Origin of the sequence: Frigidibacter sp. MR17.24 (assembly GCF_037095655.1) — a bacterium.
Taxonomy (GTDB): domain Bacteria; phylum Pseudomonadota; class Alphaproteobacteria; order Rhodobacterales; family Rhodobacteraceae; genus Frigidibacter.
In genome coordinates this window covers 1-56,065 of the sequence record NZ_JBAWKE010000008.1, presented here as the reverse complement: position 1 = coordinate 56,065, position 56,065 = coordinate 1, and the positions used below count along the sequence as shown (strand labels likewise).

General features: G+C 71.2%; 51 protein-coding genes and 1 pseudogene (1 of these 52 cut by a window edge). 21 read left to right on the top strand and 31 right to left on the bottom strand.

All coding sequences use genetic code 11. The features are described 5' to 3' along the window. Together metH and V8J39_RS19285 are read right to left on the bottom strand one after the other, a co-directional pair. On the bottom strand, positions 1–332 hold the beginning of the coding sequence (metH, locus tag V8J39_RS19290; protein WP_336462596.1) for a methionine synthase. 3,412 nt of this gene lie to the left of the window's left edge; the window shows 332 of its 3,744 coding nt (coding positions 1–332); it begins with the start codon at positions 330–332; its stop codon lies beyond the left edge, outside the window. Positions 333–497: 165 nt separating this feature from the next. Beyond that, entirely contained in the window at positions 498–2,168 is a 1,671-nt protein-coding gene (locus V8J39_RS19285) for an ABC transporter permease (RefSeq protein ID WP_336462595.1), read from the bottom strand. Between the two features lie 99 nt (positions 2,169–2,267). On the opposite strand from V8J39_RS19285, the gene V8J39_RS19280 reads away from it, so the two are divergent. Further along, positions 2,268–3,143, top strand: a complete 876-nt coding sequence (locus V8J39_RS19280) for a hypothetical protein (RefSeq protein WP_336462594.1) — start codon at positions 2,268–2,270, stop codon at positions 3,141–3,143. Positions 3,144–3,201: 58 nt separating this feature from the next. Here V8J39_RS19280 and V8J39_RS19275 read toward each other — a convergent pair whose 3' ends face one another. Beyond that, positions 3,202–5,172, bottom strand: a complete 1,971-nt coding sequence (locus tag V8J39_RS19275) for a lytic transglycosylase domain-containing protein (RefSeq protein WP_336462593.1) — start codon at positions 5,170–5,172, stop codon at positions 3,202–3,204. 155 nt (positions 5,173–5,327) lie between these two features. Here V8J39_RS19275 and dapA point away from each other — a divergent pair, with 155 nt between their 5' ends. Further along, entirely contained in the window at positions 5,328–6,206 is an 879-nt protein-coding gene (gene dapA / locus V8J39_RS19270; RefSeq protein WP_336462592.1) for a 4-hydroxy-tetrahydrodipicolinate synthase, read from the top strand. Positions 6,207–6,299: 93 nt separating this feature from the next. On the opposite strand, the gene V8J39_RS19265 is transcribed toward dapA, so the two are convergent. Beyond that, positions 6,300–7,679: a dicarboxylate/amino acid:cation symporter gene (locus V8J39_RS19265; RefSeq protein ID WP_336462591.1), complete on the bottom strand. Its 1,380-nt coding sequence runs from the start codon at positions 7,677–7,679 to the stop codon at positions 6,300–6,302. A 222-nt stretch (positions 7,680–7,901) separates the two neighbouring features. Between V8J39_RS19265 and smpB the strand changes: the two genes are divergently transcribed. The 3 genes from smpB (at position 7,902) to V8J39_RS19250 (ending at position 10,609) form a co-directional block, all read left to right on the top strand. Next, a complete protein-coding gene (gene smpB, locus V8J39_RS19260) occupies positions 7,902–8,378 on the top strand; it encodes an SsrA-binding protein SmpB (RefSeq protein ID WP_336462678.1) in 477 nt (158 codons plus the stop codon). 184 nt (positions 8,379–8,562) lie between these two features. Continuing rightward, entirely contained in the window at positions 8,563–9,408 is an 846-nt protein-coding gene (sseA, locus tag V8J39_RS19255; RefSeq protein ID WP_336462590.1) for a 3-mercaptopyruvate sulfurtransferase, read from the top strand. A 16-nt stretch (positions 9,409–9,424) separates the two neighbouring features. Continuing rightward, positions 9,425–10,609: an amino acid aminotransferase gene (locus tag V8J39_RS19250; RefSeq protein ID WP_442902621.1), complete on the top strand. Its 1,185-nt coding sequence runs from the start codon at positions 9,425–9,427 to the stop codon at positions 10,607–10,609. Between the two features lie 131 nt (positions 10,610–10,740). On the opposite strand, the gene V8J39_RS19245 is transcribed toward V8J39_RS19250, so the two are convergent. Both V8J39_RS19245 and V8J39_RS19240 read right to left on the bottom strand, forming a co-directional pair. Next, a complete protein-coding gene (locus V8J39_RS19245) occupies positions 10,741–12,081 on the bottom strand; it encodes an ammonium transporter (protein WP_336462588.1) in 1,341 nt (446 codons plus the stop codon). A gap of 27 nt (positions 12,082–12,108) precedes the next feature. After that, complete coding sequence (locus V8J39_RS19240; protein WP_336462587.1) at positions 12,109–12,447, bottom strand: P-II family nitrogen regulator; 339 nt, start codon at positions 12,445–12,447, stop codon at positions 12,109–12,111. 338 nt (positions 12,448–12,785) lie between these two features. On the opposite strand from V8J39_RS19240, the gene V8J39_RS19235 reads away from it, so the two are divergent. Then, complete coding sequence (locus V8J39_RS19235; RefSeq protein ID WP_336462586.1) at positions 12,786–15,056, top strand: transglycosylase domain-containing protein; 2,271 nt, start codon at positions 12,786–12,788, stop codon at positions 15,054–15,056. Positions 15,057–15,119: 63 nt separating this feature from the next. Here V8J39_RS19235 and V8J39_RS19230 read toward each other — a convergent pair whose 3' ends face one another. From V8J39_RS19230 to V8J39_RS19220, 3 genes are read right to left on the bottom strand one after another with little or no spacing between them, the layout of a single operon-like run. After that, entirely contained in the window at positions 15,120–15,617 is a 498-nt protein-coding gene (locus tag V8J39_RS19230; protein ID WP_336462585.1) for a GNAT family N-acetyltransferase, read from the bottom strand. Further along, on the bottom strand, positions 15,610–16,221 hold the full coding sequence (locus tag V8J39_RS19225) for an MlaC/ttg2D family ABC transporter substrate-binding protein (RefSeq protein ID WP_336462584.1): 612 nt from the start codon (positions 16,219–16,221) through the stop codon (positions 15,610–15,612). Before V8J39_RS19225 ends, V8J39_RS19230 begins: the two co-directional genes overlap by 8 nt. Continuing rightward, positions 16,211–16,966: an MlaA family lipoprotein gene (locus tag V8J39_RS19220; protein ID WP_336462583.1), complete on the bottom strand. Its 756-nt coding sequence runs from the start codon at positions 16,964–16,966 to the stop codon at positions 16,211–16,213. Before V8J39_RS19220 ends, V8J39_RS19225 begins: the two co-directional genes overlap by 11 nt. 467 nt (positions 16,967–17,433) lie before the next feature. Between V8J39_RS19220 and V8J39_RS19215 the strand changes: the two genes are divergently transcribed. The 4 genes from V8J39_RS19215 to selD are packed head-to-tail and all read left to right on the top strand — an operon-like array spanning position 17,434 to position 20,838. Beyond that, positions 17,434–17,898: a RidA family protein gene (locus V8J39_RS19215; protein WP_336462582.1), complete on the top strand. Its 465-nt coding sequence runs from the start codon at positions 17,434–17,436 to the stop codon at positions 17,896–17,898. A gap of 5 nt (positions 17,899–17,903) precedes the next feature. Further along, positions 17,904–18,674: a glycerophosphodiester phosphodiesterase family protein gene (locus V8J39_RS19210; RefSeq protein WP_336462581.1), complete on the top strand. Its 771-nt coding sequence runs from the start codon at positions 17,904–17,906 to the stop codon at positions 18,672–18,674. A 38-nt stretch (positions 18,675–18,712) separates the two neighbouring features. Beyond that, a complete protein-coding gene (mnmH, locus tag V8J39_RS19205; RefSeq protein WP_336462580.1) occupies positions 18,713–19,783 on the top strand; it encodes a tRNA 2-selenouridine(34) synthase MnmH in 1,071 nt (356 codons plus the stop codon). Next, positions 19,780–20,838 carry a selenide, water dikinase SelD gene (gene selD / locus V8J39_RS19200; RefSeq protein WP_336462579.1) on the top strand — a complete coding sequence of 353 codons (1,059 nt, stop codon included), beginning with the start codon at positions 19,780–19,782 and terminating at the stop codon, positions 20,836–20,838. Before mnmH ends, selD begins: the two co-directional genes overlap by 4 nt. Before the next feature lie 4 nt (positions 20,839–20,842). Here selD and modC read toward each other — a convergent pair whose 3' ends face one another. From modC to V8J39_RS19175, 5 genes are all read right to left on the bottom strand, one after another. Next, positions 20,843–21,925, bottom strand: a complete 1,083-nt coding sequence (gene modC / locus V8J39_RS19195) for a molybdenum ABC transporter ATP-binding protein (protein ID WP_336462578.1) — start codon at positions 21,923–21,925, stop codon at positions 20,843–20,845. Continuing rightward, positions 21,922–22,620, bottom strand: coding sequence for a molybdate ABC transporter permease subunit (gene modB, locus V8J39_RS19190; protein WP_336462577.1), 699 nt, complete (start codon positions 22,618–22,620; stop codon positions 21,922–21,924). Before modB ends, modC begins: the two co-directional genes overlap by 4 nt. A gap of 18 nt (positions 22,621–22,638) precedes the next feature. Then, positions 22,639–23,394: a molybdate ABC transporter substrate-binding protein gene (modA, locus tag V8J39_RS19185; protein ID WP_336462576.1), complete on the bottom strand. Its 756-nt coding sequence runs from the start codon at positions 23,392–23,394 to the stop codon at positions 22,639–22,641. A gap of 165 nt (positions 23,395–23,559) precedes the next feature. Continuing rightward, positions 23,560–25,653, bottom strand: coding sequence for a TonB-dependent siderophore receptor (locus V8J39_RS19180; RefSeq protein WP_336462575.1), 2,094 nt, complete (start codon positions 25,651–25,653; stop codon positions 23,560–23,562). A 133-nt stretch (positions 25,654–25,786) separates the two neighbouring features. Beyond that, the gene (locus V8J39_RS19175) at positions 25,787–26,707 is read right to left on the bottom strand and encodes a LysR family transcriptional regulator (RefSeq protein WP_336462574.1); all 921 of its coding nucleotides are present in this window, start codon (positions 26,705–26,707) and stop codon (positions 25,787–25,789) included. A gap of 153 nt (positions 26,708–26,860) precedes the next feature. Here V8J39_RS19175 and V8J39_RS19170 point away from each other — a divergent pair, with 153 nt between their 5' ends. The 4 genes from V8J39_RS19170 to V8J39_RS19155 all read left to right on the top strand — a co-directional run bounded on the left by V8J39_RS19170 (position 26,861) and on the right by V8J39_RS19155 (position 30,068). After that, complete coding sequence (locus V8J39_RS19170) at positions 26,861–27,781, top strand: VOC family protein (protein ID WP_336462573.1); 921 nt, start codon at positions 26,861–26,863, stop codon at positions 27,779–27,781. Between the two features lies 1 nt (position 27,782). Next, positions 27,783–28,379, top strand: coding sequence for an alpha/beta hydrolase (locus tag V8J39_RS19165; protein ID WP_336462572.1), 597 nt, complete (start codon positions 27,783–27,785; stop codon positions 28,377–28,379). Further along, a complete protein-coding gene (locus V8J39_RS19160) occupies positions 28,376–29,047 on the top strand; it encodes a pirin family protein (RefSeq protein ID WP_336462571.1) in 672 nt (223 codons plus the stop codon). The genes V8J39_RS19165 and V8J39_RS19160 overlap by 4 nt, the downstream gene beginning before the upstream one ends. 73 nt (positions 29,048–29,120) lie before the next feature. Beyond that, the gene (locus V8J39_RS19155) at positions 29,121–30,068 is read left to right on the top strand and encodes a pirin family protein (protein ID WP_336462570.1); all 948 of its coding nucleotides are present in this window, start codon (positions 29,121–29,123) and stop codon (positions 30,066–30,068) included. Between the two features lie 84 nt (positions 30,069–30,152). On the opposite strand, the gene V8J39_RS19150 is transcribed toward V8J39_RS19155, so the two are convergent. The 8 genes from V8J39_RS19150 to V8J39_RS19115 form a co-directional block, all read right to left on the bottom strand. Then, entirely contained in the window at positions 30,153–30,959 is an 807-nt protein-coding gene (locus V8J39_RS19150; RefSeq protein WP_336462569.1) for an ATP-binding cassette domain-containing protein, read from the bottom strand. Then, positions 30,952–31,983, bottom strand: coding sequence for an ABC transporter ATP-binding protein (locus V8J39_RS19145; protein WP_336462568.1), 1,032 nt, complete (start codon positions 31,981–31,983; stop codon positions 30,952–30,954). Before V8J39_RS19145 ends, V8J39_RS19150 begins: the two co-directional genes overlap by 8 nt. Next, positions 31,983–32,861 carry an ABC transporter permease gene (locus V8J39_RS19140; RefSeq protein ID WP_336462567.1) on the bottom strand — a complete coding sequence of 293 codons (879 nt, stop codon included), beginning with the start codon at positions 32,859–32,861 and terminating at the stop codon, positions 31,983–31,985. The genes V8J39_RS19145 and V8J39_RS19140 overlap by 1 nt, the downstream gene beginning before the upstream one ends. Next, positions 32,858–33,865, bottom strand: coding sequence for an ABC transporter permease (locus tag V8J39_RS19135; protein WP_336462566.1), 1,008 nt, complete (start codon positions 33,863–33,865; stop codon positions 32,858–32,860). The genes V8J39_RS19140 and V8J39_RS19135 overlap by 4 nt, the downstream gene beginning before the upstream one ends. A gap of 75 nt (positions 33,866–33,940) precedes the next feature. After that, positions 33,941–35,509, bottom strand: a complete 1,569-nt coding sequence (locus V8J39_RS19130) for an ABC transporter substrate-binding protein (RefSeq protein ID WP_336462565.1) — start codon at positions 35,507–35,509, stop codon at positions 33,941–33,943. Positions 35,510–35,596: 87 nt separating this feature from the next. Then, positions 35,597–39,442, bottom strand: coding sequence for a hydantoinase B/oxoprolinase family protein (locus V8J39_RS19125; protein WP_336462564.1), 3,846 nt, complete (start codon positions 39,440–39,442; stop codon positions 35,597–35,599). Beyond that, on the bottom strand, positions 39,439–40,194 hold the full coding sequence (locus tag V8J39_RS19120; RefSeq protein ID WP_336462563.1) for an IclR family transcriptional regulator: 756 nt from the start codon (positions 40,192–40,194) through the stop codon (positions 39,439–39,441). The genes V8J39_RS19125 and V8J39_RS19120 overlap by 4 nt, the downstream gene beginning before the upstream one ends. 177 nt (positions 40,195–40,371) lie before the next feature. Continuing rightward, the gene (locus V8J39_RS19115; RefSeq protein ID WP_336462562.1) at positions 40,372–41,532 is read right to left on the bottom strand and encodes an amidohydrolase; all 1,161 of its coding nucleotides are present in this window, start codon (positions 41,530–41,532) and stop codon (positions 40,372–40,374) included. Between the two features lie 694 nt (positions 41,533–42,226). Here V8J39_RS19115 and V8J39_RS19110 point away from each other — a divergent pair. The 3 genes from V8J39_RS19110 to V8J39_RS19100 all read left to right on the top strand — a co-directional run bounded on the left by V8J39_RS19110 (position 42,227) and on the right by V8J39_RS19100 (position 45,561). Continuing rightward, positions 42,227–42,715, top strand: a complete 489-nt coding sequence (locus V8J39_RS19110; protein WP_336462561.1) for a MarR family winged helix-turn-helix transcriptional regulator — start codon at positions 42,227–42,229, stop codon at positions 42,713–42,715. Between the two features lie 179 nt (positions 42,716–42,894). Further along, entirely contained in the window at positions 42,895–44,466 is a 1,572-nt protein-coding gene (locus V8J39_RS19105; protein ID WP_336462560.1) for an MFS transporter, read from the top strand. 18 nt (positions 44,467–44,484) lie between these two features. Beyond that, complete coding sequence (locus V8J39_RS19100; RefSeq protein ID WP_336462559.1) at positions 44,485–45,561, top strand: HlyD family secretion protein; 1,077 nt, start codon at positions 44,485–44,487, stop codon at positions 45,559–45,561. Here the strand turns inward: V8J39_RS19100 and V8J39_RS19095 are convergent. Genes V8J39_RS19095 through cobU form a run of 3 tightly spaced genes read right to left on the bottom strand, consistent with a single transcriptional unit; the run spans position 45,558 to position 47,796 of the window. Continuing rightward, a complete protein-coding gene (locus tag V8J39_RS19095; RefSeq protein WP_336462558.1) occupies positions 45,558–46,274 on the bottom strand; it encodes an adenosylcobinamide-GDP ribazoletransferase in 717 nt (238 codons plus the stop codon). The genes V8J39_RS19100 and V8J39_RS19095 overlap by 4 nt on opposite strands. Continuing rightward, on the bottom strand, positions 46,271–47,290 hold the full coding sequence (gene cobT, locus V8J39_RS19090; protein ID WP_336462557.1) for a nicotinate-nucleotide--dimethylbenzimidazole phosphoribosyltransferase: 1,020 nt from the start codon (positions 47,288–47,290) through the stop codon (positions 46,271–46,273). Before cobT ends, V8J39_RS19095 begins: the two co-directional genes overlap by 4 nt. Next, complete coding sequence (gene cobU, locus V8J39_RS19085) at positions 47,287–47,796, bottom strand: bifunctional adenosylcobinamide kinase/adenosylcobinamide-phosphate guanylyltransferase (RefSeq protein ID WP_336462556.1); 510 nt, start codon at positions 47,794–47,796, stop codon at positions 47,287–47,289. Before cobU ends, cobT begins: the two co-directional genes overlap by 4 nt. A gap of 44 nt (positions 47,797–47,840) precedes the next feature. Between cobU and V8J39_RS19080 the strand changes: the two genes are divergently transcribed. Next, positions 47,841–48,422, top strand: a complete 582-nt coding sequence (locus V8J39_RS19080) for a histidine phosphatase family protein (RefSeq protein ID WP_336462555.1) — start codon at positions 47,841–47,843, stop codon at positions 48,420–48,422. 65 nt (positions 48,423–48,487) lie between these two features. After that, positions 48,488–49,426, top strand: a complete 939-nt coding sequence (gene cbiB, locus V8J39_RS19075; protein WP_336462554.1) for an adenosylcobinamide-phosphate synthase CbiB — start codon at positions 48,488–48,490, stop codon at positions 49,424–49,426. On the opposite strand, the gene V8J39_RS19070 is transcribed toward cbiB, so the two are convergent. The 4 genes from V8J39_RS19070 to V8J39_RS19055 all read right to left on the bottom strand — a co-directional run bounded on the left by V8J39_RS19070 (position 49,423) and on the right by V8J39_RS19055 (position 52,408). Then, entirely contained in the window at positions 49,423–50,871 is a 1,449-nt protein-coding gene (locus V8J39_RS19070; RefSeq protein ID WP_336462553.1) for a cobyric acid synthase, read from the bottom strand. The two genes, cbiB and V8J39_RS19070, sit on opposite strands and share 4 nt — an antisense overlap. A 178-nt stretch (positions 50,872–51,049) precedes the next feature. Further along, positions 51,050–51,547 carry a MarR family winged helix-turn-helix transcriptional regulator gene (locus tag V8J39_RS19065; RefSeq protein ID WP_336462552.1) on the bottom strand — a complete coding sequence of 166 codons (498 nt, stop codon included), beginning with the start codon at positions 51,545–51,547 and terminating at the stop codon, positions 51,050–51,052. 118 nt (positions 51,548–51,665) lie between these two features. After that, positions 51,666–51,947 carry an FAD assembly factor SdhE gene (locus V8J39_RS19060; protein WP_442902620.1) on the bottom strand — a complete coding sequence of 94 codons (282 nt, stop codon included), beginning with the start codon at positions 51,945–51,947 and terminating at the stop codon, positions 51,666–51,668. 2 nt (positions 51,948–51,949) lie between these two features. After that, complete coding sequence (locus V8J39_RS19055) at positions 51,950–52,408, bottom strand: helix-turn-helix domain-containing protein (RefSeq protein ID WP_336462550.1); 459 nt, start codon at positions 52,406–52,408, stop codon at positions 51,950–51,952. A gap of 81 nt (positions 52,409–52,489) precedes the next feature. Between V8J39_RS19055 and V8J39_RS19050 the strand changes: the two genes are divergently transcribed. Together V8J39_RS19050 and V8J39_RS19045 are read left to right on the top strand one after the other, a co-directional pair. Then, entirely contained in the window at positions 52,490–53,692 is a 1,203-nt protein-coding gene (locus V8J39_RS19050; RefSeq protein ID WP_336462549.1) for a pyridoxal phosphate-dependent aminotransferase, read from the top strand. Between the two features lie 13 nt (positions 53,693–53,705). After that, complete coding sequence (locus tag V8J39_RS19045) at positions 53,706–54,128, top strand: hypothetical protein (RefSeq protein ID WP_336462548.1); 423 nt, start codon at positions 53,706–53,708, stop codon at positions 54,126–54,128. A 69-nt stretch (positions 54,129–54,197) separates the two neighbouring features. Here the strand turns inward: V8J39_RS19045 and V8J39_RS19040 are convergent, their stop codons facing one another. Both V8J39_RS19040 and V8J39_RS19035 read right to left on the bottom strand, forming a co-directional pair. Further along, a complete protein-coding gene (locus V8J39_RS19040) occupies positions 54,198–55,586 on the bottom strand; it encodes an MATE family efflux transporter (protein ID WP_336462547.1) in 1,389 nt (462 codons plus the stop codon). 169 nt (positions 55,587–55,755) lie between these two features. Then, positions 55,756–56,065 (bottom strand): annotated as a pseudogene (locus V8J39_RS19035) (aldehyde dehydrogenase (NADP(+))); the annotation flags it as partial.

Here is a 56,065-nt window from a genome sequence, read left to right as displayed (position 1 = left end):
TAGACCGCCTCCTCCATGCCGTAGTCGGCCTGGGCGATGGTCGTGGACGAGAAGGTGTTGGTCTCGACGATATCCGCGCCGGCCTTGGCATAGCGATAGTGGATCTCTTCGATCGCCGCGGGCTGGGTCAGGATCAGAAGGTCGTTGTTGCCCTTCTGCGGATGATCCGAATGGTGATGACAGGCGCAGCCCGATCCGTGGCCGGTGAAGTCGTCCTCGGACAGGCCAAGCGCCTGGATCTGCGTCCCCATCGCGCCGTCAAGGATCAGGATCCGCTCGCGCGCGGCGGCGGCGAGACGGTCGAAGACGGGCGAGCGGCGGGGACTGGACATCGGGCATACTCCTGCGGCCCGCGCGGGGACCGCGGGCGTTCGAGCCGCTAGATAGACCCTGCCGCGCCTGAAGCCAAATTCATGTTGGACATGATTATCATGCGCCGGATTTGAGAATGCCGCCTTCGACTTTGCCCAAATATCCCCGCCGGAGGCGGCCCGGCGCTATCGCCGGCGCGTCGCCCGGGCCAGCAGCGCCACCGCCACCAGCCCGACCGCGATCACCAAAAGCGCCGCGGGCGAGGCCTGGTTCAGCTTCTCGAGGCTCGCCTGTTCCTGCGCCCGCGTCGCCAGCGTCTCGTAGTTGAAGGGCCGCAGCAGCAGCGTCGCCGGCAGCTCCTTGACGCAGTCGACGAAGACCAGCAGCAGCGCCGAGCCGACGGTGCCGCGCATCAGCGGCAGGTAGACCGCCCGCAGCGTGCCCCCCGCGGTGCGCCCCAGCGACCGCGCCGCCATCGGCAGCGAGGGCGAGACCCGGCCGAAGGCCGCGTCGGTGGCGCCCTGGGCGATGGCGAAGAAGCGCACGACATAGGCCATGACGATCGCCGCGGCGGTGCCGGTCAGCAGCAGGCCGGGGTCGGTGCCGGTCAGCGCCAGCCAGCCGTCGGCCAGCCGGTGGTCGAGCGCGGCGAGCGGGATCAGCAGCCCCACCGCCAGCACCGCGCCCGGCGCGGCATAGCCCAGCGCCGTGACCGGCATCAGCTGCCGCGGCAGGCCGCGCCCGCGCAGCCGCGCGCCATAGACCATCACCAGCGCCAGCGTCACGGTCAGCGCCGCGGCGCCGGCGGCCGTGCTCAGCGTGTGCCAGAGCGCGCGCAGCAGGCCCGGCGCCACGAAGGCCGCCGGATCGGCCGCGGCATGGCCCGCCATCACCGCCACCGGCAGCCCGAAGCCGGCCGCGACCGGGATCGCGCAGGCCAGGCTCGCGGCCCAGGCCCGCCAGCCCGTCAGCCGGCTTGGCACCACCGGGCGCGGCTGGCGCGCCGACTGGTAGTGCCGCAGCCGGTTGCGCGAGATCCGCTCGACCGCCACCAGCGCCAGCACCAGCCCCAGGATCAGGCAGGCCAGCTGCGCCGCGCCGCCCGCGTTGCGCATCTCGAGCCAGGTGGTGAAGATGCCGGTGGTCAGCGTCTGCACGGAAAAGTAACTGACAACGCCATAATCGGCGACGGCCTCCATCATGACGATGGCGGTGCCGGCCGCGATCGCGGGCCGGGCAAGCGGCAGGCCCACGCGCCAGAACAGCCGCGGCCCGCCCGATCCCAGCGCGCGCGCGACCTCGTAGGCGCCGCCGGGCTGTTCGCGGAAGGCCGAGCGGGCCAGAAGGTAGACGTAGGGGTAAAGCGCCGATGCCAGCACCACGGACGCGCCGATCCGGGTCTTCACGTCCGGGAACCAGTAGTCCCGCGCCGTGGCCCAGCCGAAGGCCGCGCGCAGCCCGGTCTGCACCGGCCCCGCGTATTCCAGGAAATCGACCAGCGCCCAGGCGCCGACGAAGGCCGGCACCGACAGCGGCAGCAGCAGCAGCCATTCCAGCGCCCGCGCGCCCGGGAAGCGGTACATCGCGACCAGCCAGGCCGCGCCCGTCCCCACCGCCGCCGCCAGCGCCCCGGTCATCAGCGCCAGCGCCAGGCTGTTGCCAAGATAGCGCGGCAGGGTCGTCGCGATCAGGTGCGGCCAGATGTTCTCGGTCGGGTGGAAGGCCATCCACAGCACCGCCGCGACCGGCAACGCCACGAAGGCGGCGATGGCCAGCGCCAGCGCCGACCAGATCCAGCCCGACGCGGTACGGGCCTCGTCCCGGCGCGGCGGGGTCTCGGAGGATGCGGTGACCATGCCCGGCGGATACAGGATTGCCGTTTCACTGTCCACAAATGGTCATATATACCGGTCAGACCCGCGGTAACGGGCAGATAAGAAACGGAATGGACGGCGATGCAGGTTGTCTTTCACCTGGGCGCGCATTGCACCGACGAGGACCGCCTCGTGCGGGGGCTCATGCGTGGGCGAGGCGAGCTTGCCGAGGTCGGCACCGTCGCGCCGCCGCCGGCGCGCTATCGCGCCGTGCTGCGCGAGACGCTGGTCAAGCTGCGCGGCCAGCCCGCGAGCGAGGAGATCCAGAAGGTCATCCTCGACGCGGTGATGGACGAGGACCGGGCCGAGCGCGTCGTCTTCAGCCACGAGTTCTTCCTGTGCATCCCGCGCCGGGTCGTGGCCGAGGGGGCGCTTTATGCGCTTGCCGGGCGCAAGGTGGCGGCGCTGGCCAATCTGTTCCCCGACGCCGAGACCGAATTCCACGTCGCGATGCGCAACCCCGCGACGCTGCTGCCCGCCGTGATGTCGCGGATCGAGGGCACCAGCTACGAGGACTTCATGGAGGGCACCGACCCGGCCAGCCTGCGCTGGCTGCCGGTGATCGAGCAGATCGTCGATGCCGCGCCGAAGTCGAAGGTCGTGGTCTGGTGCAACGAGGACACGCCGCTGATCTGGCCCGAGGTGCTGCGCGCGGTGTCGAAGGTGCCGGCCGAGGTGGCGCTGGACGCCGACCAGGAGATCGCCCAGTCGATCATGACCCCCGAGGGGATCGAGCGGATGCGCGCCTATCTCGACCAGCACAAGCCGGTCAGCGCGATCCAGCGCCGCAAGGTCGTCTCGGCCTTCCTCGGAAAGTTCGGCCGCGAGGACCAGATCGAGGTCGAGGTCGCCCTGCCCGGCTGGGACGAGGCGCTGGTCGAGCGGATGACCGCCGCCTACGAGGCCGACAGCGCCACCATCGCCTCGATGCCCGGCGTCACCTTCCTCGCGCCCTGACGGCGGCACGGGGCGCGGCAAGCGCGCCCGGAGGGGGCCGGGAACCGGCCGCCGGCCGTCAGCGCCCGACCAGCTCGTCGGTCAGGCGCACCGGGCCGGTCTCGCCGTGCAGGCGGGCGCGGTAGACCGGAAGGCTCTCGGCCACGCGCATCACGTAGTTCTGCGTCTCGACGAAGGGGATGCTCTCGATCCAGTCGACGACATCGGTCGCGGGATCGCGCGGGTCGCCGTAGTCGCCGATCCACTGGCGCGGGCGGCCGGGCCCGGCGTTGTAGCCCGCAGCGACCAGCGCCGGCGCATCGCCGAATTCGCCGATCAGCTGCGCGAGATAGGCCGAGCCGAGCGTGGCGTTGTACGCCCAGTCGCCGGTCAGCCGCGACAGGTCGTAGGGCTGGCCGGTCTTGGCGGCCATCAGCTTGGCGGTGCCGGGCATCAGCTGCATCAGCCCGCGCGCGCCGGCATGGCTGATCACCTTGGGATCGAATTCGCTCTCGCGCCGGGCGATCGCCAGCGCCAGCTCCGGCTCGACCGGCAGGTCGAGCTTCTCGAGACCGTTGGTCGGGAAATAGGCCGCGGGCCAGACCAGCCCGCGCATCGCCCCGGCCTTGGCGACCATCAGCGCAAGGTGCGGCCGCTCGCGGTCGATGGCGAAGCGCGCGAGCCGGGCAAGATCGTCGTTCGACAGGCTCTCGCCGAGATGCAGCAGGAAGCGCTCGCCCAGGTCGTCGGCCCCCGCGGCATAGAGCAGATCGGCCGCAAGGAAGACCGGCGCATGGGTGAAGGCCGCCCCCTCCCAGTGCGGCGGCAGGTCCTTGCCGGTCAGCACCGGGTCAAGCGCCTGGCCCAGCTTCTCGGCCGACAGCAGCCCGTAGAACGACGTCTGGTAGTTCGCGCCGAAGGCATAGGCCTGCCGGGCCGCCTCGGGGCGGCCCAGCGCCTCGAAGGCGCGGCCTTGCCAATAGCCGGCGCGCCCGAGGCTGATCGGCGAGGCGACGGCGGACTGGAAGCGGCCGAAATGCGCCAGCGCGGTCGCCGGGTCCTTCAGCCAGCGCAGCGCGATGTAGCCCGACAGCCATTCGAGGTCGGCATAGTCCGCGCCCTCGGTCAGGTGGTGGCTCGAGGCGATGCGATAGGCCATCTCGGGGTGGCCCAGCCGCATCTCGCGCCGGGCGAGGATCGCGCGCCACTCGGCCCATTTTTCGGGGTCGCCAAGGCTTTCGGCACTTCCCGAGCGTTCCAGCAGCAGGTCGCGCGCCCCGTCGTAGAGATCCTTCCAGATCCGCCAGCGGTAGCGGTCATAGGCCAGGCCGGCCGAGCCCGCCATGTAGTCGGGCACCGCCTCGATCCTGGCGTCGACCCCGGGCTCGCGCGCCTGCAGCGCGATCCGCGCCTCGGCCACGGCCTTGGTGCCGGGGGTGACGAGCGGCAACATCCGGCGCGCATCGTCGATCTCGCCCGCGTCCAGCATCGCCGCCATCCGCCCGCCGTGGTTGGGGGCGAGCGCGGTCGCGAACCGCTCGAGGAATTTCGACTGCTCCTCGGGGGCAAGGCTCATCGACCGCCAGGCGCGCACCGCCTCGCGATCGGCGGCGGCGGCATTGCCGGTCGCGGCCAGCGCCTCGGCCAGCCGCAACGAGCCGCGGCCGGTCTGCGGCGGATTGCCGTGGAAATAGGCGATCACCGTGGCGGGATCATCGTTCGCGGGAATCGCCGCCTCGCCCTGGCGCTGCAGCCAGGGCATGCCGGGCCAGTCGGGATGGCGGCCGATGAAGGCGAGGTAGTCGGGCAGCGTCGCGGTATTGCCCGGCGCGCGCAGCCGCAGCCATTCGAGGATGTCGCTTGCCAGCGGGCCCGCCGTGCGCGCCCGCCCCATCGCCACCGGCCAGTCGCCGCGGTTCGCCGCCTCGAGCGCCGCGGACAGCGCCGCCGGATCCTCGGCCGCGGCGGCGGGCCGGGGCGCGACCGCGGCAAGCGGCAGCGACAGGGTCAGCGTGGCAAGGGTCAGGGCAAGCAGCGGTCGGGCGAACATCGTTTCTCCGGAAGGGGCGGGAACGGCGGCGATCCTAGAGATGGTTGGCCCATGCTCAACACACAAACTTGGCAATTGGCGGGCGCGGCGGTAAGGATCGCCCCCGATTCAACCGGGTGCGGCACGACGGCCGCCCCTCATATCGGGAGCGTGTCATGTTCAAAGGGTCCATTCCAGCCCTGGTCACGCCGTTCAAGAAGGACGGCACCGTGGACTTCGACACGCTCAAGAAGCTGGTCGAATGGCATGTCGCGGAAGGGTCGAACGGCCTGGTGCCCGTCGGCACCACCGGCGAGAGCCCGACGCTGAGCCACGAAGAGCACGGCCAGGTCATCGCCGCCGTGGTCGAGGCCGCCGCCGGCCGCATCCCGGTGATCGCGGGCGCCGGCTCGAACGCGACCGACGAGGGCATCGGCCTGATCCGCCATGCCGAGGCGGTGGGCGCCGATGCCGCGCTGGTGGTGACGCCCTATTACAACAAGCCGACCCAGCGCGGCCTGATCGCGCATTTCACCGCGATGCACGACGCGTCGAGCCTGCCGATCGTGATCTACAACATTCCCGGCCGCTCGGTCGTCGACATGACGCCCGAGACGATGGGCGAACTGGCCAAGCTGCCGCGCATCGTCGGCGTGAAGGACGCGACCGGCAAGATCGAGCGCGTGAGCCAGCAGCGCGCCGCCTGCGGCGCCGAGTTCGTGCAGCTGTCGGGCGAGGACGCGACCGCGCTGGGGTTCAATGCCCATGGCGGCGTCGGCTGCATCTCGGTCACCGCGAACGTGGCGCCGCGGCTGTGCGCCGAGTTCCAGGCCGCGACCCTGGCGGGCGACTATGCCAAGGCGCTCGCGTATCAGGACCGGCTGATGCCGCTGCACGAGGCGATCTTCATCGAACCGGGGCTGGTCGGGGCGAAATACGGCCTGTCGAAGCTGGGCCTGTGCGCCGAGGACGTGCGCCTGCCGCTGACCGGGCTTCTGGACAGCACCAAGGCGCGCATGGATGCCGCGATGCGCCATGCCGGGCTGATCGACTGATCGATCCGGTCGATCGGTCCGCCGTGACCGATCGGCGAAGACGAAGGAACGGGCCGGCGGGGCATCTCCGCCGGCCCGTCCGCGTTCAGGCGCTCACTCCGCCGGGCGGGGTTGGCCCTGCGCATGGGGATGCGGATGGGCCAGGCCCGCCAGCTGCGCTTCCGCCGCCGGGTCGATGTCGAGCGGATCGGCGGCCATGCCGGCATCGGGGTCGTTCCACACCGACAGGTCCAGCTTGCCCTCGGTCTTCGACACGATGACCGAGACGACCGCGTCGCCGGTGATGTTCACCGCGGTGCGGATCATGTCCATCAGCCGGTCGACGCCGAGGATCAGCGCGATGCCCTCGATCGGCAGGCCGACCTGGTTGAGCACCATCGTCAGCATCACGAGGCCCACCCCCGGCACGCCCGCGGTGCCGATCGAGGCCAGCACCGCCATCGCGATCACCGTCAGGTAGCCCGCGATCCCGAGGTCGATGCCGTAGACATTGGCCAGGAACACCGTGGCCACGCCCTGCATGATCGCGGTGCCGTCCATGTTGATCGTCGCGCCGAAGGGCACGCTGAACGAGGCGACGCCGGTGTCGGCGCCCATCCGCTCGGTCACGCAGCGCAGCGTGACCGGGATCGTCGCGTTCGACGAGGCGGTCGAGAAGGCGAAGGCCTGCGCCGGCCGGATCTTGCGGATGAAGGTGAAGGGGTCGAGCCCTGAGAACACCTTGAGGAAGATCATCAGCGTGACGAACAGGTGCAGGAGCAGCGCGAAGACCAGCACGCCCACGTAGGAGATCACCGGCAGGAACAGCCCGATCCCCTGCTCGGTGAAGGTGCGGGTGATCAGGCAGAAGACCCCGATCGGCGCGAAGGACATGACGATCTGCACGACCTTCATCATCAGCTCGTTCATGAACTCGGCCGCGCGCACGAAGGGCGCCGACTCGGCCCCCATCATCAGCGTCGCGACGCCCAGCACGATGGTGTAGAAGATGATCTGCAGCATCTCGCCGCCGGCGAAGGCCGCGACCGGGTTCTTCGGCACGATCCCCGCGAAGGTGTCCCAGACCGACGGCGCCTCGCGCCCGGTGACGCCGGCGGTATCGACCCCCTCCATCACGAAGCCCTGCCCCGGCGCGACCACCAGCGCGATGCAGATCGCGACGGCGATGGCGACGGCGGTGGTCAGGATGTAAAGCCCGAAGGCCTTGCCGCCGACGCGGCCCAGGATGCGCACGTCGCCGATGCCGGCCACGCCGCAGATGAGCGAGAAGAACACCAGCGGCACCACCAGCATCGACAGCGCGTTGACGAACATCTGCCCGATCATCCGGAACAGCCCGCCGACGATGTGTGTGTTGATCCAGCCGATCTGAAGCGAATTGAGGATGACGCCGAGCACGAGCCCGGCCCCCATCCCGATCATGACCTTGGTGGTCAGCGACATCGAGCCGCTCCCTGTGCGGGTCTCGGACATGGCAGCCTCCATCTGTTGATGGAAACAATGGTGCCCCGGTTCCGGCCGCGGACCAGCCCGACAAAGGGTGCAGATGCATCATTCGCCCCCGTGTCCCGCCCCCGGCTGCCGCCGCGACAGGCGCGTTGCCGGCGAATTGGGCAAGCGGTGCACGCCATCGCGCCGCCCGCGCCGGTCCGGGTTCTGGACAGCGGCCGGCGGCTCGCCTATCTCTGGCCGATCATGAGCAAGCAGCACGACCCCAATTCGAAGATGATCGCCGAGAACCGGCGGGCCCGGTTCGACTACGCGATCGAGAGCGACCTCGAGGCGGGCATCGTGCTGCTCGGCTCCGAGGTCAAAAGCCTGCGCCGCGGCCAGTCGAACATCGCCGAGAGCTATGCCTCGGTCGAGGGGGGCGAGCTGTGGCTGATCAATTCCTACATCGCGCCCTACGAGCAGGCCGGGGTCTTCGGCCATGACGAGCGGCGACGGCGCAAGCTGCTGGTGTCGCGCAAGGAACTCAGCCGGCTGTGGAACGCGGTCGGGCGCGAGGGCATGACCCTGGTGCCGCTGGTGATGTATTTCAACGACCGCGGCGTGGCCAAGCTGAAGATCGGCGTGGCCAAGGGCAAGAAGGTCGCCGACAAGCGCGAGACCTCGGCCAAGCGCGACTGGGACCGCCAGAAGGCGCGGCTGCTGAAGCAGAACCTGTCCTGACCGGGCCGGTCCCGGTCGCCCGGCGCGGGACGCGCGCGATGTAGGGGGTCCGGGGGGAACCCTCCCCCCGGCCTTTGCGCCCTCGCCATCCGCCGGTCCCCCGGGCGCCGCCGAAGCTTGCCGCGCCCGGCGGCCCACGCTACAGGGTAACAAAGTTTCGCGGCGGACTTCCGGGAGGAACTGAATGGACGACCCGACGACCCTGGTCTCGACGGACTGGCTCGAGGCGCATCTGCGCGATCCCGACCTGCGCGTCCTCGACGCCTCGTGGTACCTGCCGGCGATGGCGCGCGACGCCCGGGCGGAATACGACGCCCGCCACATCCCCGGCGCCCGGTTCTTCGATCTCGACGAGATCTCCGACAGCCGGTCCGAGCTGCCGCACATGGCCCCGCCGATCGAGAAGTTCATGTCGCGGCTGCGCGCCATGGGCGTGGGCGACGGCCATCAGGTGGTGATCTACGACGGCGCCGGCATCTTCTCGGCGCCGCGGGTCTGGTGGACCTTCCGGCTGATGGGCAAGACCGATGTCGCGGTGCTCGACGGCGGGCTGCCGAAATGGCTGGCCGAGGGCCGTCCGACCGAGGACCTGCCGCCGCTGATCCGCGACCGCCACATGACGGTGCAGAAGCAGAACCAGCTGGTGAAGGACGTGACCCAGGTCGCCGCCGCCTCGAAGCTCGGCGATCACGAGATCATCGACGCCCGCGCCCCCGGCCGCTTCCGCGGCGAGGAGCCCGAGCCGCGCCCGGGCCTGCGCGCCGGCCACATCCCCGGTGCGAAGAACGTGCCGATCGGCACGCTGATGACCGCGGCCGGCACGCTGAAGCCGGCGGCCGAGCTGAAGGCGATCTTCGAGGCCGCGGGGGTCGATCTGTCCAAGCCCGCGATCACCTCCTGCGGCTCGGGCGTGACGGCGGCGGTGCTGTCGCTGGCGCTGCAGGTCATCGGCCACCGCGACCACTCGCTCTATGACGGCTCCTGGGCCGAGTGGGGCATGTACGACGACCTGAAGGTCGCGAAGGGCTGACATGACCGCGACCCCGCTGCTTTCGCGGCTGACGCCGCAGTCCCCGGACGCGATCCTGGCGATGATGGACATGTTCCGCGCCGACACCCGGCCCGGCAAGGTCGACCTCGGCGTCGGGGTCTACCGCGACGCGTCGGGCCGCACGCCGGTGATGCGCGCGGTCAAGGCCGCCGAGCGGGCGATCTGGGAGGCGCAGGACACCAAGACCTACACCGCGCTGACCGGCGATCCCGCCTTCGGCCGGGCGATGGCCACGCTGATCCTGGGCCCCGGCCATGACGCCGGGCGGCTTGCCTTCGCCGGCTGCGTCGGGGGCACCGGCGCGGTGCACCAGGCGCTGGCGCTGGTGCGGATGGCCAACCCCGGAGCCACGGTGTGGATGCCGGACCCGACCTGGCCCAACCACCCCACGATCGTCGCGCATCTGGGCCTCAAGGCCCGCAGCTACCGCTATTTCGACGCCGCGACCCGCGGCCTCGACCGCGCGGGGCTGCTCGCCGACCTGGCGGCGGTGCCCGCGGGCGACGTGGTGCTGCTGCACGGCTGCTGCCACAATCCCACCGGCGCCAACCCGACCGCCGCCGACTGGCGCGACATCGCCGCCGCGCTCGAGACCTCGGGCGCCGCGGTGCTGATCGACCTCGCCTACCAGGGCTTCGGCGACGGGCTCGAGGCGGATGCCGCGGCGACGCGGATGCTGGCCGAGCGGCTGCCGCAGGTGCTGATCGCGGCCTCGTGCTCCAAGTCCTTCGGGCTCTACCGCGACCGGGCCGGCGTGCTGCTGGCGCTGGGGGCGGGCGGGGCGCAGGCGCGGGTGCTGCAGGACAACCTCACCCATCTCAACCGCCAGACCTACTCGTTCCCGCCCGACCACGGCGCGCGCATCGTCACCACCATCCTCGACGACGCCGCCCTGCGCGCCGACTGGGAGGACGAGCTGGCGGCGATGCGCGGCCAGATGCTGTCGATGCGCGAAGCGCTCGCGCGGGCGCTGCGCGACGGCAGCGGCTCGGACCGCTTCGGCTTCCTCGCCGAACATCGCGGCATGTTCTCGCGCCTCGGTGCCAGCCCGGCACAGGTCGCGCGCCTGCGCGAGGAGGCCGGGGTCTACATGATCGGCGACAGCCGGATGAACGTGGCGGGCCTCTCGCCCGAGAACGTGCCCGTGGTGGCGCGGGCGATCCTCGACATCGGCCTCTAGCCCCCTCGCGGGGCAAAGGCACCCGGGCGCAGGGGGGCACGGGGGGAGGCGCGCCTCCCCCCGTCCTTCCTCCAAAAGCGAAAAGGGCGGCACCGGGGTGCCGCCCTTTCCGTTTCACGTCCCTCGCGGGATCACGAGTGATAGGCGCTTTCGCCGTGCGACGAGAGGTCGAGACCCTGGCGCTCCTCGTCCGAGGTGACGCGCAGGCCGGTGATCGCCTTGGTGATGTACAGCAGGATCAGCGAGCCGATGCCGCACCACACGATGGTGACGAGGACCGCCTTGATCTGCGCCATGACCTGGGCGCCCATGGTGCCCGCCTCGACCACGAAGCCGGTGCCGCCGAGCGAGGGCGCACACAGGATGCCGGTGCCGATCGCGCCGACGATGCCGCCCACGCCGTGGACGCCGAAGACGTCGAGGCTGTCGTCATAGCCGAACTTCGACTTCACGGTGGTGACGAAGAAGTAGCAGACCACCGCGGCGACGATGCCCAGGATGATCGCGCCCACCGGGCCGGTGGTGCCGCAGGCCGGGGTGATGGCCACGAGGCCCGCGACCATGCCCGAGGCGGCGCCGAGGCCCGAGGCCTTGCCGCGGCTCAGGCCCTCGACGACGCACCAGGCGAGGATCGCGCCGGCGGTGGCCAGGAAGGTGTTGAGCATGGCGAGCGTCGCACCGGCGGTCGCTTCCAGGTTCGAGCCGGCGTTGAAGCCGAACCAGCCCACCCACAGCATCGCCGCGCCGACCATGGTCAGCGTCATCGAGTGCGGGGCCATCATGTCCTTGCCGAGGCCGAGGCGCGGGCCGAGGACGATCGAGGCCATCAGCGCGGCGATACCGGCGTTGATGTGCACCACGGTGCCGCCCGCGAAGTCGATCGCGCCCATGTTGAAGATCAGGCCGGCGCCGTCCCAGACCATGTGGGCGATCGGGAAGTAGCAGAAGGTGACCCAGAGCGCCGAGAACAGCAGCACGCCCGAGAACTTGATGCGTTCGGCGAAGGCGCCGACGATCAGCGCCGGGGTGATGGCGGCGAAGGTCATCTGGAAGGCGATGAAGACGTATTCCGGCAGGACGATCCCGTCCGAGAAGGTGGCCGCGGTCGAATCCAGCGTCACGCCCGCGAGGAACATCTTCGCCGTGCCGCCCCAGAACGGCGAGGTCGAGCCGCCGAAGGCGAACGAATAGCCGTAGACGCACCAGATCACCATGACCAGCGCGCCGACCACGGTGCACTGCATCAGCACCGACAGCATGTTCTTGGTGCGCACGAGGCCGCCGTAGAACAGCGCCAGGCCCGGGATCAGCATGAACAGCACGAGCAGCGACGACGTCATCATCCAGGCGACGTCGCCCTTGTCGATGACGTCGGCCGCGGCTTCGGCCGGAGCGGCATCCTGCGCCAGGGCAGGCAGGGCAGCCAGCGCCGTCAGCGCCGTCAGACCCGCGAGTTTGTTAAAGTTTGCCATGTTCTCTTCTTTCCCCTGTCCCGGATCTCAGAGCGCGTCGTCGTTCAGCTCGCCGGTGCGCACGCGCACGGCCTGCGCGACGTCGAGCACGAAGATCTTGCCGTCGCCGATCTTGTCGGTCTTTGCCGTCTTCTGGATCGTGTCGATCACCTGGTCGGCGAGGGCGTCGCTGACCACGATCTCGAGCTTCACCTTCGGCACGAAGTTCACCGCGTATTCGGCGCCGCGGTAGATCTCGGTGTGACCCGACTGCGAGCCGAAGCCCTTCACCTCGGTCACCATCATTCCCCGGACGCCGATCGCCGTAAGTGCTTCACGCACTTCCTCGAGCTTGAACGGCTTGATGGCTGCAATGATGAGTTTCACTTTGGATTCCTTCCTCTGGCAGCGCCCTGTCGAGAGGCCCGATTTCAGGCGTCGGCCCGTCCCACGCTGGGCAGATGGCCGGTTTCACGGCGGCGTTACAAGGCAGAGCGGCAAGGCGCCGCCCCATCCCCGGGCGAGTTTCGCACAATAATTGCACAAATGACACAGGTTGCTTATTTAACAGGCAAACGGCAAACCGAATCGTGAAGTCAAAATGACTGACTTTGCGCCTGCGGCAAGCTATGGTCCGCCGAACACCGACACCGGGGGACCGTCTGGCGACAGGCGGCGGAAAACCGGGCAAAGACTGGCATAACTTACGAGCGGGCTTGCATAAAATGACTGGAAACGGCGGAAGACGACCCCCGCTGGTCGCCGATCGGCGCTATCAGCCATCCACGCGCGACGCCAAGTCGCGCAGCACCCGCCAGACGGGAACCGGCGGCGGATCGGGCGGCGGCCAGGGTGGCGGCCAGGGCGGGGGCCGCCGCGGCGGCCCGCCCAAAACGCCCAAACGCGCGCCACGGCGCCGCCGCAACCCGATCGCCGCCCTGGTCGTCGCCATCGTCGGCGGCATCTGGCGGACGGTCTTCACGCTTGGCGCCACCGTCGCGGTCGCCGGGGCGCTGGTGCTGGGGGCGGCGGTGCTGCACTTCTACAGCCAGCTGCCTCCGGTCGAGAAGCTGCTCGACGCGCGCACCCGCGGCTCGGTCACCATGCTCGACGACAATGCCCAGGTCTTCGCCTGGCGCGGCGAGACCTTCGGCGGCGAGATCACTGCCAAGACCGTCTCGCCCTATCTCAAGAACGCCATCGTCGCGACCGAGGACCGCCGCTTCTACCAGCACCTCGGGATCAGCCCGCGCGGCATCGCCTCGGCGATCAAGATCAACCTCAGCGAGGGGCGCGGGGCGCTGTCGGGCAACGGCGGGTCGACCATCACGCAGCAGGTGGCCAAGCTGCTGTGCCTTGGCGTCGAATACGATCCGGCCGAATGGAAGAACGAGGCCTCGTACGAGGCCGACTGCCGCGTCGGCTCGGTCTGGCGCAAGCTGAAGGAAGTGCCCTACGCCTTCGCCATGGAGGCGAAGTACGGCAAGGATAACATCCTGACCATCTACCTCAACCGCGCCTATCTCGGCGCGGGCACCCGCGGGTTCGAGGCCGCCTCGCAGCGCTATTTCGGCAAGTCGGCCGCGAATGTGACCCCGGCCGAGGCGGCGATGCTGGCGGGCCTGCTGAAGGCGCCGTCGCGCTATGCGCCGACCGCGAACCTCGAGCGGTCGCAGGAACGCGCGTCGCTGATCATCGGGCTGATGGAGGAGCAGGGCTATCTGACCCGCGCCGAGGCCGACGAGGCCCGCGCCCATCCCGCCGAGCTGTCCGACAGCGCCCGGCAGGAAACGGGCGGCTATTTCGCCGACTGGGTGATGGAATCGGGTCCCGACTTCCTGACCCGCGACACGACCGAGGACGTGGTGATCCGCACCACCTTCGACCAGCGCATCCAGGCCGCGGCCGAGGGCGCGGTGCACGACGTGTTCGAAAGCAAGCTCAAGTCCGGCTCGAAGGCGCAGGCGGCGGTGGTGGTGATGTCGGCGGACGGCGCGGTGCGCGCGATGGTCGGCGGCACCAAGACCGGCGTGCAGGGCGCGTTCAACCGCGCGACCATGGCGCGGCGGCAGACCGGCTCGACCTTCAAGCCCTTCGTCTATGCCGCGGCGCTGGACGAGAACTATCCGCCGTCGTCGATCGTGCAGGACGCGCCGCTGACGATCAACGTGCCCGGATCGGGCCCCTGGTCGCCGCAGAACTACGAGAAGGGCGTCTATCGCGGGCCGATCACGATGATGACGGCGCTGGCGAATTCGGTGAACACCTCGACGATCCGGGTGCAGGAGGCGGTGGGCCGCGAGAACGTGCGCCGCATCGCCGAGGGCTTCGGCTTTGCCCATGACCTTGCCGACGGGCCGGCGCTGGCGCTTGGCGTGTCGGAATCGACGCTGATCGAGATGACGGGGGCCTATGCTGGCTTTCTCAACGGCGGCTCGTCGGTGCGGCCCTACGGCATCGAGAGCCTGAGCCTGAAGAACGAGTCCGAGCCGCTGATGGGCAAGGATGGCGGCATGGGCGAGCGGGTGATCTCGGAGACCGCGGCGCGCCAGCTGGTCTACATGATGACGCGGGTGATCAAGGAGGGCTCGGGCCGGCGCGCCGACCTGGGCGACCGCCCGGCCGCGGGCAAGACCGGCACCACCCAGGCCGCGCGCGATGCCTGGTTCATCGGCTTCACCGCCGATTACGTCGCCGGAGTCTGGATGGGCTATGACGACAACACGCCCCTGTCGGGCGTGACCGGCGGCGGGCTGCCGGCCGAGATCTGGCACGAGGTCATGACCCGGGTCGAGAAGGGCCTGCCGATCCGCGACCTGCCGATGGACGCGCCGACCGAGTTCTACGGGCAGGTGCCCGCGAACCAGGGCGGCACCGGCCCGGTGCCGGGGCAGCCGGACTTCCCCTATCAGGGCGAGACCAGCAGCGCCGAGAGCGGCAACGTGGCCGAGCGGGTGCTGAACGACGTGCTGGGCGCGATCCTCGGGCGGCGCTGAGGCGTCGGGCGCGGCCGAGGGCGCGGCCCCCGGCGCGATGTTTTCACCGGTGCCAGAGGGCGATCAGAGGTCGCGGCCGAGGTAGACCACCCCCGCGAGCGGGTTGTGGTAATAGGCCGGGATCTCGGTGAAGCCCTGCGCGCGATAGAGCGCGAGCGCCGGCGTCATCGTCGAGAGCGTGTCGAGCACCATCCGGCGATAGCCGAGCCCGCGCGCCTCGGCCACGAGGCGCTCGACCAGGGCGCGGCCAAGGCCCCGGCCCCGCGCGGCGGGCCCGAGGTAGAGGCGCTTCATCTCGCAGGTGGCCGGCCCGTCGGGCAGCGGCAGCGGGCGCAGGGCGATGCAGCCGATCGCCTGCGGGGGCGCGCCGCTTTCGGCCAGCAGGACCGCGCCGCCGGGCGGGGCGTATTTGCCGGGCAGCGCCGCCAGTTCGGCCGCGAAGTCCTGAAAACCGAGATCGATGCCCAAGCCCTGCGCATAGGCAGTGAAAAGCCCGCGCACCGCCCCGAGATCCCCGGGGAAGCACGCGGGCCGGATCGTCATCGGCGCCGTGTCAGGCAAGCGACGGCAGGTCCTTGATCAGCTGGTCGAGATTGCCGCGGCGCTGGTCCAGCAGCGCGCCGATCTCGGTCCGCTCGGTGGCGAGCATGTTCACGCCCTCGATGATCACGTTGAAGAACAGGTTGCGGCCCGAGCGGTCCGACACCTGCCAGCGCACGTCGATCGGCGCCTGGCCGCGGACGCGGGCGGTCGACTGCACCTCGTAGAAGGTCTTCACCGCGCGCGCGTCGCTGACCTGGATGTCGGTGCCGCGGAAGTCGCGGAACCGGCGGCCGTACTTGCGGGCGATATAGGTCTGGAAGGCCTTGGCGAAGGCCTGCAGCTGGCCGGGGCTGGCCTGCCGCGCCGCCACGCCCAGCGCGCTTTGCGAGATGATCGAGACATCGGCATAGCGCGAGAAGATCTGCTCGAAGCTCGCGTAGAGCTGCGAGTCGGAGCCGCCGCCGTTGATGCTCTTGTTGATGTCGGCGACCAGCGAGTTCACGAGCGAGCGCGCCTCGTCGGTGGTCAGAGCGAAGGCGCCCTTCGCCGAGAGCGTCAGCGACGCCACCGCGCCGCCGGCCACGAGGGCCAGCGCGCCGCGCCGGTTCAGTTCAGTTGCCATAGGGGTCCTCATAGGGGTCGTAGGCGTCTTGGTCCTTGCCGGCGGCCTGACCGAGATCGAAGCGCCGGTTCTGAAGGTAAAGCAGGCGCGCCTGGGCGTAGCTGTCCGCACTGCTGTACAGCACGTCGTCGGCGGTTCCGCGATATTCATAACGATAGTTCACGTTGTCCGCGACGCGAGAGCCGATCACGTAGTTCTGTTCGGGATCCTGCAGCGAGTTGAACGGATCGAGAGCGGCATCGACCAGCTTGCCGGTCGCGTCGCGCACGGTCGAGGGGCCGAAGACCGGCAGCTCGACATAGGCGCCCTCGGTGGCGCCCCAGGTGTGCAGGGTCTGGCCGAAATCGGCCTCGCGCTCCTCGAGGCCCATGTCCGAGGCGACGTCGATCAGGCCGCCGATCCCGAAGGTCGTGTTCACGAGGAAGCGCATGACGTTCGCGCCGGTATCCTCGCCCCGGCCCTGCAGGGCGGCGTTGAGGATCGCCGAGGGCATCCCGAGGTTGCCCGCGAAATTCGACACGCCGGTGCGCACCGGATGCGGCACCACGGTGCCGTAGCCCATCGCCGCCGGGCGCAGGACGACGCGGTCGAGCCCCTTGTTCACGGCATGTGTGGCACGGTTCACGGGCTCGATCGGATCATAGACGCCGTCGGGGCGCTTGGTGCCGTCGGCGCAGGCCGACAGGGCGAGCGTGGCACCGAGCACGGCGGCGAGGGGGAGACGGGAGGAGCGGGACTTGAGCATCTGCACAACCACTTTCAACTGTTGCCCCACCCCATACGGGATAAAGCCGCCAAGGGAAACCGCGCCGTTCAGTTCGGGCCCCGGCATTGCGTGCTTCCGGCAACAATACGCGGCGCGAACGAAACCGGTTCCATCGCCGGCGGGCGGGCGGGCGGCCACCGGCGCCAAGGCGCCTGCGGGCCGGGCCGGCGCGCCGGTCGCCGGGTTGATCGCAGGGTTGATCGGCCAGCAAGTCTTACGGTGGGGATAACGGCGGATCCGGGCCCGGGGCCCGGCGTGTCGCCGCCGCGGGGCCGCGGGACGCCGGGGCCGGTCGTGGCTGATGCCCCGGCTTGAAGCGCCGAAGGGCGGCCCAAGGACGGCTGCGGGGCGCTTTCGGGCTTTCCCCGGCGTCGCGGCGCCGTTAGCTTCCCCGCCGACGCCGCGAGGCCCCCGCCCGCGCACGAGGACCGACGAAGGAGACCATCATGTCCGGGACCATCGACAGCCGCCTTTCCGCCCTGGGGATCGAGCTTCCCGAGGCGCCGATGCCGGCCGCCAACTACGTGCCCTACGTGATCTCGGGCAAGATGCTGTATGTTTCCGGCCAGATCAGCCAGGGCCCGGACGGGCTGATCACCGGCAAGGTCGGCGATGCGCTCGACACCGCCGCCGGCGCCGAGGCCGCGCGCCGCTGCGCGCTGTCGCTGATCGCCCAGGCCCGCGCCGCCTGCGGTGGCGATCTCGACCGGATCGCGCGGGTGGTGAAGCTGGTGGGCTTCGTAAACTCGACCCCCGACTTCATCGACCAGCCGGTCGTGGTCAACGGCGCCTCGGACCTGTTCGTCGAGATCTTCGGCGATGCCGGCCGCCACGCGCGCTCGGCCGTCTCGGCGGGCTCGCTGCCGCGCGGCGTCGCGGTCGAGATCGAAGCGATCTTCGAACTGGCCTGATCGCGATGCCGGCCGCCCTGCACCCCGATTTCCTGCGCCTGCCGGTCGCGCATCGTGCCTGGCACGACCGCGCCGCCGGGCGGCCCGAGAACTCGCGGGCCGCGATCCGGGCGGCGGTCGCGGCCGGCTATGCGATCGAGATCGACCTGCAGCCCTCGGCCGAGAACCGGCCGATGGTGTTCCACGACTATGACCTCAAGCGCCTGACCGGGCGGCCGGGCAAGATCAACGCCTTCACCGCGGACGAGCTTGCGGCGACGCGGCTGATCGATGCCGAGGACGGCATCCCGAGCTTTGCCGAGGTGCTGGAGATCGTCGCGGGCCGGGTGCCGCTGCTGGTCGAGATCAAGGACCAGGACGGCGCGATGGGGCCCGACACCCGCGGCTTCGAGGCCGAGGTCGCCGCCGCCCTTGGCACCTATGCCGGGCCGCTGGCCGTGATGTCGTTCAACCCGCACGCGGTCGCGGCCTTCCATGCCGCGCGCCCCGACATCGCCGTCGGCCTCACCACCTCGTCCTACCGGCCCACGGACTGGGTGTTCCTGCCCGCCGCCGCCTGCGACGCGCTGCGCGAGATCGCCGATTACGACCGCGTCGGCGCCAGCTTCATCAGCCACGAGCATGACGACCTCGCCCGCCCGCGCGTGGCCGAGCTGAAGGCCGCCGGCGCCGGCATCCTGTGTTGGACGATCCGCTCGACCGAGGCCGAGGCCGCGGCGCGCATGGTGGCGCACAATGTCACCTTCGAAGGCTACCGGGCGCTGATCCCCGGCTGATCCGCCCCCCCTTTTTCCACGGAGACCGTGCCCCCATCATGGCCGTCACCCTGACCTCGCTGTCCCAGATCGCCGCGCTGGGCTTCGACGACATCATCGACGTCCGCGCGCCCTCGGAATTCGCCGAGGATCACGTGCCGGGCGCGATCAGCCTGCCCGTGCTCGACGACGAGGAGCGGGCGCGGGTCGGCACGATCTACAAGCAGGTGTCGCCATTCGACGCGCGCAAGCTGGGCGCGGCGCTGGTGGCGCGCAACGCCGCCGATCACATCGCGGGCCCGCTTGCCGACCGCGACGGCGCCTGGCGCCCGCTGGTCTACTGCTGGCGCGGCGGCCAGCGCTCGGGGTCCTTCGCGACGATCCTCGGGCAGATCGGCTGGCGGGTCGAGACGGTGGCCGGCGGCTACAAGGCGTTCCGGCAGCTGGTGGTGCAGGCGCTCTACGACGCGCCGTTCCCCTGCCCGGTCGTGGTGCTGGACGGCAACACCGGATCGGCCAAGACCGAGGTGCTGAACCTGCTGCCGGCCCGCGGCGTGCAGGTGCTGGACCTCGAGGGGATGGCCAATCACCGCGGCTCGCTGTTCGGGGCGATGGGGCCGCAGCCGGCGCAGAAGGGGTTCGAGACCCGGCTGGCGATGGCGATCGCCGCGCTCGACCCGACGCGGCCGGTCGTCGTCGAGGCGGAAAGCGCCAAGGTCGGCCAGTGCCGGCTGCCGCCGCGGCTGTGGCGCGCGATGCAGGAGGCGCCACGCATCGCGCTGGCCGCGCCGCGGGCCGCCCGGGCCGAGTATCTCGCGCGGGCCTATGCCGACGTGACCGCCGACCGCGCGCGCCTGGCCGCGACGCTCGAGGCGCTGCGCCCCTGGCACGCGGGCGAGATCATCGAGGACTGGCTGCGGCTGGCCGAGGCGGGCGACTTCGTGCCGCTCGCCGATCAGCTGATGGACCTGCACTACGATCCGCGCTACGCCCGCCACCGAAGCCGGTTCGAGGTCGGGGTGACCGAGGTGCCGGCCCCCGATCTCGCGCCCGGGGCCCTGCCGGGCCTGGCCGACCGCGTGGCCGGGATCGTTCACGCACTGGCCCTGGCCGAAGGAGACACGCCGTGACCGACACATCCACCGAGCCGCGGCTGACCTCGCTGTCGCATGGCGGCGGCTGCGGCTGCAAGATCGCGCCCGGGGTGCTGTCGAAGCTGCTGCGCGGCACCGGCGGCTTCCCGGTGCCCGAGGCGCTGATCGTCGGCATCGAGACCTCGGACGATGCCGCGGTCTACAAGCTGAACGAGACCCAGGCCCTGGTCGCCACCACCGACTTCTTCATGCCGATCGTCGACGTCCCGCGCGATTTCGGCCGCATCGCGGCGACCAACGCGATTTCGGACGTCTACGCGATGGGCGCGACGCCGATCCTGGCGCTGGCGGTCGTGGGCATGCCGATCAACGTGCTCAGCCACGAGACGATCAGCGAGATCCTCGCCGGGGGCGGCGATGCCTGTGCCGCGGCCGGGATCCCGATCGCGGGCGGGCACACGATCGACAGCGTCGAGCCGATCTATGGGCTGGTCGTGCTGGGCGTGGTCGACCCGAAGCTGGTGAAGAAGAATGCCGAGGCGCAGCCGGGCGACAGGCTGGTGCTGGGCAAGCCGCTGGGCGTCGGCGTGATGTCGGCGGCGCTGAAGAAGGGCGTGCTGGACGCCGCGGGCTATGAGGCGATGGTCGCCTCGATGACGCGGCTGAACGCGGCGGGGCCCGAGCTTGCGGCGCTGGCGGGGGTGCATGCGATCACCGACGTGACCGGCTTCGGCCTTGCGGGCCACGCGCTCGAGATGGCGCGGGGCGCGGGCTGCCGGCTGGAGATCGACTGGGCGCGGGTGCCGCTGCTGCCGGGCGCGCTGGACCTGGCGCGGGCCGGTGTCGTCACCGGCGCCTCGGCGCGCAACTGGATGGGCTACGGCGCCGACGTGGCGCTGCCGCACGGCGTGCCGGGCGAGGTGCAGTCGCTGCTGTCGGACCCGCAGACCTCGGGCGGGCTGCTGGTCGCCTGCGCCCCCGAGGCCGAGGCCGAGGTGCTGGAGGCGTTCCGCCGCCACGGCTTCGCCGAGGCCGCCAGCATCGGCCGCGTCGGCGACCGGGTGCCCTTCCCCAGCCTCGCGCTGGTCTGACGCCTCAGGCGCCGTGGCCGATGTCGCCCTTGGCGACGGCCACGGATTTCAGCACCGCGTGGCACGGGGTCCCGGGCGCAAGGGCCAGCGCCTCGACCGAGCGGCGGGTGACGCGGGCGAGGATCCGGTCCTGGCCGACCGCAAGCCGGACCAGCGCGCCCGGCCCCTCGCCCAGCCGCACCGCCTCGACCACCGCCGGCAGCACGTTCAGCGCCGAGATGTCCTGCGGCGGCGCGCGCGCGATCATCACGTCCTCGGCATGGATGCGCACCCTGACCTGCGTGCCCGGCGCCGCGGCGACATGCGGCAGGATCAGCCGCCCGCCCGACCACGCAAGCTGCGTCAGCCCGTCGGCGTCGTGCGCAAGGATCCGCGCCTCGATCACCGCGCCAAGCTCGCGCAGGCCCAGCACCGCCCCGGCGGCGGGGTCGGACAGCACCTCGGCCACCGGACCTGCGGCGGCGACGCGGCCCCGGTCCAGCACGACGACGGTCGTGGCCAGGCGCGCGACCTCGGACGCGGCATGGGTGACGTACAGGATCGGCAGCCGCGTCTCGTCGCGCAGCCGCTCGAGATAGGGCAGGATCTCGTCCTTGCGGGCCTGGTCGAGCGCGGCGAGCGGCTCGTCCATCAGCAGCAGCTCGGGCCCCGACAACAGCGCCCGCCCCAGCGCCACGCGCTGCTTCTCGCCGCCCGAAAGACCGGCGGTCGGGCGGTGCATCAGCGCGCCGATTCCCAGCATCTCGACCACGGGGCCGATCTCGGCCGTGGCGCGGGCCCCGGCGAACCAGCGGCCGTAAAGCAGGTTCTGGCGCACGCTCAGGTGCGGGAACAGCCGGCCGTCCTGAAAGACATAGCCGATGCGGCGGCGGTGCGGCGGCAGGAAGGTGCGCCCCTCGGACAGCACCCGGTCGCCCAGCGCGATGCGGCCGCGGTCGGGGCGCAAGAGCCCCGCGACCGCCTGCACCACGGTCGTCTTCCCCGCGCCCGACCGCCCGAACAGCGCCGTGACCCCCTGCGGCGCCGCGAAGGCGACGTCGAGGTCGAAGCCGGGCCGCGCGAGGCGGATCGCCACCGACAGCGTCATCTGCCCGCGATCCTGCGCGCGACCCGGCGGCCGATCCATTCCGACAGCGCCAGCGCCGCCATCGCCAGCCCGACCGAGATCAGCACCAGCCGCCCGGCCCGCGTTTCGGCCCCCGGGACCTGAAGCAGCGCGTAGATCGCCGAGGGCAGCGTCTGGGTCTGGCCGGGGATGTTGGACACGAAGGTGATGGTGGCGCCGAACTCGCCCATCGCCTTGGCGAAGGCAAGGATCGCGCCGGCGATGATCCCGGGCAGGATCAGCGGCAGGGTCACGGTGAGGAAGACCCACATCCGCGAGGCGCCGAGGGTGGCGGCCGCCTGCTCGACCCCCTCGTCCACCGCGTCGAACGCGAGCCGGATCGCGCGGACCATCAGCGGGAAGGCCATGACCGCGGCGGCCAGCGCCGCTCCGGTCCAGCGGAAGGCGAGCACGAGCCCGAACCAGTCGTCCAGCAGCGCGCCGACGGGGCCGCGGCGGCCGAAGGTCAGCAGCAGCAGGTAGCCCGTGACCACCGGCGGCAGCACCAGCGGCAGGTGCACCAGCCCGTTCAGCAGCCCGTGCCCCCAGAACCGCCGCCGCGCCAGCAGCCAGGCCGCGGCCACGCCGAGGGGCAGGCTCGCGGCGACCGCCACGGCCGAGACCTGCAGGCTCAGGATCACCGCCTGCCATTCATCGGGCGTCAGCCAGTCCGTCATGCTGCGCGGCAGGATGCCCTATCGGCCGAAGACGGTGAAGCCCTGCGCTTCGAAGGCGGCCTTCGCCTCGGGGCCCGACAGGGCCTCGAGGAAGGCCGCCGCCTCGGGCCTGGCGTCCCGGGTCAGCGCGGCGGGGTAGATGATCGGCGGGTGGCTGTCGGCCGGGAAGGTGCCGACGACCGAGACGCCGCGGTCGGCCGCCGCGTCGGTGGCATAGACGATGCCATAGGGCGCCTCGCCGGTCGAGACGAGCGCGAGCGCCGCGCGGACGTTGTCGGCCTGCGCCACCGCGGGCGCGACCGCGTCCCACAGGCCCAGGTGGGTCAGCGCCGCCTTGCCGTACTGGCCCGCCGGCACGCTGTCGACCAGCGCCATCGCCAGCCTGCCTCCGTCCAGCAGCGCCGGCAGGTCGGCCTGCGGCCCGATCGCCACCGGGGCCGCCGCGGGGTCGTGCGCGATCAGCACCAGCGTGTTGCCCAGAAGCTCGCGCCGGGTGCCGTCCCGGACCATGCCCGCATCCGCGACCGCGTCCATCCAGTCGACCGAGGCCGAGATGAACACGTCCGCCGGCGCCCCCGCCTCGATCTGCTTGGCGAGCTGGGAGGACCCCGCGTAGCTGATCGAGAGCGTGTCGCCGGTGCCCGCCTCGTAGGTGCCGGCGAAATCGTCGAGCGCGGTCTTCAGGCTGGCCGCCGCGAAGACGGTGATCTCGGCGGCGTGAAGGGGCGCTGCGGCAAGCGAGACGGCCGAGGCGAGGAGCAGTGCGCGCAGCATGGGGAGGGCCCTTTCGTTATGTACCACTGGAAATAACCAGCCGCGCCGCGCGAGGGCAAGTGTTATTTCCCGCCGGACATAACGAAACCGCCGCCGGACGGATCCGGCGGCGGCTCGCGAGCGGTGTGGCGGGGGCCCCTCGGGGAAGCGCGGGCCCCGGCGCCCTCACCACTTGTAGGTGACGCGGGCGGTGACCGTGCGCCCCTCGCCGTAGAAGCAGCCGAAGGTGCCGCAGTTGGCGACGTAGACCTCGTCGGTCAGGTTCGAGAGGTTGAGCGAGGCGCTGTAGGCGCCGCGCTCGTACCGCGCGCCAAGATCGACGAGGGTGACGGCGTCGAGGTCGTAGGTGTTGGCTAGGTCGCCCTTGCGCGCACCGATGTAGCGCACCCCGCCGCCGAGGCTGACGCCGTTGCCGAGGTCATGGTCCAGCCACAGGCTCGCCAGCCGTTCCGGCGCATTCGGCATCTCGAGCCCGTCGGTGGTGCCGCCGACCTGCTCGGTGTCGTTCCAGGACAGGCCCGCGCGCAGGCTCCAGTCCGGGGTCAGCTCTGCCGTGGCCTCGAGTTCGAGGCCGCGCGAGGTCACCTCGCCGATCTGGCGGCTGAGGCCGTTGCCAAGCGCCACGGTCACGTTTTCCTGCCGCAGGTCGTAGATCGCGGCGGTGAACAGCGCGGCCATGCCCGCGGGCTGGTACTTCACCCCCAGCTCCCACTGCCGGGCGGTCAGCGGGTCGAGCGTGTCGCCATCCTCGTCGGTGCCGATCTCGGGGTCGAACGAGGTCGCGTAGCTGACATAGGGCATCACCCCGCCCGCGAACTGATAGCCAAGGCCGGCGCGCCCGGTCAGCGCGCTGTCGCTCTGGTCGATCGTGCCGTCGCCGGCGAAGTTGGTGTAGGTGTCGCCGGTCTGTTCGGTCCAGTCCTGCCGCAGCGCGACGCTGCCGCGCCAGTTGCCGATCTCGAACTCGTCCTGGGCATAGAGGCCGACCTGCGTCTGCTCGACCGAGGTGATCGAGGTGTACCAGGCGCTGCCGGTCGGAATGTCGCCGTAATCCGGGTTTCGCCAGTCAAGCGGCGTGCCGTAGAAGAATTCCGTGGTCGTATCGGCTTCGTACCGGCGCAAATCCAGGCCGAACAGCAGCCGGTGGGTGACGGCGCCGGTGGTGACCACGCCGGCAAGCCGGGTGTCGAGGTTGAGGCCGGTGGTGTCCTCGTCCTGGGCATTTGCGCCGCGCAGGATCTGGCTGCCGTCTGCGCTGAGCCCCGAGACATAGGTGCCGGTGTAGTCCCAGTCGAACGCCTCGTAGCGCACACCCTGGCTGAGCGTCCAGCCGGTGTCGAGCTCGTGGCTGATCTCGACGCCGGTGTTCCACATCCGCCGGTCGGACCGGTCCCAGTCCTCCTCGCCGGTCTGCAGCTCTCGCAGGGTGCGGCCGCTCGCGGTTTCGGTCAGGGCATAGGGCACGCCGGTCGGCGAGATCGGGCTGTCCTGGGTATAGGAGGCGATCACGTCGATGGTGGTGAAGGCGTCCGGGCGCCAGCGCAGGGCGCCCGCGAGATAGCCGCGCTCGTTGCCCAGCTCATCGATCTGGGTGTGGCTGTCGCGGCCGATGCCGGTCAGCCGGAAGGCGAGGTCGTCCGAGGCGGCGCGGTTCACGTCGAAGAAGGCCTGCGACGAGTCGTTGCTGTCGAAGCCGAGGCCGACCTCGCCGAAGTCGACGTCCTGCGCGCGCTTCGAGACCTGGTTGATGATCCCCGCCGGGCTGCCCGCGCCGTACAGCGACGAGCTTGGGCCCTTCAGCACCTCGACCTGCTGCAGGCCATAGGTCTCGTAGGCCGGCGCGCCCATGTAGCGCAGCTGGCGCAGGCCGTTGACATATTGCGCCCCGCGCGCCTCGAAGCCGCGGATCGTCGGGCTGTCGAAGCGGGGATCGGCGCCAAAGGGTTCGCCCACCACGCCGGCGGTATAGGACAGCGCCCGCCCCAGCGTCTCGGCGCCCTGGTCGCGGATCTGGTCGGTGGTGATGACCGAGACCGACTGCTGCATCCCGGCCACCGGGGTCGAGGACTTGGTCGCGCCCTGGCTGTAGGGGCCGACATAGCCCTCGGCGGCGACGGTGCTGTCGGGGGTGGCGGTCAGGGTGATCGTGTCCAGCACCAGCTCGTCCCCCGCCTGCCGGTCCTGGGCTTGGGCCGGAACCGGGGCAAGGGGCAGGCTGCAGGCGCCCAGCATCAGAAGGGCGGTGCGCGAAAGGGTCATCGGGGCCTCGGGGATACGCGGTTTCGGGGTGCCGCGAGTAATCGAGTGAAACAGTAGGATATGTCAATTCCGCGCGCGCAATTACCTTACGAAAACGATAGGGAATCGCTGTGTTGTGGCTTTCGGGTCGCTGTCAGCGACCGCCGCCGGGATGATCGAAGGCGGCCGAGCCGGTGACGAAGCGCTCGGCATGGTCCGAAAACAGCTTCAGCCGGGCCGGGATCCGGTCGAGCGGCGGGTAGTAGAGCGTCAGCCAAAGTTCGGGCGCCGACCAGTCGGGCAGCACCTGCTCCAGCCGCCCGGCGCGCAGGTCGGCCTCGACCATGAAGCGCGGCAGCAGCACCACCCCCTGCCCCGCCCGCGCCAGCCCCGCCATCAGCGCCGCGCTGTTGGCCGCGAACTCGGCCCCGGCGCGGTGGCGCTGGGTCTCGCCGTCACGGGTCAGCTCCCAGGTCTCGGCCCGGGCGAGCACGTCATGGGCGATGCAGTCGTGGCGCCCGAGATCCGCGGGGGTCCGGGGGCGGCCGCGCGCGGCCAGGTAGCCGGGCGCCGCCGCCAGCACCCGGTCGATGCGGCAGATCTTGCGCCAGATCCCCGAGACCTCGCGCGGCGCGCGCGAGATGCGGATCGCCACGTCGAAGCTGTCGTCGACACTGTCGACGAAGCTGTCGGACAGCACGATCGAGAAGCTCACCTGCGGGTGGGTGACGCGGAAGGCCGCGATCAGCGCCGGCAGCGTCTCGGCGCCGAAGGTGATCGGCGCGTTCAGCCGGATCAGCCCCGCGGTGTCGCCGTGGCGCTCGCGCAGCGCCTCGGTCGCGCGGCCGAGATCGGCGATCAGCGGGTCGACCCGGGCGGCATAATCGGCCCCAGCGGGCGTCAGCGACACCCGCCGCGTGGTGCGGATGAACAGCTGCACCCCCAGCCGCGCCTCGAGCGCCGCGACCGCGCGCGTGACCGAGGGCGGCGGCAGGCCCAGCGCCCGCGCGGCGCCGACGAAGCTTTGCTCCTGCGCCACCGCCAGGAAGACGCGCAGCTCCTCGATCTCGCCCATGTGTGCCCCCGCGGCCCGGCCCCGGCGCCGTCCGCCGCGCCGCGCGGCCGGAGATTACCCATGCAAAGTGAAATGGTGAATGACAATTTATGCCCATTCACGGGAATGCCGGGACGACCCATCTTGCAGTCAACGGATTTCAGGAGAGCTGCGATGACCCTTCCGATCAACGGCCTTCACCATGTCACCTCGCTGGCCTCGGACGCGCGCGCCAACAACGCGTTCTTCACCGGCACCCTCGGCCTGCGGCGGGTGAAGAAGACGGTGAACTTCGACGCCCCCGACGTCTACCACCTGTATTACGGCGATGGCGCCGGCACGCCGGGCAGCGTGATGACCTATTTCCCCTTCCCGCACATCGCCCGCGGCCGCGCCGGCACCGGCGAGGTCGGCGAAACGGTCTTCGCCGTGCCCGAGGGCAGCCTGGGCTTCTGGCAGGACCGGCTGGGCGCCGTCGACGGCCAGCTGGCGACCCGCTTCGGCGAGACGCACCTGCGCTTCGCCGGCCCCGATGGCGACCGGTTCGCGCTGGTGGAAAGCGCGGGCGACGGGCGCCGCGGCTGGACCGCCGACGTGCCGGCCGACGCGGCGGTGCTGGGGTTCAAGGGCGCCGCGCTGCGGCTGCGCGACGGCGGCGCGACGGGCGAGCTGCTGCGGTTCATGGGCTACGAGGTCGAGGCGACCGAGGGCGCCGTCACCCGCTACCGGGTGCCCGGCGGCAATGGCGCCGACGTGATCGACATCGAGGTGCTGCCCGGCGCGGCGCAGGCCCGGCAGGGTGGCGGCTCGGTGCATCACATCGCCTTCTCGGTGCCGGACCGCGCCGCGCAGGACGTGGTGCGCAAGGCGATCGCCGACACCGGCTATCAGGTCACGCCGCCGATCGACCGCGACTATTTCTGGGCGGTCTACTTCCGGACCCCCGGTGGCGTGCTGTTCGAGGTCGCGACCGACGCGCCGGGCTTCGACCGCGACGAGGCCCCCGCCCACTTGGGCGAGGCGCTGAAACTGCCGCGCCAGCACGAACATCTGCGCGCGGCGCTGGAAACCCACCTGCAACCGATCGAGGCCTGACATGCACGCGCTGGTCACCCCGGGAGGCCCGCTGATCTTCGCCTTCCACGGCACCGGCGGCGACGAACACCAGTTCGCCCCGCTGGTGCGCCGGCTCTGGCCCGGCGCCGGGCTGGTGGCGCCGCGCGGCGCGGTGTCGGAACACGGGATGAACCGCTACTTCCGCCGCACCGGCGAGGGCGTCTACGACATGGAGGACCTCGCCCGGCGGACGGAGGAGATGATCGCCTTCATCCGCGGGCATCTCGTGGCGGGCACGCCCGCCTTCGCCTTCGGCTATTCGAACGGCGCCAACATCCTGGCGGCGGTCAGCTTCGCCGCGCCCGGCCTGTTCGAACGCATCGCGCTGCTGCATCCGCTGATCCCCTGGACCCCGGCGCCGCAGCCGGGGCTGGCGGGGCGGCAGGTGCTGCTGACCGGCGGCCGGAACGACCCGATCACGCCGCCCGGCCATACCGAGGCGCTGGCCGGCTGGTACCGCGCGCAGGGCGCGCAGGCCGAGCTGGTGCTGCACGAGGGCGGCCACGAGCTGCGCGAGGGCGAGATCGCCGCCCTCGCCCGTCACTTCGACACGACAACGCAAGGAGCCGAGCCATGAGCCTGATCCACGACCGGATGGCGCGCGGCCGCAGCCGGAAAGGCTGGGTCGACGCGTTCCACACCTTTTCCTTCGGCGAGTACGACGACCCGACGCGGATGGGCTTCGCCCGGCTGCGGGTGCTGAACGAGGACCGGATCGTCCCCGGTGCCGGCTTCGCCGCGCATGATCACGCCGGGTTCGACATCCTGACGCTGGTGCTGTCGGGGCGGATCCGGCACGAGGACAGCCTTGGCAACCGCGCCGAGCTGGCCCCGGGCCAGGTCCAGCTGATGCGCGCCGGCGACGGGATCACCCATTCCGAGGTCAATGCCTCGCAGACCGAGGCAGCGCATGTGCTGCAGGCCTGGCTGATCCCGGACACGCCCGGCGGCGCGCCCGGCTATCAGACCGTGCCGCTGGCCGAGGGGCTTGTCGCCGGGCGCGAGGGGCCGCTGCGGCTGGGATCGGACACGCGCGTCAGCTTCCTGCGGCCCGCCGACGGCGCGGTGAGCGCGATCGAGGTGGCGCCGGGGCGCGCGGTCTTCGTGCAGGTCGTCGAGGGCATCGCCCGGATGGGCGAGGAGCGTCTGGCCACCGGCGACGGGGTCGCGCTGCGCGAGACGCCGCCGGCGCTGGTATGGCAGACCGACGGCGCGCTGCTGGTCTTCGACATGCCCGCCCACTGATGACACCCGGTCCGCCGCCCCTGCCGGGCGGCGGCATGGCCGCCCGCGGCCGCCCCGAGGAAAGGCTGACACCATGAGCTGGAATCCCACCCAAACGCCCGACTGTCCCCAGGGCCTGCCCGAAAGCCTCGACGCGATCGAGACGCTGATCATCCCGCGCGCCCGCGACCTCGGCGGGTTCGAGGTGCGCCGGGCGCTGCCTGCGCCCAAGCGCCAGATGGTCGGGCCGTTCATCTTCTTCGACCAGATGGGCCCGGCGGAATTCCTGACCGGCGGCGGCATCGACGTGCGCCCGCATCCCCACATCGGCCTCGCGACGGTCACCTACCTTTACAAGGGCGAGTTCCACCACCGCGACAGCACCGGCGCCGACCAGATGGTCTATCCGGGCGAGGTGAACTGGATGATCGCCGGCGAGGGCGTCACCCATTCCGAGCGCACGAGCGAGGAGATGCGCCAGAAGCCCGGCGCGCTCTTCGGCATCCAGACCTGGGTCGCGCTGCCCGAGGAGGCCGAGGACCGCGGCGCCTCGTTCGAGCATCACGGCCGCGAGGCGCTGCCGACGCTCGACGAGGGCGGCAAGCAGGTGCGGCTGATCCTGGGCGAGGCCTGGGGTATCCGCTCGCCGGTGAAGACCTTCACCGAGACCTTCTATGCCGACGTGGTTCTGGCCCCGGGCGCGAAGCTGCCGCTGCCCGACGGGCAGGAGGACCGCGGGATCTACGTCTCGCAGGGCGCGATCACCGTCGCGGGCCAGACCTTCCCGGAAGGCCGGATGATGGTGTTCCGCCCCGGCGACCGGATCAGCGTCACCGCCGGGTCCGACGGCGCGCGGCTGATGGTTCTGGGCGGGGCCACGATGAACGGGCCGCGCTACATCTCGTGGAACTTCGTCGCCTCGTCGCCCGAGCGGATCGAGGCGGCGAAGCTGTCGTGGAAGCAGGGCGACTTCACCCATGGCCGCTTCCACCTGCCGCCGGGCGACGACGCGGAATTCATCCCGCTGCCAGACTCCGTCTGATACCGCCGTCAGATCGCGCGGGCGTCGGCCGCCCTGCCCCGCGCGCCCGCCGGGACCGGACCGGCGCCCCGGGCGGCGGCACGGTCAGGCCGGCAGCCGGATCTCGGGCGCGGCGGCGATCAGGCCGCGGGCATAGTCGCTGGCCGGCGCTTCGAAGATCGCCTCGGTCGGGCCCTCCTCGACCAGGGTGCCGCGGTGGATCAGCGCGACCCGGTCGCAGAGATAGCGCACCACCGCGAGGTCGTGGCTGATGAAGAAATAGGTCAGCCCCAGCCGGTCCTGCAGCTCGATCAGCAGGTTGAGCACCTGCGCCTGGACACTGACGTCAAGCGCCGAGGTCGGCTCGTCCAGGAGCAGCAGGTCGGGCTTGGGCGCGAGCGCCCGCGCGATGCCGATCCGCTGGCGCTGGCCGCCCGAGAATTCGTGCGGATGCCGCGACAGGTGCTGCGGCCCGAGGCCCACGAGCGTCAGCAGCTCTGCCGCCCGGTCGCGCCGCTGCGCGGCCGAGAGGCCGAGCGTGGCGCGGTGCACCACCATCGGCTCGCAGATGATCTGCTGGATCGTCATCCGCGGGTTCAGCGAGGCATAGGGATCCTGGAACACGATCTGGATCCGCGCCCTGAGCGCCCGCATCGCCGCCGGCGAGATCGTCGCCATGTCCTGCCCCTCGAACAGGATCCGGCCCGAGGTGGGGCTTTCCAGCCGCAGGATCGAGCGGGTGAGCGTCGTCTTGCCGGACCCGCTCTCGCCCACGAGGCCGAAGCTTTCCCCGCGCCCGACCGAGAGCGAGACGCCCTTCAGCGCCTCGACCGGGGCGGATCGGCCGAACAGCCCCGCGCGACCCGGATAGACCTTCGAGACGGTCTCGATCTGCAGGATCGGATCAGGCATCGGCGGGCTCCTCGATCGGGTGGAGGCAGGCGACCTCGTGCCCGGCGCCGGCGGCCCGCATCGCGGGCAGGCCCGCGGCGCAGTCGGCGGTGGCGCGGGCGCAGCGCGGCGCGAAGCGGCAGCCGGGCGGCGGGCGCACGAGGTCGGGCACCGTGCCCTCGAGCCCCTTCAGCGCGCCGCGGGCGGTGCCGCGGGTCGGGATCGCGGCCATCAGCGCGCGGGTATAGGGATGGCGGGGCCGGCCCAGCACCTCGCCCACCGGGCCGCGCTCGACCACGTTGCCCGCGTACATCACCGCGACATGGGTGCAGGTCTCGGACACGACGCCAAGATTGTGGGTGATCAGGATGACGCCGATGTCGTGATCGCTGACCATCCCCTTCAGCAGCTTCAGGATCTGCGCCTGCACGCTGACGTCGAGCGCCGTCGTCGGCTCGTCGGCGATCAGCAGCTCGGGCCGACCGATCAGCGCCATCGCGATCAGCACCCGCTGCCGCATCCCGCCCGAGAATTCGTGCGGATAGCTGAGCATCCGCGCCTCGGGGTCGGGGATGCCGACGCGGGCCAGCATCTCGACCGCCACCTTCCGCGCCGCGGCCTTGCGGGCGAAGGGCCCGGGCGCGCGGTCCCGGCCCAGCACGCGCGGGTCATGCGCGGCGGCGGCCAGCGCCACGTCGACCAGCTGGGTGCCGATGCGCGCGGTGGGATTGAGGTTGGTGGTCGGGTCCTGGAAGATCATCCCGATCCGCTTGCCGCGCAGGGCCTGCATCGCGCGCGGCGGCAGCGCCGTCAGCTCCTGCCCCTCGAGCCGGATGCTGCCCGAGGGGTAGCGCCCCGGCGGTGTCGAGACCAGGCGCGAGATCGACAGGCCGGTCAGCGACTTGCCGCAGCCCGACTCGCCCACGAGGCCCCAGATCTGGCCACGCTCGACCGTCAGCTCGACGCCGTTGAGCACATGCGCCTCGCCGTGGAACGAGCGCATCGTCAGGTGCAGGTCGCGGATTTCCAGAAGCGGCGCGGTCATCAGCGGCGGCCTTTCGGATCGAGGATGTCGCGCAGCCCGTCGCCGAGCAGGTTGAAGCCGAAGACGGCGACGAACATCGCCGCGCCCGGGGCCATCGCCGTCCACCAGTAGTCGGGCATGTAGCTGCGCGCGTTCGACAGCAGCGTTCCCCATTCCGGCGTCGGCGGGCGCACCCCGATGCCGATGAAGCCAAGGCCCGCCACCGTCAGGATCGCAAAGCCCATGTCGAGCGACATCTTCACGATGATCGGCGAGACGCAGTTGGGCAGCACGTGGCGGAACAGGATCCGCCCCGGCCCGGCGCCGGTCGCGCGGGCTGCGGTGACATAGACCTCTTCGCGCGCGGCCAGCACCTCGCCGCGCACGAGACGGGCGTAGCCGGGCCACCACGACAGCGAGATCGCAAGCACCATGTTCTGGAACCCCGGCCCCAGCGCGGCGGCGATCGCCATCGCCAGGATCAGGCCCGGGATCGTCAGGGTAAGGTCGGTGAAGCGCATCAGCACCTCGTCGGTCCACCCGCCGACATAGCCCGCGACCGCGCCCACGACGGTGCCGATCACCGCGCCGATCAGCACCACGCCGAAGCCCGCCAGAACCGAGACCGTGGTCCCCGCCATGGTCAGCGACAGCACGTCCTGGCCCAGTTCGTTGGTGCCGAAGGGATGCGCGGGCGAGGGCGGCTGGAAGCGCGCGGCGGTGTCGACGCCGCCGGCCACATGTTCGGGGTACGGCGCCAGCACCGGGCCGAAGACCGCGAACAGCAGCACCAGCGCCACCATGACGGCGCCGATCATCGACAGCCTGCTCTGCCGGAAGCGGTAGAGCATCCGGGCAAGCCCCTCGTTGCGGGGCGCGGAGACGGGAACGTCGGTCATGCGTAGCGGACCTTCGGGTTGATGAGGCCGTAGGCCAGGTCGATCACCAGGTTGGCGAGCACGAAGATCAGGCCGATCACCAGCGCGACGCCGATCACCGGCATCATGTCCTGCGACAGGATCGCCTTGGTGGCGTAAAGGCCGAGGCCCGGCCAGTCGAAGACGGTCTCGACCAGCACGGTGCCGCCGAGGAGCCAGCCGAAATACAGCCCGATCACCGTCAGCGTCGCCGAGACGGCGTTGCGGGCGATGACCCGGCCAAGGATCTTGTGGCGCGGCAGGCCAAGCGCGCGGGCGGTCATCACGTAGTCCTGCCCCATGACCTCGATCGTCGAGGCGCGCATCATCCGCATGATCGTCGCCAGGGGTGACAGCGACAGCGCGACGGCGGGCATGATCAGGTGGCGCAGCGCGGTGGTGAAGACCTGCCAGTCGCCGGTCAGCAGCGCGTCGAGGGTGATGAAGCCGGTGATCGGCTGCGGCGGGAAGACGATGATCGGCAGTCGGCCGCCCAAGGGCAGCCACATCAGCCACATCGCGAAGCACAGCTGCAGCAGCAGGCCAAGGAAGAACCGCGGCATCGAGATCGCGCCGATCGCCAGCACCTGCGAGACGTAGTCGGGCCAGCGGTTGCGCCAGAGCGCGGTCAGCAGCCCCAGCGGGATGCCCAGGGCCACGGCGATGAACATCGCGGCGAAGACCAGCTCCAGCGTCGCGGGCAGATAGGCGGCAAGGTCGGCGCCGACCGGGCGGCGGGTCAGCAGCGAGGTGCCGAAATCGCCATGCGCCAGCCCGCCGACATAGGTCGCGTACTGTTCCCACACCGGGCGGTCGAGGCCGAATTCCGTCGCGAGCGCCGCGCGCTCGGCCGCGGTGGCATTCGGTCCGGCGGCCAGGCCCACCGGGTCGCCGGGCAGCAGCCGGGCGATGGCGAACATGATCATCGTCAGCCCGATGATCACCGGGATCAGCAGAAGCAGGCGGCGCAGGATGAAGCGGATCATCGGGTCTCCGGCAGGCGAGAGGCGGGTGCGGGGTCCGGGCCCCGGCGGGGGCCCGGATCGTCGGTCAGGCCACGATCAGGCCAGCGACAGCGGCCAGCATTCGACCGCGTTCGAGGCCACGGGGCAGAAGGCATAGCCCGACACCGCGTCGCGCATGCCAAGCTTGCGCCGCTCGAGCACGCCGAAGATGTCGGGGCTGTCGGCGACGACGGCCTTCTGGAAGGCCTCGTACAGCGCTGCGCGCTTGGCCGGGTCGATCTCGGACCGGGCCTCTTCGATCAGGGCGTCGACCTCGGGGTTCTTGTAGACCGCGTTCTGCCAGCCGCCGTTGCGCGACGAGTGGTAGGCCGCGTAGGCGATGTTGTCCGGATCGCCGTAGTTCGCGGTCTGGTAGACCGGGAACAGGTCGGGGAAGGTCTCGGGGCTGGCGCAGGCCGCGACCATGTCGGGCCAGTTCATCGGCTGGATCTCGAGCGTGATGTTGAGCGCCTTGAGACTGTCGAGCATGATCAGCGCCCAGCGACGCTGCTGTTCCAGGCCCGAGACGTGGACCATCTTCAGCGTGAAGCCGCCCTCGGGCGTCGCGGACTTGGCAAGGAACTCCTTGGCCTTGTCCAGGTCCATCCGCGGCACGTCCAGGTTCGGATCGTGGCCCATGATCCCGTTCGGCAGCGGCCCGACCATCAGGTCGGCATAGCCCGCGGCGTCGAGGATCGCCTGGTAGTTAGTCGCATAGGCGATCGCCTTGCGCAGGTTGATGTCCGCAAGCGGGCCATGCGCGGTGTTCATCTTGATCGAGAAGGTGCGGTACTCGGGCTCGATCACCCGGGTCACGCCGGCCGCGCCCTCGAGCGCGTCCATGTCCTCGGAGGTCAGGTCGACGGCGACATGCGCCTCGCCCCGCTGCAGCATCAGCCGCTGGCTCGCGGTCTCGCGCACGATCTGCCAGATGATGCCGTCAAGGTTGCCGCCGGCGGCCTGCCAGGCGGTTTTCGACCGGGCGAGGTAGTACATCGTGCCGACCTGGAAGCGGGCGACGGTGAACGGGCCCGAGGCGGCGGTGTTGGTCATCAGCCAGGTCTGGCCCTGGTCGCTGCCGAGGTTCGCCTCGACCACGGCCTTCTCGACGATCGGGAACCAGGGCAGCACGGCGAGGAAGGCCGCGAAGGGCTTTTCCAGCGTGAAGGTGACGGTGCCCGCGTCGGTCGCCATGACCTTGGCCGGGTCGACGATGCCGCGCAGCATCCACGAGTTGCCCTTGGCCAGCGTCATCGCGCGGGTGAAGGAATAGACCACGTCCTCGGCGGTGACCGGGGCGCCGGAATGGAACACGGCGGCGGGGTTCAGCTTGAAGACATACGAGGCGCCGTCCGCGCCCATCTCCCAGCTTTCGGCCAGCGCCGGCACCGGGGCGGGCGGGTTCTCGGCCACGCGCACCAGCGGGTCGTAGACGTTGCGCATCAGGAAGGCGGCCGAATAGCCCGACGAGGTGTGCGGGTCGAAGTTCGGGATGTCTTGGTTCGACGCGATCACCAGCATCCGCCCGCTCTGGGCGAAGCTTTTCACCGGCAGCACGGCGCTGGCGAGGCCGGCGCCGGCAAGCGCCAGCAGGGTCCGGCGCGAGAGATTGAAGGCAGAGGTCACTGGGTTTGCTCCTTGTCGGGCGGGTTCACCGGCGCGGGGCGGCCGGGTCGGGGGCGGCCGCCGGTTGGCTCCGGCGGCCCTTGGTTGTCATTTCACCGGCTGGTCGGCGGCCTCGTCGACCGGCGTCGGCGCGGTCACGCCGTAGAAGGCGGCCGCGTGTTCGGGGCTGATGTAGCCCAGCGCGAGGTCGCGCGAGACCGCCGCAGGGTCGCGTTCGGCCGCCGGGCCATAGCCCGCGCCGCCCGCCAGCACGATCTCGACGATCTCGCTGGCCCTGGTCAGCGTCACCAGATCGCCGGTGCCCAGGTCGCGGGTCACCTCGCCCTCGGGCGACAGGATCCGGCCCAGCGCCGAGCCGCCGGGATGGCCGCCGAACAGCCCGTCGATCGGGTTGTTGACGCCCTCGGGGTAGATCGAGGCCAGCATCGGCAGGCCGTCGTCGGCGATCTTGCGGAAGCGCACGCGCTGACCAAGGCCGCCGCGCATCTTGCCGGCGCCGCCCGAGTCCTGCGCGAAGGTCTTCTCGATCACCAGGATCGGCGCGCGGCTTTCCATCAGCTCGATCGAGGTGTTGGCCGCCGAGGTCGGCCACAGCAGCGCCGACTGCCCGTCGCCGCGGGCCGAGCCGCCCTGGCCGCCGCCCGAGAACAGCATGTCGGAATAGAGCCGCCCCTGCGCGTCCTTGCCATAGACATTGGCCACCGTCGGCAGGCCGGTGTGCGACTGCACGGCGTCGGGCGCCGCATCCGACAGCGCGGCGAAGACGTTCGGGGCGATGTACCAGCCGGTGCGGGTGCGGATGTTCACCGCCGCCGGGCGCTGCGGGTTCAGGATCGAGCCCTCGGGCGCCGTCACCGAGAACGGCCGGTAGCAGCCGGCATTGCCGCGCACCGTGGGGGTGAGCATGCATTTCAGCGGATAGGTCGTGTGCGCCGCGGTGTAGTTCAGGGTCGAGTTCAGGCCGCCCTGCGCAAGCTGCGGCGGCGCGCCGTCGAAATCGACCGACAGGCTGTCGCCCGCCACCGTCACCTTGACCGGGTAGGTCAGCACCTCGCCCAGCGGGTTGTTGGTGATGACCGAGTGGTAGTCGCCATCCGGGATCGCCCGGATCGCGTCGCGCATCGCCTTTTCCGACAGGCCCTGCACCACCTCGGCCAGCGCGCCGAGGTCCGCCATGCCGTAGTCCGACATGAAGGCCCGCAGCCGCTCGGCCCCGAGTTCGTTGGCGGCGACGAACGAGAAGATGTCGCCCAGCACCTGGTCGGGGTTGCGCACGTTCTCGCGGATCAGCTCGATCAGGCTCTCGTTGGGCTTGCCCGCGTCGATCAGCTTCATCGGCGGGATCTGCAGGCCCTCTTCGAAGATCTCGCGGGCGCGCAGCGAATCCTTGGTGCCGCCGATGTCCGAGACATGGCCCACCGTGCCCATCAGGCCCACGAGCTTGCCGTTGCGGAAGGCCGGCGTGACGATGGCGATGTCGAACAGGTGCCCGGCACAAAGCCAGGGATCGTTGGTGATCAGCACGTCGCCCGGCTTCAGCGTCTCGGCCGGGTAGCGCTTCAGCAGCGCCTTCACGGCAAGCGGCAGCGTCAGGTTGAAGACCGGCATCGCGCGGGGGCTGTGCGCCAGCGTCTCGCCGTCCTTGTCCAGAAGCTCGCAGGCGAAGTCCTGGCTTTCCGCGATCACCAGCGAGAAGGCGGTGCGGCAGACGGTCAGCCACATCTCCTCGACCACGTTCACCAACCGCGACCACATGATCTCAAGCCCGATCGGGTCGGCCTCGATCCGGGCCACGGCCTCGGCGCGCGACATGCCCTCGGTCACCAGCGCGTCGGCGGCGGGAAGCGAGCCGATCTCGACGCACAGGGTGAGGCTGTCGTCGATCGTCACCTTGTCCGACGGGCCGACGACGGTGGTCGATTCCCGCTCCTCGATGATCGCGGGGCCGGCGATCTCGTCACCGGGGCGCAGGGCATAGCGGTCGTAGACCCTGGTCTCGAACGCACCCTCCTCGAAGTGGCAGGTGCGCACCGACTTGACCTTGGTGCCGGTGTCGCCGCCGCCGGCGGCGCCGGTCAGCGCCAGTTCCGGCACCGGGCCCGAGACGCGCGACCGGAAGTTCACCGCCTCGAAGCGCGCGCCCTCGAACGGGGCGGCGAAGCGGGTCGAATAGGTGGCGACGAAGGCGTCGCGGATCGCGGGCAGGTCGGCCTCGGTGATCGGGCCGGCGGGCAGCGCGACCGAGATCTCGTGCATCTGGCCGACAAGGCGCATGTCGGCGGTCCGCTCGATCACCGCGTCCGCCGCGGCCACGCCCGCGCGGTCGAGGTGGTGCAGGCCCTCGGCCTCCAGCCCCTCGAAGATCGCGTTCATCGCGGCGACGTCGAAGCCCGGCGCCAGCTCGATGCGCTGCGAGCGCACGCCCTCGTGCGACAGCGGCGCGGCAAGGAAGCCCAGCGCCGAGGCCGCGCCCGAGGCCGGCGGCACCAGCACCTTGGCGATGCCCATCGCGCGGGCGACGTCGACGGCATGGGCGGGACCGGCACCGCCGAAGCCCACCATCGCGTATTGCCGCGGGTCCTTGCCGCGCTCGACAAGGTGGACCCGCGCGGCCGAGGCCATGCTTTCGACCACGACCTTGTGGATGCCCAGCGCCGCCTCCTCGATCCCGAGGCCCAACGGCGCGGCCACGCGGCCGATCGCGTCACGCGCGGCGGGCAGGTCGAGCGTCATGCGCCCGCCAAGGAAGAAGCCGGGGTCGTAATAGCCCAGAACGAGGTTCGCGTCCGTCACGGTCGGCTGCAGCCCGCCCATGCCGTAGCAGGCCGGCCCCGGGTCAGAGCTGGCCGAATGCGGGCCGACCTTCAGCAGCCCGACCTCGTCGATCGCCGCGATCGAGCCGCCGCCGGCACCGATCTCGATCATCTCGATCACCGGCGCCTTGATCGGCAGGCCCGAGCCCTTGGTGAAGCGGTGGACGCGCGCGGCCTCCATCATCGGGGCGACTTCGGCGCGGCCATGCTCGATCATGCAGGCCTTGGCGGTGGTGCCGCCCATGTCGAACGAGATCACGTCCTCGAGCCCCGCGGCGCGGCCGAAGAGCGCGGTGGCAAGACCGCCGCCGGCGGGGCCGCTTTCCAGGAGCCGGATCGGGAAGTCGCGCGCGGTCTCGAGCGAGACGAGCCCGCCCGCCGAATGCATCAGCCGCAGCGGTCCGGTGAAGCCCTGCCCCCGCAGCGCGCCTTCCAGCCTGGTCAGGTAGCGGTGCATCAGCGGCTGCACGAAGGCATTGGCGGCCGTGGTCACGATCCGCTGGTATTCGCCCATCTCGGCCACGACCTCGGCCGAAAGCGAAACCGAGACGCCCGGGAAGGCCGTGCGGATGATCTCGCCCGCGCGGCGCTCGTGGTCGGGGTTGATGTAGGAATGCAGGAAGGCGACCGCGATCGCCTCGCAGCCGGCGGCCACCAGCGCGCCCGCCGCGCGCAGCACCGCCGCCTCGTCAAGCGCCGTGACCACCGCGCCGGTCGCGTCGATCCGCTCGGCCACTTCCAGCCGCAGGTCGCGCCGCACCATCGGCTCGGGGAAGGTCACGAACAGGTCGTAGATGTCATAGCGCTGCTCGGTCCCGGCCTCGAGCACGTCGCGGAAGCCCTCGGTGGTGATCAGCCCGACCGGCGCGCCCTTGCGCTCGATCACCGCGTTGGTGACCAGCGTGGTGCCGTGCACGATCTCGCCGACCTCGGCATGGGTGACGCCGTTCATTTCCAGGATCTCGTCCAGACCCTTCAGCGCGGCCTCGGACGGGTCGTGCGGGGTGGTCAGCCGCTTGTGCAGCGCCACGCTCGCGGTCTGGCCGTCATAGAGCACGAAGTCGGTGAAGGTGCCGCCGATGTCGAAACCGACGCGCCAGCGGGGGGTGGCAGGGCTCATTGCGGGATCCTGTTCTTGAGAAGGGGCTGCATGAAGGCCGCGTCGCCCAGCGAGGCGGCGATCTCCCCGGCGCCCTCGGCGAGCATCGCGATCATCTCGTCGCGCTCCTCCGGGGTGACCAGGGTATGGGGATAGACGAGGCAGAGGCTGACGACCTCGTCGGTGGCCGGGTCGGCGACGGCGATGGCGATGCCCTCGACCCCCAGCGTGGTTTCCTGCGTCGAGACGGCGAACCCCTCGGCGCGCACCTGCGCGAGCCGCGACAGCAGCAGCTCAAGCTCGGGGTGCCCGGCATAAAGCCGCGCGACCTCGGCCTCGGGCAGGCGCGCAAGCAGCGTGCGGCCGGTCGAGCAGGCATGGGCGGGCAGCCGGCGGCCGATGTTCGACACGACCCGCAGCTGGTTCGTGCCCTCGAAATCCGCGATCGCCGTGACCTCGAACCCGTCGCGCAGCGAGATGTAGCCGGTATGCCCGAAGCGCCGGCTGGCCGCGGCGACGACCTCGCCCGCGCGGCCGATCAGGCCGGATGAATGCCGGAACGCCGCAGCGAGGTCGAGCATCATGCGTCCGGGCCGGTGGCGCCGGGTGCCGCCGATCTCTTCCAGCATGCCGCAGTCGCGCATCGCCTTCAGCAGCCGCGAGGCCGAGGCCTTGGGCAGCCCCAGACGGGTCGAGACCTCGGTCACCGTGATGTCCGAACACCCGGTACCGAAGCAGCGCAGCACATCAGACGCGTTGTGAAGGATCGACATTCCGCAGATATGTTCCATTTATTGGAACTACAGTTCCGAATAATGGATCAGTTGCGTGTTTGCGGACGTCAGGCAAGCCTCAAGCGACGGCGCCCCGGCCTTTCGGACCGGGGTGCGCGCAGCCTGGGCACTGATGCGTATTTTTTGTGCGGGCCGGAAATCGGCGGCCGGCGCGACTCAGGAGGCCGCGGCGCCGCGCCGCTCGACCAGCCGGGCGAAGACGCTCGAGCCCAGCGGCAGGACCGAGTCGTCGAAGACGAAGCCCGGGTTGTGCAGCGGCACCGAGCCGCCGTGCCCGAGGTTGAAGAAGGCGCCGGGCACCACCGCCAGCAGGTCGGCCATGTCCTCGGACCCCATCGTCAGCTCTGCATCGGCGCGCGCCCCCTCGCCCATCACCTCGGATGCGACGGCGATCAGATCGCGCACCCGGCCCGGATCGTTCTCGAGCACGCTGAACACGTGGCGCAGGTCCAGCGTGATGCCGACGCCATGCGCCAGCGCCATGCCGTCGCAGATCGCCTGCATCCGCGCCCCGATCAGCGCCTCGTCCGAGGCGTGCAGGAAGCGGCAGGTCCCTGCCAGCTCGGCCACGTCCGGGATCACGTTGTAGGCGCTGCCCGACTGGAACCGGGTGACGGAGACCACGGCCGGATGGGTCGGATCGACCTCGCGCGAGACGATCTGCTGCAGCTCGGCCACCAGTGCGGCCCCGATCGCCACCGGGTCGCGGCCCATGTGCGGCGCGGCGCCATGCGCACCCCGCCCCTCGATGCGGATGTCGAAGAAGGCGGCGCCCGCCTGCGCCACGCCGGGCCGGATCCTGAGGTCGCCCAAAGTGTCGTAGGGCGAGTTGTGCAGCCCGTAGAGTTCGTCGCAGGGGAAGCGGTCGAACAGCCCGTCGGCCAGCATCGCGCGCGCACCGCCCAGCCCCTCTTCGGCGGGCTGGAAGATGAAGATCGCGCGGCCGGCGAAGTCCCGCGTCTCGGCCAGATAGCGCGCGGCGCCCAGCAGCATCGTCACGTGCCCGTCATGGCCGCAGCCGTGGAACACGCCCTCGTTGACCGAGGCGTAGGGCAGGTTGGTGCGTTCGTCCATCGGCAGCGCGTCCATGTCGGCGCGCAGGCCGATGCTGCGGCCCGGCCGCGCGCCCTGCAGCACGCCCACGACGCCGGTGCCGCCGATGCCGGTGGTGACCTCGACGCCCCAGCCCGCCAGCAGTTCGGCGATCCGGGCCGAGGTCCGGTGCTCTTGAAAGCCGATCTCGGGGTGGCGGTGGAAATCGCGGCGCAGCGCGGTCAAATCGTCGGAAAAGGCCTCGATCCGGGGCAGCGGGTGCATGGCACATCCTTACCTGCAGGGCGCGGCCCGGGGATCGGCCGCGACGGTATCACGGGCTTAGCCCTCCGCCCCCCCGGGCGTCCAGACCGCGGATGATCGGCGTGCCGCGAGACCCGGCGGACCTGCAGCGGCGAGCAGGATCAGAAAGCCGTCCGGGGGACTGTTTTCCCCACGAACGCCAGTCAGACCTGCCTGTCGACGAAGGCGCTGTTTGGCATGGCGCTCTGGCAGATCGCGCCGTGGGCACGCCACCGCCGAAGCCGGGGCGAGCCGAACATGCCCTGCGGGAAACTGCCGGGGCCGCGCCTCGTGACGCGGGACCGCGACCGAGATGGGAGCGGCCTGTCCGGGGAAAGGGGAACCCCGGCCGTCGGTTCCTGTCTGCGCCAGAGCCGCGGCCCCGGCTCGGTAGACCCGATCTGCGCCGGGCGCAGGGCTACGGCCAACGGGGGCGCGGCCCCCCGGACGGAAGGCAATGTCGCGGCCAGATTCCGAAAAGTAACAGTCTGAAATGGAACGAATTACCCCACAACGGCGGCTGTCTGGCGGGGTTCCATAGCCGAAATCGTCTGTGACGGCGGCGTTTTCCAGGATGCCGTCAGGCGCCGTGCCGCGCCGCAGAATGCTCTTGAACTAGGACGCAATATAACCAATTAGTGGTCTAACAGTTTTGACGACACCAAGTTGGTGCACCATGTCCGATCCAGCTCTCAACGCCGCCTTCTTCGACACGATGATCGTGATGAACCGCAAGCTGCGCACCCTTTACGACGCGCGGGTGCGCGAGCGCGGGCTGACGCTGTCGCGCGCGCGCCTGCTGATCATGCTGCACGACGAGGGCGGCAAGACGCAGACCGAAATCGCCCAGGCGCTGGAGATCGAGCAGCCCTCGGTCGTGTCGCTGCTGGACGGGGTCGAGAAGAAGGGGCTGGTGATCCGCTGCCAGGTCGAGGGCGACCGCCGGCTGAAGCGGGTCGAGCTGACCGCGGCGGGGACCGAAGAGGCCAAGGTCCTGACCGGCTTCGCCCGCGACCTGCGCGAACGGATCCTGACCGGCATCGAGGATGACGACCTGCGCGCCGCCACGGCCGTGCTGGAGCGCGTGCTGGCCACGATCGGGCAGGAATTCGACAGCGGCGCGGGCGAGACGCCCCCCCTGCGCGAGCGGCGGGCCGCGCGATGAGCCGCGCCCCGGACGATCCGCAGCGCCCCACCGAGCCGGTGGCGGCGCCGTCTCCGGCGTCGGGCCCGGGGTCGGCCGCAGCGCAGGCCGCACCGCAATCCACAGGATCGGCGGCCGCGGATCCGGCGCCGCAGGACGGCGCGGCCGACGCCGGGGCCGCCCCCCCCGCGCCGCCGCCGATGCCCCTGCAGAAGCGCACCCTCTACATGATCGCCTCGGTCGTGCTCGCGCTGTCGCGCGGGCTGGGACTGTCGCTGGTCTCGACCAACGTGCAGCAGCTTCAGGGCAGCCTCAGCGCCACCGTGGTCGAAACCAGCTGGCTGATCGCGGCCTACATGGCGCCGCAGGCCTCGCTGTCGATCCTGCTGATCAAGGCGCGCTCGCAATTCGGGCTGCGCGCCTTCGGCGAGGTCTCGATCCTCGGGTTCGTGGCGGTGGTGCTGCTCAGCTTCCTGTCCGACGACCTGCGCTCGGCGATGGCGGTGCGGTTCATGTGGGGGGTGGCCGCGGCGCCGATCTCGACGCTGGCGATCTTCTACATGCTCGAGGCCTTCCCGCCCGAGAAAAAGCTGACCGTCGGGCTGACGCTGGGGATCACCTTCCTGACCATCGGCACGCCGGTCGCGCGGCTGATCTCGCCCCCGCTGATCGACAATGGCGGCTGGCACACGATCACCGCGGCCGAACTGGGCCTGGTGCTGATCTCGCTCGTCTTCGTCTACAAGCTGCCGCTGACGCCGGTGCCGCGCGCCAAGGTGATCCACTGGCGCGACCTGCTCAGCTATGCGCTGCTGGCGACCGGGCTTGGCGCGATCACCATCGTCGCGGTGATGGGACGGCTGTACTGGTGGCTCGACGCGCCCTGGCTCGGCTGGACGCTGGCGGGGGCGATCCTGGCGCTGACGCTGACCGCGGTGCTCGAGCTGAACCGCGAGACGCCGCTGATCGACCTGCGCTGGGTGTTCTCGCCCTCGGTGCTGCATTTCGCGGCGGCGCTGCTGATCTTCCGGATGGTGCTGTCCGAACAGGCCAGCGGCGCGCCGGGCATGTTCCAGACGCTTGGCATCCTGAACGCGCAGATGCGGCTTCTCTACGGCGTCATCCTGCTTGCGACGCTGACGGGCGCCTTCATCTGCGCCGCGACGCTGAAAGAGGGCCGCGAACCCGCGCTCCACGCGGTCTCGCTGGCGCTGCTGGTCTGCGGCGCCTGGATGGACAGCCACGTCACCAGCCAGACCCGGCCCACCGACATGCTGGTCAGCCAGGCGATGATCGCGGTGGCGACGGGCCTGTTCCTGCCGCCGTCGATGGCCAAGGGCATGCGCGAGGCGCTGCCGAAGGGCCCGGTCTACCTGTCGTCCTTCGTCGCGGTGTTCCTGTGCACCCAGATCACCGGCGGGATGATCGGCTCGGCCATGTTCAGCACCTTCATCCAGATGCGCGGCGCCTACCACACCAACGCGCTGTCGGAATCCCTGCCTGCCACCGATCCCTTGGTGACCGAGCGCATCGGCCAGTACGGCGCCGCCTATTCGCACGTCCTGACCAGCTCGGGCGCGCAGCAGGCGCAGGGGCTCGGGTCGCTGTCCAGCGTCGTCAGCCGCGAGGCGACGGTGCTGGCCTATGGCGACGCCTTCGAGATCATCGCCGCGCTGGCCGCCTTCGCGCTGGCCGCGCTTCTCGTCCACATGACGATCATCGCGCTCAGGGCCCGCCGCGCGGCGGCGCCGGGCGCGGCGGTCACCTCCTGATCAACCCCGGTACATGCCATGGCCAATCCGCTGAAATCCCCCTCCACCATCGCCGCCGTCCTCGCGGGCGCCACCGGCATCGGGCTCATCCTCTGGGCCTGGGACCTGCCGCCCTTCGACACCGCGGTCGAGACGACGGACAATGCCTATGTCCGCGGCAAGGTCACCTTCGTGGCGCCGCAGGCCGCTGGCCACATCGCCGAGGTCCGGGTGCGGGACTTCCAGCAGGTGCATGCCGGCGACGTGCTGGTGCAGATCGACGACCGGATCTATCGCCAGAACCTCGCCCAGGCGCAGGCGCAGCTGGAACAGCAGCAGGCCGGCCTTGCCAACTGGGAGCAATCGAAGGCCTCGGCCGAGGCGGCGATCGCGGCAGCCGAGGCGAATGTCGAATCCGCCCAGGCCACGCTGCGCGCCGCGCAGGCGAACTGGGACCGCACCGCGCCGCTGCGCGAGCGCGGCGTCGTCAACCAGGTCGATGCCGACGACGCGCGCGCCGCGCTCGACAGCGGCCGGGCCGCGCTGCACCAGCAGCAGGCCAATCTCGAGATCGCGCGCCAGGACCTGCAGACGGTGCAGGCCAACCGCGCCTCGCTTGTGGCGGCGGTCGACGGCGCCCGGGCCTCGGTCGAGCTGGCGCGGATCGACCTCGACAACACCACGGTCACCGCGCCCGAGGACGGCCGCGTCGGCCAGGTCTCGGCGACGGTCGGGCAATATGTCTCGGCCGGCACGCAGCTGATGGGTCTCGTGCCAGATCGGGTCTGGGTGGTCGCGAACTTCAAGGAGACGCAGGTCGCCGGGATGAAGGCCGGCCAGCTTGCGCAGATCCGGGTCGATGCGCTGGGGCGCGACCGGCTGACCGGGCATGTCGAGTCGTTCTCGCCCGCCACGGGGTCGGAATTCAGCGTGATCAAGACCGACAACGCGACCGGCAACTTCACCAAGGTCGCGCAGCGCGTCCCGGTGCGCATCGGCTTCGATGCGGGACAGCCGCAAGCAGAGCGGCTGGTGCCCGGGCTGTCGGTCGAGGTCACGATCGACACCGATGCGGCGCCGGACCGGCCGGCCGAGGGCGTGGCGGCCGCGAACTAGCCCGCCAGCACCGCGAGGGCCGCGATCTCGCCCAGCACCTGCGCGGCGCCCAGCACGTCGCCGCTGACGCCGCCGATCTGGCGCCGCGCCAGCATCGCCACCGCGCCCTGCACCACGGCCAGAAGCGCGAGCGCGCCAAGCCCGCCCGGCACCACCGCAAGCGCCACCGCGCCGATGATGGCGGCCACCGCGATGCCGTCGCGCCCGGTGCCCGCGGCCCGCGCGCCTAGCCCCTCGGCCCGGGCCTGCGGCATCAGCGCCTGCATCAGCGGCAGGAACCCGCGGCTCGCCGCTCCGGTCGCGATCAGCCAGGCTAGCGCCGCGTCGCCGGCCGCGCCGATCAGCGCGGCCTTCGCGACAAGCGCGAGGCACAGCGCCGCCGCGCCATAGCTGCCCAGGCGACTGTCGCGCATGATCTCAAGCTTGCGCGACCGGGTGGCCCCGCCGCCGAAGCCGTCGGCGCAATCCGCCAGCCCGTCCTCGTGCATCGCGCCGGTCACCAGCAGGCCGATCGCCACCGCCACGGCGCCCGCCGCGATTTCGGGCAGATCGCCTGCGACACCGGCCGACAGGCCGGCGATCAGCCCGACAAGCGCCCCGATGACAGGCCAGGCCCAGCCGGTCGCGCCGATCGGCACCTTCCGCGCGACCCGGCCCATGGGCAGCCGCGTCAGCAGCATCCCGGCGACGCGCAGCTCGTCGAGCCGGCTCATCCGTCCGAGACGCCCGCTTCGGCGAAGGTGGCCATGCCGTCATGCGCCGCCAGCGCCGCGCGCAGCACCATCAGCGCCACCGCCGCGCCCGACCCCTCGCCCAGCCGCATTCCCAGGTCCAGCACCGCCCGCTTGCCCAGCGCCGCCAGCAGCCGCGCATGGCCCGGCTCGGCACTGGAATGGCCGACGATGCAATGGTCGAGAAGCCCCGGGATCGCCGCCAGCGGCGCGACCGAGGCCGTGCAGATGAAACCGTCGAGGATCACCGGGATCCGCGCCAGCCGCGCCGCGATCACCGCGCCGGCGATCGCCGCCTGCTCGCGCCCGCCGAAGGCGCGGTAGGCGCCCAACGGCTCGGCCAGCCGCGCCGCGTGCAGGGCGATCCCCTCCTCGATCACCCGGGCCTTCAGGCTCATGCCGCCCGCGTCCGAGCCGGTGCCGGGCCCGACCCAGTCGGGCGCCTGACCGCCGAAGACCGCCCGTGCCAGCGCCGCCGCGATGGTCGAATTGCCGATCCCCATCTCGCCCAGCAGCAGCACCGAGGCCCCGGGATCGATCGCCGCCGCGCCCGCGGCCATGGCCGCCAGCACCTCGGCCTCGTCCATCGCCTCGCCGGCGGTGAAGTCGCGGGTCGGCCGGTCGAGGTCGAGGGCGACGACCGACAGATCGGCCCCTGCCGCCCGCGACAGCTGGTTGATCGCCGCGCCGCCCGCGTTGAAATTCGCCACCATCTGCGCGGTCACCGCCTGCGGGAACGGGTTCACCCCGCGGTCGCAGATGCCGTGGTTGCCGGCGAAGACCAGCGCCTGCGCCCGCGTGATCGCCGGGCGCGCGCGCCCCTGCCAGCCGGCCAGGAACACGGCAAGCTCCTCGAGCCGTCCGAGGCTGCCGGGCGGCTTGGTCAGCTGCACCTGGCGCGCCTGGGCGGCCGCGACGGCCGCGGCGTCGGGCGCCGGCAGGTCCGCCAGCCGCGCGGCAAGCCCGGCAAGCGTGGGAAACTGGGTCAGGTCGGTCATTTCACCCTCATCGGCAGCCCGGCGACGACGAATTCGACCTCGTCTGCAGCGCGGGCGATCATCTGGTTCAGCGTGCCCTGCGCGTCGCGGAAGGCGCGGGCGAGCGCGGAGTCGGGCACGATGCCAAGCCCGACCTCGTTCGTGACCAGCACGACCGGCGCGGCCTGCGCGGCCAGCACCGGCACCAGCGCCTCGGCCTCGGCGCGCCAGTCCCGGCCGTGGTACATCAGGTTCGACAGCCACAGCGTCAGGCAGTCGACAAGCCGCGGCCCGCCGCCATCCGTCGCGCGCAGCGCCCCGGCAAGATCGAGCGGCTCCTCGACCAGCCGCCATTCGGGGCCGCGCCGGTCCCGGTGCAGGTCGATGCGCGCGGCCATCTCGGCATCCTCGCCCGCCGGGGGGCAGGTGGCGACGTAGACGGGGTCGGGGCCAAGCGCCTGCGCGCGGACCTCGGCATGGCGGCTCTTGCCCGAGCGCGCGCCCCCTGTGATGAGTATGACCGTCATGCGCGTCCCCCGTCGTGGCGCGAGAAAGCACGGAAAGGCCCCTGTTGCAACGCCCGGAACCGACCGAGATCTGGCTGATCCGCCACGCCCCCGCCGATGCCGGCGGCAGGCTTGCCGGGCGTCGCGACGTGCCGCTGGCGGCGCTGGACCCCGCGGTGGTGGCGCGCGCGCGCGCGGCGCTGGCCGCGTTCGGGTCCCCGGCGCGGGTGGTGACCAGCCCGGCGCGGCGCTGCCGCGACACGGCGTCGCGCCTGTTCCCGGAGGCCGCCGCCACCACCGATCCGCGCCTGTGGGAGCAGGATTTCGGCGCCTGGGACGGGGCCGACCCCGCATCGATCCCCGATCTTGGCCCCCTGCCCAGCGCCGCGCTGGCGGACCATGCGCCGCCGGGGGGCGAGAGCTTTTCGCAGCTCGTCGCCCGCACCGCGCCGGCGCTCGCGGACCTTGCCGGCCCCGGGCCCGTCGCCGTCGTCGCCCATGCCGGGACCGTGCGCGCCGCGCTGACGCTTGCGCTCGGGACCGAAGGGGCCGGCCTTGCCTTCTCGGTGGCGCCGCTGTCGCTGACCCGGGTGACGATGCTGCCAGGCGACACCTGGGCGATCGGCGCGGTGAACCTGCCGCTCTGAGACTTGCGCGAACCGCGGTTTTGCCGGATCAGGGTCGCCCGGGATGGCTGGCGCAGGGACGGGCGATGTTTGCGGGAATGATGCTGGTCGGCATGGCGATCGAGGGCGCGCTCGGCTGGCCGCGCTGGCTCAACGCGCTGATCGGCCACCCGGTCAGCTGGCTTGGCCGGCTGATCTCGGGCCTCGACGCGCGGCTAAACCGCGACGGCCGCAGCCCCGCCCAGCGCCGCGCCCGCGGCAGCTTCACCGCGCTGTCGGTGATCCTTGTGGCGACGCTAGCCGGCCTCGTGCTGCAGGCGCTGCTGCCCGAGGGGCCGCGGGGTCAGCTGGTCGGCGGGCTCCTGGCCTTTCCGCTGATCGCGACCCGCTCGCTTTACGATCATGTCGCCGCCGTCGCGCGCCCGCTCGCCGCCGGGAACCTCGGCGCGGCGCGGCAGGCGGTGTCGATGATCGTCGGGCGCGACCCGAACGCGCTGGACGAGGGCGGGGTCACCCGCGCCGCGGTCGAGAGCCTGGCCGAGAACAGCTCGGACGGGGTGATCGCGCCGCTGTTCTGGGGCGTTCTGCTGGGGCTGCCCGGGCTGTGCGCCTACAAGGCGATCAACACGCTGGATTCGATGATCGCCCACCGCACGCCGCGGCACGAGGATTTCGGCCGGACCGCCGCGATCATCGACGACTGGGCCAATCTCGTGCCGGCGCGGCTGTCGGCGCTGCTGTTCGCGCTGGCCTCGGGGCGGTTCCGCACCGCCTGGGCCGCGGTGCGCGCCGATGCCCGGCGCCACCGCTCGCCCAATGCCGGCTGGCCCGAGGCCGCGATGGCCGGGGCGCTGGGGATCCGGATCTCGGGGCCACGCTCCTACGGCGGGCGGATGACGTCCGAGCCCTGGGTCAACGCGCCGGGACGCGATGCGCGGGCGGGCGACCTGAAGGGGGCGCTCGGGCTCTATCTTCGGGCGATGCTGCTGGTGGCGCTCGTGCTGGGGTTCCTGGGCGTGCTCTAGCGCGCCAGAGCGAACAGCCCGTCAAGATCCAGGTGCGTCTCGAGATGCGCTGCCAGCCCGTCGAGCGCGGCCTCGACCGTCGCCGACCAGGGCGCCTCGGCCGCCGCGATCCCGAGACCGGAGAGGAAGGCCCTGCGGAAGTCATCCTCGGCGAACAGCCCGTGCAGGTAGCTGCCGACGATCCGGCCATCGCGGCTGACCGCGCCCTCGGGGCGGGTCCCGACATGGGCGAAGGGGCGCTCGCGGTCCGGGCCATCGGTCCTGCCGATGTGGATCTCGTAGCCCTCGACCTGCGTGCCGGTGGCGACATGCCGGGCGCGCGTGCGGGTCAGGCGCTTGTCGGGGGTCATGACCGTCGCGACGTCGAGAAGGCCAAGGCCGCGATCCTCGCCCGCCGGGCCCTCGATCCCGTCGGGGTCGGCGATGGCGGTGCCCAGCATCTGGTAGCCGCCGCAGATCCCCAGCACCCGCCCGCCGCGGCGCACATGGGCCAGAAGGTCTATCTCCCACCCCTGGGCACGGAGGAAGGCAAGGTCGCCGCGGGTGGATTTCGACCCCGGCAGGATCACCAGCGCCGCGTCGGCCGGGATCGGCTGGCCGGGCTGAACCATCACCAGGTCGACCCCGGGCTCGGCCGCGAGCGGGTCGAGATCGTCGAAATTCGCGATCCGGCTGAGCGCGAGGCAGGCGATCTTGGCCGCGCCCTCGCGGCGCTGGCCGCGCAGGTCGAGCGCATCCTCGGCCGGCAGCGCGGCGGCACCGGGAAAGAAGGGCAGCACGCCGAAGCCGGCCCAGCCGGTCCGCTCGGCGATCAGCCGGTAGCCATCGTCGAACAGCGAGGGGTCGCCGCGGAACTTGTTGATCAGGAAGCCCGCGACCATGGCGTCATCCTCGGGGGCGAGCACGGCCTTGGTCCCGACGAGCTGCGCGATCACGCCGCCGCGGTCGATGTCGCCCGCGATCACCACCGGGACATCGGCGGCGCGCGCGAAGCCCATGTTGGCGATATCGCCCGGGCGCAGGTTGACCTCGGCCGGAGAGCCCGCGCCCTCGACCAGCACGAGGTCGAAGCGCGCCTTCAGCCGCGCGAAGCTTTCGAGCACCGGCGCCATCAGCGCGGGCTTCATCGCCGCGTAGTCGCGCGCCCGCACCGTGGCCACGCGCCGGCCCTGGACCACGACCTGCGATCCGGTGTCGGTCTCGGGCTTCAGCAGCACCGGGTTCATGTCGGTGACGGGGTCGAGCCCGGCCGCGCGCGCCTGCAGCGCCTGGGCGCGGCCGATCTCGCCGCCATCGACGGTCACGGCGGCGTTGTTGGACATGTTCTGCGGCTTGAACGGCGCGACCGAGATCCCGCGGGCGCGGGCCGCGCGGGCGAGCCCGGCGACGATCAGCGACTTGCCGACATTCGAGCCGGCCCCCTGGATCATCAGCGCCTTCGCCATCTGCCATCCCCCTGCCATCACGGCGGTGATAGCGCGGGAGCGGTTGCGGGGGAAGGAGGGGGCGCTGCCCCCTCTTGGCCTGCGGCCAATTCACCCCCGGGATATTTGGGCCAATGCGAAAGACGGGATCGAGCAGCCTGGGCGAGGCGACCCGGTGGCGGAGCCGGTCCGCGGCGGATCAGTAGATGTAGCGGATCTGGTCGGACCAGAAGCGCTCGATCCGGCGCAGGCCGGTGGTCATGTGCTCGAACCCGTCGAGCGAGACCGTGTGCCTTTCCTCGATCTGTTCGGCCTGGCGGGCGAAGAGGTCGGCCACCATCTGCCGAAGCTCGCGCCCGCGGGGGGTGAGGCGGACCCGGACCGAGCGGCGGTCGATCGTGCAGCGCTCGTGGTGCATGTAGCCGGATTCGACCAGCTTCTTCAGGTTGTAGCTGACGTTCGAGCCCTGGTAGTAGCCGCGTGACCGCAGCTCGCCCGCCGTCACCTCGTTCTCGCCGATGTTGAACAGCAACAGCGCCTGCACCGCGTTGATCTCGAGCACGCCGAGGCGTTCGAACTCGTCCTTGATCACGTCCAGCAAGAGCCGGTGCAACCGCTCGATCATCGCCAGCGTGTCGAGATAGCTGAGCATGTAGCCCGAGCGGTTGCCATCCTTCAGTTGCGCGTGAACTGTCATCCTCTCCCCCGGGGCTCGCGGTATCGAGAGCAATCGTGAGGAAGAATTCCCAATTTTTTCTTAACGAGAAACGGCGGCCCCGGCTGCGCCCCCCGGCGGGGCCACCGCGGACCGGGCCTCAGGCCCCGGGACGGAAGCGGCCGCGCGCGAAGGCGCCGATCTCGTCGAGCAGGCCGACGATCGCGGCCGGCGCCGGCTCGGCCGAGGTCACCCAGCGGTAGAGGTCCTGGTCGTTCTCCTCGAGCAGGATCTCGTAGACCGCGAGGCGGGACTCCGACAGCCCCGCGAGATGCGCGTCGGCCCAGGGGCCGAGGATCATGTCCATCTCCTTGGTGCCGCGCCGCCAGCTGCGCATCCGCAGCCGCTTGAGCCGCGCCTCGGCGGTCTCGGTGGGTGCCATGGTCATTCCGTCTCTCCGTCCAGCGCCACAAGCTGCGCCTCGAGCCGCCCCAGCCGGGCGGCAAGCCCCGTCATCTCGGCCCTGAGGCCCCGCAGCTCGGCCAGCACCGGCCCCAGCGCCGGTCCCAGCCCGCCGCGGCCCGAACCGGCGGCGCCGGGCGCGCCCGGCCCCTCGCCCGCCCCGGTCAGCAGCCAGGGGATCGACACCCCGGTCACGCCCGAGAGCATCTGCAGCTTGTTGCCGCGCGGCTCGGCCATGTCCTCTTCCCAGGCCACCAGCGTGTCGAGCCGGATGCCCATCCGCGCCGCCAGCTCGTCACGCGACAGCCCCGCCGCCTCGCGCGCGCCGGTGACCCGGTCGCCGAAGGTCGCGGTCTCGGGGCCGTACCAGTCGGCGGCGTCGTAGTCCTCGGTCGTCTCGTCAGTCGGGTCGGTGATCCCGTGCGGCACGTCGGCGCTCATTCCGGGCCTCCTTCGTCCTTGAACCTGCGTTTGCCTCAGCCTAAGACATGGGCCCGGCAGATTCAAACCGGAGCACCCGACATGGCCTTCCTCTCCGACACGCTGGCACGGGTGAAGCCTTCGCCGACCATCGCCGTCTCGAACCTCGCACGCGAGCTGGCGGCCCAGGGCCGCGACGTGATCGCGCTGTCGGCCGGCGAGCCGGACTTCGACACCCCCGACAACATCAAGGCCGCCGCGAAGGCCGCGATCGATGCCGGCAAGACGAAATACACCGCCGTCGACGGCCTGCCCGAGCTGAAGAAGGCGATCTGCGCCAAGTTCGAGCGCGAGAACGGCCTGCACTACAAGCCCAGCCAGGTCTCGGTCGGAACCGGCGGCAAGCAGATCCTCTACAACGCGCTCGTGGCGACGCTGAACCCCGGCGACGAGGTGATCATCCCCGCGCCCTACTGGGTCAGCTACCCCGACATGGTCTATCTCGCCGGCGGCGAGCCCGTCTTCGTCGAGGGGCCGATGCAGACCGGCTACAAGATCACCGGCGAGCAGCTGGAAGCGGCGATCACGCCGAAGACCAAGTGGTTCATCTTCAACTCGCCCTCGAACCCGTCGGGCGCCGGCTACTCGCGCGAGGAGCTGAAGGAGCTGACCGACGTGCTGAAGCGCCATCCCCATGTCTGGGTGATGACCGACGACATGTACGAGCACCTGTCCTTCGGCGACTTCAAGTTCTGCACCCCAGCCGAGGTCGAGCCCGAGCTTTACGACCGCACGCTGACCTGCAACGGCGTCAGCAAGGCCTATGCGATGACCGGCTGGCGGATCGGCTACTGCGCCGGCCCCGAGGCGCTGATCAAGGCCATGGGCATGATCCAGTCTCAGTCGACCTCGAACCCCTCGTCGATCAGCCAGTGGGCCGCGGTCGAGGCGCTGAACGGGCCGCAGGACTACATCACCGAAAGCCGCGAGGTGTTCCAGCGCCGCCGCGACCTGGTGGTCGGGCTGCTGAACGAGTGCGAGGGCATCAAGTGCCCGATGCCGGAAGGCGCGTTCTACGTCTATCCGTCGGTCGCGGGCTGCATCGGCAAGACCTCGGCCGGCGGCACGAAGATCGACAGCGACGAGGCCTTCGCCACGGCGCTGCTGAACGAGACCGGCGTCGCGGTGGTCTTCGGCGCGGCCTTCGGCCTGTCGCCGAACTTCCGCATCAGCTACGCGACCTCGGACGCGCTGCTGACCGAGGCCTGCGCCCGGATCAAGACCTTCTGCGCCGGCCTCGTCTGAGGCCGGCCCGCACATGACCGATCTGCCCGCCTACTACTTCCGGGTGCGCGAGAACGGGGCGCTGGTGTTCCGGGTCGATTCCGAGAACCGCCAGCGCCGCCTCGAGCTTGAGCAGATCGCGACGGTCAACGTCCGCAACGGCGAGATCCGGCCCCAGGGCGACAAGGTGCTGACCGACGCCGACCGCGCCGAGATCGCGGCCTGGCTTGCCGCGCGTCAGGCGCAGCTGGCCGAGCGCGACGTCGACGACATTCTGCGCGCCATCGACCACATGAACCTCACCGCGCACTGGGTGCAGACCAAGGCGAGCGAGGACCAGCTGGAGCGGGTCACCGACGCGCTGCTGCTGGCGATGCACGACCTGCGCACGGTGCTGGTGAAGAAGAAGGCCGACCGGGTGCTGAAGGCGGCGCCGCCGGCGCCGCAACCCGACTGAGACAAAGCCTCTCGGCACACCTGGCACGGACCCGGGCGGGGCCCTCGGGCCCGCCTCGGGCGCCGCGGCTCAGCCCCGCGCAAGCGCGCCTTCGGGCGCGGCCTCGCGCCGGGCGGGCCCCAGCCAGAACCGCACCATCAGCAGCACCCCGGCGCAGCCCAGGCCGCAGACGAGGCCGAACCACAGCCCGATGCCGCCAAGCCCCAGCGGGAAGGCCAGCAGGTAGGCGACGGGGATCCCGATCACCCAGTAGCTGAAGGTCGCGATCCACATCGGCACCGCCGTGTCCTGCACCCCGCGCAGCAGCGCCAGCGCCAGCGCCTGCTGGGCGTCGAACAGCTGGAACATCGCCGCCACCGCCAGCAGCGTCGTGCCGAAGGCGATGATCGCCGCGGCCGCCGGGTCGTGGTGGTCGACGAACAGCCCCACGATCGTCCCCGGCATCACCAGGAAGACCGCGATGACAAAGGCCGAGACCGCCATCGACACCGCGATCGCGGCCACGCCGGCCCGGCGCATCGAGGCAAGGTCGCCAAGGCCATGGAACCGCCCCACCCGCACCGTGGCGGCGTTGCCGATGCCGATGTGGATCATGAAGGTCAGCGCCGCCGCCTCGAGCGCGATGCCGTGCGCGGCCAGCTCGACGGTGCCGATCCAGCCCATCATCATCGCCGTGGCGCTGAACAGGCTGCCCTCGGCGACATTCGTCAGCCCGACCGGCAGGCCCCGCCGCGCGAGGTGCAGGAACACCGGCCAGTCCGGCCGCCACAGCCGCTGGAACAGGCGGAACCGCCGCATCGCCGGATGCCAGTAGGCAAAGCCGCCGACCACCGTGAGCGAGATCAGCTGCGAACCGACGGTGGCCATCGCGGCCCCGCGCAGGCCCAGCTCGGGCGCGCCCCAGTTGCCGAAGATCAGCGCCCAGTTCAGCACCGCGTTCACCCCCGCCGCGGCGACCGTCGACCACAGCACGATCGACACCCGCTCGAGCGCGGCGGCGAAGCTGCGCAGCACCATGACCACCAGCGAGGGGATCAGCCCGATGCCGATGATCCGCAGGTAGTCGGCCGCCGCCGCGGCAAGCGCCGGCTCCTGCCCCAGGGCCCGCAGGATCGATTCCGAGAAGTAGAACACCGGGTAGACGACGCAGGCATAGATCAGCGACAGCCAGATCCCCATGCGCACGTCGCGGCGCACCTGGGTCTCGTCGTCGCGGGCCATGGCGCTGGCCACCATGCCCATCGCCGCGGCGGCGAAGCCGGAGCCGAGGATGAACAGGATGAAATAGCTCGACGCCCCCAGGACGCCCGCGGCCAGCGCGCCGACCCCGTACCAGCCCAGCATCACCGTGTCGGTGACATGCATCGCGAAATGCGCGAGCTGGCTTCCGGCCAGCGGCAGGGCGAGCCGAATCGTGGCGCGCAGGTGATGGCTGAAGGTGCGGGGGGATGCAGTCATGATCGCCCGGCCATAGCCCGGCGGCGGCCGAAATGCCAGTGATGGTTGCGCGACGTCGCGCCACCGTTGCCGCGCCGCCCCGCTTGTTGTCCCGCTCGGTGACCCACCCTGTGGCCCGCTCGGTGCCCCACCGGGGCGGCGCGCGCGGCGCCGTCCCGGCGGGCCGGCCTCAGGCGATCCCGGCTTCCGGGACCATCGCCTCGGGCAGGTTCTGGAAGGCGACGGGTCGCAGGAAGCGGCGGATGGCGAGGGTGCCGACCGAGGTGGCGCCGAAATTGGTCGAGGCCGGGTAGGGCCCGCCGTGGACCATCGCATCGACGACCTCGACCCCGGTCGGGAAGCCGTTGGCCAGCACCCGCCCCGCCTTGCGCTCCAGCACCGGCAGAAGCGCCCGCGCGACGGGGGCATCGGCCTCGTCCATCAGCAGTGTCGCCGTCAGCTGCCCCTCGAAACCCTTGGCCAGCGCGACCATCGCCTCG

Coding starts and splice junctions, on each gene's coding strand:
- V8J39_RS19285 (WP_336462595.1), bottom strand. CDS start 2,168: ATGGTCACCGCATCCTCCGAGACCCCGCCGCGCCGGGACGAGGCCCGT.
- V8J39_RS19280 (WP_336462594.1), top strand. CDS start 2,268: ATGCAGGTTGTCTTTCACCTGGGCGCGCATTGCACCGACGAGGACCGC.
- V8J39_RS19275 (WP_336462593.1), bottom strand. CDS start 5,172: ATGTTCGCCCGACCGCTGCTTGCCCTGACCCTTGCCACGCTGACCCTG.
- dapA (WP_336462592.1), top strand. CDS start 5,328: ATGTTCAAAGGGTCCATTCCAGCCCTGGTCACGCCGTTCAAGAAGGAC.
- V8J39_RS19265 (WP_336462591.1), bottom strand. CDS start 7,679: ATGTCCGAGACCCGCACAGGGAGCGGCTCGATGTCGCTGACCACCAAG.
- smpB (WP_336462678.1), top strand. CDS start 7,902: ATGAGCAAGCAGCACGACCCCAATTCGAAGATGATCGCCGAGAACCGG.
- sseA (WP_336462590.1), top strand. CDS start 8,563: ATGGACGACCCGACGACCCTGGTCTCGACGGACTGGCTCGAGGCGCAT.
- V8J39_RS19245 (WP_336462588.1), bottom strand. CDS start 12,081: ATGGCAAACTTTAACAAACTCGCGGGTCTGACGGCGCTGACGGCGCTG.
- V8J39_RS19235 (WP_336462586.1), top strand. CDS start 12,786: ATGACTGGAAACGGCGGAAGACGACCCCCGCTGGTCGCCGATCGGCGC.
- V8J39_RS19225 (WP_336462584.1), bottom strand. CDS start 16,221: ATGGCAACTGAACTGAACCGGCGCGGCGCGCTGGCCCTCGTGGCCGGC.
- V8J39_RS19220 (WP_336462583.1), bottom strand. CDS start 16,966: ATGCTCAAGTCCCGCTCCTCCCGTCTCCCCCTCGCCGCCGTGCTCGGT.
- V8J39_RS19215 (WP_336462582.1), top strand. CDS start 17,434: ATGTCCGGGACCATCGACAGCCGCCTTTCCGCCCTGGGGATCGAGCTT.
- V8J39_RS19210 (WP_336462581.1), top strand. CDS start 17,904: ATGCCGGCCGCCCTGCACCCCGATTTCCTGCGCCTGCCGGTCGCGCAT.
- mnmH (WP_336462580.1), top strand. CDS start 18,713: ATGGCCGTCACCCTGACCTCGCTGTCCCAGATCGCCGCGCTGGGCTTC.
- modC (WP_336462578.1), bottom strand. CDS start 21,925: ATGACGCTGTCGGTGGCGATCCGCCTCGCGCGGCCCGGCTTCGACCTC.
- modB (WP_336462577.1), bottom strand. CDS start 22,620: ATGACGGACTGGCTGACGCCCGATGAATGGCAGGCGGTGATCCTGAGC.
- modA (WP_336462576.1), bottom strand. CDS start 23,394: ATGCTGCGCGCACTGCTCCTCGCCTCGGCCGTCTCGCTTGCCGCAGCG.
- V8J39_RS19180 (WP_336462575.1), bottom strand. CDS start 25,653: ATGACCCTTTCGCGCACCGCCCTTCTGATGCTGGGCGCCTGCAGCCTG.
- V8J39_RS19175 (WP_336462574.1), bottom strand. CDS start 26,707: ATGGGCGAGATCGAGGAGCTGCGCGTCTTCCTGGCGGTGGCGCAGGAG.
- V8J39_RS19170 (WP_336462573.1), top strand. CDS start 26,861: ATGACCCTTCCGATCAACGGCCTTCACCATGTCACCTCGCTGGCCTCG.
- V8J39_RS19165 (WP_336462572.1), top strand. CDS start 27,783: ATGCACGCGCTGGTCACCCCGGGAGGCCCGCTGATCTTCGCCTTCCAC.
- V8J39_RS19160 (WP_336462571.1), top strand. CDS start 28,376: ATGAGCCTGATCCACGACCGGATGGCGCGCGGCCGCAGCCGGAAAGGC.
- V8J39_RS19155 (WP_336462570.1), top strand. CDS start 29,121: ATGAGCTGGAATCCCACCCAAACGCCCGACTGTCCCCAGGGCCTGCCC.
- V8J39_RS19150 (WP_336462569.1), bottom strand. CDS start 30,959: ATGCCTGATCCGATCCTGCAGATCGAGACCGTCTCGAAGGTCTATCCG.
- V8J39_RS19145 (WP_336462568.1), bottom strand. CDS start 31,983: ATGACCGCGCCGCTTCTGGAAATCCGCGACCTGCACCTGACGATGCGC.
- V8J39_RS19140 (WP_336462567.1), bottom strand. CDS start 32,861: ATGACCGACGTTCCCGTCTCCGCGCCCCGCAACGAGGGGCTTGCCCGG.
- V8J39_RS19135 (WP_336462566.1), bottom strand. CDS start 33,865: ATGATCCGCTTCATCCTGCGCCGCCTGCTTCTGCTGATCCCGGTGATC.
- V8J39_RS19125 (WP_336462564.1), bottom strand. CDS start 39,442: ATGAGCCCTGCCACCCCCCGCTGGCGCGTCGGTTTCGACATCGGCGGC.
- V8J39_RS19120 (WP_336462563.1), bottom strand. CDS start 40,194: ATGTCGATCCTTCACAACGCGTCTGATGTGCTGCGCTGCTTCGGTACC.
- V8J39_RS19115 (WP_336462562.1), bottom strand. CDS start 41,532: ATGCACCCGCTGCCCCGGATCGAGGCCTTTTCCGACGATTTGACCGCG.
- V8J39_RS19110 (WP_336462561.1), top strand. CDS start 42,227: ATGTCCGATCCAGCTCTCAACGCCGCCTTCTTCGACACGATGATCGTG.
- V8J39_RS19105 (WP_336462560.1), top strand. CDS start 42,895: ATGCCCCTGCAGAAGCGCACCCTCTACATGATCGCCTCGGTCGTGCTC.
- V8J39_RS19100 (WP_336462559.1), top strand. CDS start 44,485: ATGGCCAATCCGCTGAAATCCCCCTCCACCATCGCCGCCGTCCTCGCG.
- V8J39_RS19095 (WP_336462558.1), bottom strand. CDS start 46,274: ATGAGCCGGCTCGACGAGCTGCGCGTCGCCGGGATGCTGCTGACGCGG.
- cobT (WP_336462557.1), bottom strand. CDS start 47,290: ATGACCGACCTGACCCAGTTTCCCACGCTTGCCGGGCTTGCCGCGCGG.
- cobU (WP_336462556.1), bottom strand. CDS start 47,796: ATGACGGTCATACTCATCACAGGGGGCGCGCGCTCGGGCAAGAGCCGC.
- cbiB (WP_336462554.1), top strand. CDS start 48,488: ATGTTTGCGGGAATGATGCTGGTCGGCATGGCGATCGAGGGCGCGCTC.
- V8J39_RS19070 (WP_336462553.1), bottom strand. CDS start 50,871: ATGGCGAAGGCGCTGATGATCCAGGGGGCCGGCTCGAATGTCGGCAAG.
- V8J39_RS19065 (WP_336462552.1), bottom strand. CDS start 51,547: ATGACAGTTCACGCGCAACTGAAGGATGGCAACCGCTCGGGCTACATG.
- V8J39_RS19060 (WP_442902620.1), bottom strand. CDS start 51,947: ATGGCACCCACCGAGACCGCCGAGGCGCGGCTCAAGCGGCTGCGGATG.
- V8J39_RS19055 (WP_336462550.1), bottom strand. CDS start 52,408: ATGAGCGCCGACGTGCCGCACGGGATCACCGACCCGACTGACGAGACG.
- V8J39_RS19050 (WP_336462549.1), top strand. CDS start 52,490: ATGGCCTTCCTCTCCGACACGCTGGCACGGGTGAAGCCTTCGCCGACC.
- V8J39_RS19045 (WP_336462548.1), top strand. CDS start 53,706: ATGACCGATCTGCCCGCCTACTACTTCCGGGTGCGCGAGAACGGGGCG.
- V8J39_RS19040 (WP_336462547.1), bottom strand. CDS start 55,586: ATGACTGCATCCCCCCGCACCTTCAGCCATCACCTGCGCGCCACGATT.